Source organism: Clostridium sp. Marseille-Q2269 (assembly GCF_943736985.1).
Taxonomy (GTDB): Bacteria; Bacillota; Clostridia; order Clostridiales; family Clostridiaceae; genus Clostridium_F.
Map to the genome: position 1 here is coordinate 1 of NZ_CALSFS010000005.1, position 57,671 is coordinate 57,671.

The 57,671-nt window shown below is 27.2% G+C and carries 55 protein-coding genes (1 of these 55 running past the window's edge); 4 read left to right on the forward strand and 51 right to left on the reverse strand.

Annotation, left to right across the window (positions count from 1 at the left end; genetic code table 11):
- Positions 1 to 184 precede the first annotated feature (184 nt).
- The 27 genes from aspS to hflX all read right to left on the reverse strand — a co-directional run bounded on the left by aspS (position 185) and on the right by hflX (position 27,430).
- On the reverse strand, positions 185 to 1,966 hold the full coding sequence (gene aspS, locus NGI68_RS07565) for an aspartate--tRNA ligase (protein WP_251860876.1): 1,782 nt from the start codon (positions 1,964 to 1,966) through the stop codon (positions 185 to 187).
- 41 nt (positions 1,967 to 2,007) lie between these two features.
- Positions 2,008 to 3,255: a histidine--tRNA ligase gene (gene hisS / locus NGI68_RS07570; RefSeq protein ID WP_251860877.1), complete on the reverse strand. Its 1,248-nt coding sequence runs from the start codon at positions 3,253 to 3,255 to the stop codon at positions 2,008 to 2,010.
- Between the two features lie 18 nt (positions 3,256 to 3,273).
- The gene (locus NGI68_RS07575; RefSeq protein WP_251860878.1) at positions 3,274 to 4,704 is read right to left on the reverse strand and encodes a coproporphyrinogen III oxidase; all 1,431 of its coding nucleotides are present in this window, start codon (positions 4,702 to 4,704) and stop codon (positions 3,274 to 3,276) included.
- A 37-nt stretch (positions 4,705 to 4,741) separates the two neighbouring features.
- A complete protein-coding gene (locus tag NGI68_RS07580; protein ID WP_251860879.1) occupies positions 4,742 to 5,341 on the reverse strand; it encodes an MBL fold metallo-hydrolase in 600 nt (199 codons plus the stop codon).
- Positions 5,342 to 5,399: 58 nt separating this feature from the next.
- Positions 5,400 to 5,849 (reverse strand): D-aminoacyl-tRNA deacylase, encoded by a 450-nt coding sequence (gene dtd, locus NGI68_RS07585; RefSeq protein ID WP_251860880.1) that lies wholly within the window; start codon positions 5,847 to 5,849, stop codon positions 5,400 to 5,402.
- A 59-nt stretch (positions 5,850 to 5,908) separates the two neighbouring features.
- The gene (locus NGI68_RS07590; protein WP_251860881.1) at positions 5,909 to 8,080 is read right to left on the reverse strand and encodes a RelA/SpoT family protein; all 2,172 of its coding nucleotides are present in this window, start codon (positions 8,078 to 8,080) and stop codon (positions 5,909 to 5,911) included.
- Between the two features lie 116 nt (positions 8,081 to 8,196).
- Positions 8,197 to 8,715 carry an adenine phosphoribosyltransferase gene (locus NGI68_RS07595; protein ID WP_251860882.1) on the reverse strand — a complete coding sequence of 173 codons (519 nt, stop codon included), beginning with the start codon at positions 8,713 to 8,715 and terminating at the stop codon, positions 8,197 to 8,199.
- A 108-nt stretch (positions 8,716 to 8,823) separates the two neighbouring features.
- Complete coding sequence (locus NGI68_RS07600; RefSeq protein WP_251860883.1) at positions 8,824 to 9,702, reverse strand: DHH family phosphoesterase; 879 nt, start codon at positions 9,700 to 9,702, stop codon at positions 8,824 to 8,826.
- A gap of 219 nt (positions 9,703 to 9,921) precedes the next feature.
- Complete coding sequence (secF, locus tag NGI68_RS07605) at positions 9,922 to 10,785, reverse strand: protein translocase subunit SecF (protein ID WP_251860884.1); 864 nt, start codon at positions 10,783 to 10,785, stop codon at positions 9,922 to 9,924.
- A gap of 1 nt (position 10,786) precedes the next feature.
- Complete coding sequence (gene secD, locus NGI68_RS07610; RefSeq protein WP_251860885.1) at positions 10,787 to 12,055, reverse strand: protein translocase subunit SecD; 1,269 nt, start codon at positions 12,053 to 12,055, stop codon at positions 10,787 to 10,789.
- A 93-nt stretch (positions 12,056 to 12,148) separates the two neighbouring features.
- A complete protein-coding gene (gene scfB, locus NGI68_RS07615; RefSeq protein ID WP_251860886.1) occupies positions 12,149 to 13,516 on the reverse strand; it encodes a thioether cross-link-forming SCIFF peptide maturase in 1,368 nt (455 codons plus the stop codon).
- A gap of 156 nt (positions 13,517 to 13,672) precedes the next feature.
- On the reverse strand, positions 13,673 to 13,810 hold the full coding sequence (gene scfA / locus NGI68_RS07620; protein ID WP_003357718.1) for a six-cysteine ranthipeptide SCIFF: 138 nt from the start codon (positions 13,808 to 13,810) through the stop codon (positions 13,673 to 13,675).
- An 89-nt stretch (positions 13,811 to 13,899) separates the two neighbouring features.
- Positions 13,900 to 14,268: a TIGR04086 family membrane protein gene (locus NGI68_RS07625; RefSeq protein ID WP_353505366.1), complete on the reverse strand. Its 369-nt coding sequence runs from the start codon at positions 14,266 to 14,268 to the stop codon at positions 13,900 to 13,902.
- Positions 14,269 to 14,322: 54 nt separating this feature from the next.
- A complete protein-coding gene (gene yajC, locus NGI68_RS07630) occupies positions 14,323 to 14,643 on the reverse strand; it encodes a preprotein translocase subunit YajC (RefSeq protein ID WP_251860888.1) in 321 nt (106 codons plus the stop codon).
- A 150-nt stretch (positions 14,644 to 14,793) separates the two neighbouring features.
- Positions 14,794 to 15,924 (reverse strand): tRNA guanosine(34) transglycosylase Tgt, encoded by a 1,131-nt coding sequence (tgt, locus tag NGI68_RS07635; protein WP_251860889.1) that lies wholly within the window; start codon positions 15,922 to 15,924, stop codon positions 14,794 to 14,796.
- An 80-nt stretch (positions 15,925 to 16,004) separates the two neighbouring features.
- Positions 16,005 to 17,030: a tRNA preQ1(34) S-adenosylmethionine ribosyltransferase-isomerase QueA gene (gene queA, locus NGI68_RS07640; protein ID WP_251860890.1), complete on the reverse strand. Its 1,026-nt coding sequence runs from the start codon at positions 17,028 to 17,030 to the stop codon at positions 16,005 to 16,007.
- 38 nt (positions 17,031 to 17,068) lie between these two features.
- Positions 17,069 to 18,097, reverse strand: coding sequence for a Holliday junction branch migration DNA helicase RuvB (gene ruvB, locus NGI68_RS07645; RefSeq protein WP_251860891.1), 1,029 nt, complete (start codon positions 18,095 to 18,097; stop codon positions 17,069 to 17,071).
- 21 nt (positions 18,098 to 18,118) lie between these two features.
- Positions 18,119 to 18,712, reverse strand: a complete 594-nt coding sequence (ruvA, locus tag NGI68_RS07650) for a Holliday junction branch migration protein RuvA (protein ID WP_251860892.1) — start codon at positions 18,710 to 18,712, stop codon at positions 18,119 to 18,121.
- 178 nt (positions 18,713 to 18,890) lie between these two features.
- Positions 18,891 to 19,502, reverse strand: coding sequence for a hypothetical protein (locus tag NGI68_RS07655; RefSeq protein ID WP_251860893.1), 612 nt, complete (start codon positions 19,500 to 19,502; stop codon positions 18,891 to 18,893).
- A gap of 333 nt (positions 19,503 to 19,835) precedes the next feature.
- On the reverse strand, positions 19,836 to 20,576 hold the full coding sequence (locus NGI68_RS07660; RefSeq protein WP_251860894.1) for a YebC/PmpR family DNA-binding transcriptional regulator: 741 nt from the start codon (positions 20,574 to 20,576) through the stop codon (positions 19,836 to 19,838).
- A gap of 243 nt (positions 20,577 to 20,819) precedes the next feature.
- On the reverse strand, positions 20,820 to 21,470 hold the full coding sequence (locus tag NGI68_RS07665; RefSeq protein ID WP_251860895.1) for a YigZ family protein: 651 nt from the start codon (positions 21,468 to 21,470) through the stop codon (positions 20,820 to 20,822).
- Between the two features lie 15 nt (positions 21,471 to 21,485).
- Complete coding sequence (locus NGI68_RS07670; protein WP_251860896.1) at positions 21,486 to 22,148, reverse strand: HEAT repeat domain-containing protein; 663 nt, start codon at positions 22,146 to 22,148, stop codon at positions 21,486 to 21,488.
- Between the two features lie 67 nt (positions 22,149 to 22,215).
- Positions 22,216 to 23,634: an aminotransferase-like domain-containing protein gene (locus NGI68_RS07675; protein ID WP_251860897.1), complete on the reverse strand. Its 1,419-nt coding sequence runs from the start codon at positions 23,632 to 23,634 to the stop codon at positions 22,216 to 22,218.
- A 268-nt stretch (positions 23,635 to 23,902) separates the two neighbouring features.
- The gene (locus NGI68_RS07680) at positions 23,903 to 24,796 is read right to left on the reverse strand and encodes a nucleotidyltransferase domain-containing protein (RefSeq protein ID WP_251860898.1); all 894 of its coding nucleotides are present in this window, start codon (positions 24,794 to 24,796) and stop codon (positions 23,903 to 23,905) included.
- 147 nt (positions 24,797 to 24,943) lie between these two features.
- Positions 24,944 to 25,165, reverse strand: a complete 222-nt coding sequence (locus tag NGI68_RS07685; protein WP_251860899.1) for a hypothetical protein — start codon at positions 25,163 to 25,165, stop codon at positions 24,944 to 24,946.
- Between the two features lie 192 nt (positions 25,166 to 25,357).
- Positions 25,358 to 25,516, reverse strand: a complete 159-nt coding sequence (gene rd / locus NGI68_RS07690; RefSeq protein ID WP_251860900.1) for a rubredoxin — start codon at positions 25,514 to 25,516, stop codon at positions 25,358 to 25,360.
- Between the two features lie 129 nt (positions 25,517 to 25,645).
- The gene (gene hflX, locus NGI68_RS07695) at positions 25,646 to 27,430 is read right to left on the reverse strand and encodes a GTPase HflX (RefSeq protein ID WP_251860901.1); all 1,785 of its coding nucleotides are present in this window, start codon (positions 27,428 to 27,430) and stop codon (positions 25,646 to 25,648) included.
- 256 nt (positions 27,431 to 27,686) lie between these two features.
- On the opposite strand from hflX, the gene NGI68_RS07700 reads away from it, so the two are divergent.
- Together NGI68_RS07700 and hpt are read left to right on the forward strand one after the other, a co-directional pair.
- On the forward strand, positions 27,687 to 28,022 hold the full coding sequence (locus NGI68_RS07700; RefSeq protein ID WP_251860902.1) for a YmaF family protein: 336 nt from the start codon (positions 27,687 to 27,689) through the stop codon (positions 28,020 to 28,022).
- A 576-nt stretch (positions 28,023 to 28,598) separates the two neighbouring features.
- Positions 28,599 to 29,123 carry a hypoxanthine phosphoribosyltransferase gene (gene hpt / locus NGI68_RS07705; protein WP_251860903.1) on the forward strand — a complete coding sequence of 175 codons (525 nt, stop codon included), beginning with the start codon at positions 28,599 to 28,601 and terminating at the stop codon, positions 29,121 to 29,123.
- A gap of 30 nt (positions 29,124 to 29,153) precedes the next feature.
- Here hpt and yunB read toward each other — a convergent pair whose 3' ends face one another.
- The gene (gene yunB, locus NGI68_RS07710; RefSeq protein ID WP_286010098.1) at positions 29,154 to 29,783 is read right to left on the reverse strand and encodes a sporulation protein YunB; all 630 of its coding nucleotides are present in this window, start codon (positions 29,781 to 29,783) and stop codon (positions 29,154 to 29,156) included.
- 196 nt (positions 29,784 to 29,979) lie between these two features.
- Between yunB and NGI68_RS07715 the strand changes: the two genes are divergently transcribed.
- Complete coding sequence (locus tag NGI68_RS07715) at positions 29,980 to 32,481, forward strand: transglycosylase domain-containing protein (RefSeq protein ID WP_251860905.1); 2,502 nt, start codon at positions 29,980 to 29,982, stop codon at positions 32,479 to 32,481.
- A 28-nt stretch (positions 32,482 to 32,509) separates the two neighbouring features.
- On the opposite strand, the gene spoVAE is transcribed toward NGI68_RS07715, so the two are convergent.
- From spoVAE to NGI68_RS07750, 7 genes are all read right to left on the reverse strand, one after another.
- Positions 32,510 to 32,866 (reverse strand): stage V sporulation protein AE, encoded by a 357-nt coding sequence (gene spoVAE, locus NGI68_RS07720; RefSeq protein WP_251860906.1) that lies wholly within the window; start codon positions 32,864 to 32,866, stop codon positions 32,510 to 32,512.
- A 14-nt stretch (positions 32,867 to 32,880) separates the two neighbouring features.
- Complete coding sequence (gene spoVAD / locus NGI68_RS07725) at positions 32,881 to 33,888, reverse strand: stage V sporulation protein AD (RefSeq protein WP_251860907.1); 1,008 nt, start codon at positions 33,886 to 33,888, stop codon at positions 32,881 to 32,883.
- Positions 33,889 to 33,910: 22 nt separating this feature from the next.
- Positions 33,911 to 34,366: a stage V sporulation protein AC gene (gene spoVAC / locus NGI68_RS07730; protein ID WP_251860908.1), complete on the reverse strand. Its 456-nt coding sequence runs from the start codon at positions 34,364 to 34,366 to the stop codon at positions 33,911 to 33,913.
- Positions 34,367 to 34,467: 101 nt separating this feature from the next.
- Entirely contained in the window at positions 34,468 to 35,223 is a 756-nt protein-coding gene (sigF, locus tag NGI68_RS07735; protein WP_251860909.1) for an RNA polymerase sporulation sigma factor SigF, read from the reverse strand.
- 18 nt (positions 35,224 to 35,241) lie between these two features.
- The gene (gene spoIIAB / locus NGI68_RS07740) at positions 35,242 to 35,664 is read right to left on the reverse strand and encodes an anti-sigma F factor (protein ID WP_251860910.1); all 423 of its coding nucleotides are present in this window, start codon (positions 35,662 to 35,664) and stop codon (positions 35,242 to 35,244) included.
- Between the two features lie 16 nt (positions 35,665 to 35,680).
- Positions 35,681 to 36,016 (reverse strand): anti-sigma F factor antagonist, encoded by a 336-nt coding sequence (gene spoIIAA / locus NGI68_RS07745; protein ID WP_251860911.1) that lies wholly within the window; start codon positions 36,014 to 36,016, stop codon positions 35,681 to 35,683.
- Between the two features lie 188 nt (positions 36,017 to 36,204).
- Positions 36,205 to 37,938 carry an Eco57I restriction-modification methylase domain-containing protein gene (locus NGI68_RS07750; protein WP_251860912.1) on the reverse strand — a complete coding sequence of 578 codons (1,734 nt, stop codon included), beginning with the start codon at positions 37,936 to 37,938 and terminating at the stop codon, positions 36,205 to 36,207.
- A gap of 66 nt (positions 37,939 to 38,004) precedes the next feature.
- Here NGI68_RS07750 and pdaA point away from each other — a divergent pair, with 66 nt between their 5' ends.
- Positions 38,005 to 38,979 carry a delta-lactam-biosynthetic de-N-acetylase gene (pdaA, locus tag NGI68_RS07755; RefSeq protein ID WP_251860913.1) on the forward strand — a complete coding sequence of 325 codons (975 nt, stop codon included), beginning with the start codon at positions 38,005 to 38,007 and terminating at the stop codon, positions 38,977 to 38,979.
- A 294-nt stretch (positions 38,980 to 39,273) separates the two neighbouring features.
- Here the strand turns inward: pdaA and NGI68_RS07760 are convergent, their stop codons facing one another.
- The 16 genes from NGI68_RS07760 to NGI68_RS07835 form a co-directional block, all read right to left on the reverse strand.
- The gene (locus tag NGI68_RS07760) at positions 39,274 to 39,990 is read right to left on the reverse strand and encodes a WecB/TagA/CpsF family glycosyltransferase (RefSeq protein WP_251860914.1); all 717 of its coding nucleotides are present in this window, start codon (positions 39,988 to 39,990) and stop codon (positions 39,274 to 39,276) included.
- 16 nt (positions 39,991 to 40,006) lie between these two features.
- Positions 40,007 to 40,660, reverse strand: coding sequence for a sugar transferase (locus tag NGI68_RS07765; protein WP_251860915.1), 654 nt, complete (start codon positions 40,658 to 40,660; stop codon positions 40,007 to 40,009).
- A 19-nt stretch (positions 40,661 to 40,679) separates the two neighbouring features.
- Positions 40,680 to 42,104 (reverse strand): oligosaccharide flippase family protein, encoded by a 1,425-nt coding sequence (locus tag NGI68_RS07770; RefSeq protein WP_251860916.1) that lies wholly within the window; start codon positions 42,102 to 42,104, stop codon positions 40,680 to 40,682.
- A gap of 233 nt (positions 42,105 to 42,337) precedes the next feature.
- Entirely contained in the window at positions 42,338 to 43,894 is a 1,557-nt protein-coding gene (murJ, locus tag NGI68_RS07775) for a murein biosynthesis integral membrane protein MurJ (RefSeq protein ID WP_251860917.1), read from the reverse strand.
- 18 nt (positions 43,895 to 43,912) lie between these two features.
- Entirely contained in the window at positions 43,913 to 45,016 is a 1,104-nt protein-coding gene (locus NGI68_RS07780) for a glycosyltransferase family 4 protein (protein WP_106901173.1), read from the reverse strand.
- 64 nt (positions 45,017 to 45,080) lie between these two features.
- Positions 45,081 to 46,325, reverse strand: a complete 1,245-nt coding sequence (locus NGI68_RS07785; RefSeq protein WP_251860918.1) for an O-antigen ligase family protein — start codon at positions 46,323 to 46,325, stop codon at positions 45,081 to 45,083.
- 90 nt (positions 46,326 to 46,415) lie between these two features.
- Positions 46,416 to 47,438 carry a glycosyltransferase family 2 protein gene (locus tag NGI68_RS07790; RefSeq protein WP_251860919.1) on the reverse strand — a complete coding sequence of 341 codons (1,023 nt, stop codon included), beginning with the start codon at positions 47,436 to 47,438 and terminating at the stop codon, positions 46,416 to 46,418.
- 58 nt (positions 47,439 to 47,496) lie between these two features.
- Positions 47,497 to 48,570, reverse strand: a complete 1,074-nt coding sequence (locus tag NGI68_RS07795) for a glycosyltransferase family 4 protein (protein WP_251860920.1) — start codon at positions 48,568 to 48,570, stop codon at positions 47,497 to 47,499.
- An 18-nt stretch (positions 48,571 to 48,588) separates the two neighbouring features.
- Positions 48,589 to 49,137, reverse strand: coding sequence for an acyltransferase (locus NGI68_RS07800; protein ID WP_106901501.1), 549 nt, complete (start codon positions 49,135 to 49,137; stop codon positions 48,589 to 48,591).
- A gap of 25 nt (positions 49,138 to 49,162) precedes the next feature.
- Positions 49,163 to 50,572, reverse strand: a complete 1,410-nt coding sequence (locus NGI68_RS07805; RefSeq protein WP_251860921.1) for an O-antigen ligase family protein — start codon at positions 50,570 to 50,572, stop codon at positions 49,163 to 49,165.
- A gap of 35 nt (positions 50,573 to 50,607) precedes the next feature.
- On the reverse strand, positions 50,608 to 51,966 hold the full coding sequence (locus NGI68_RS07810; RefSeq protein ID WP_251860922.1) for an ABC transporter substrate-binding protein: 1,359 nt from the start codon (positions 51,964 to 51,966) through the stop codon (positions 50,608 to 50,610).
- A gap of 94 nt (positions 51,967 to 52,060) precedes the next feature.
- Positions 52,061 to 53,176 carry a glycosyltransferase family 4 protein gene (locus NGI68_RS07815; protein ID WP_251860923.1) on the reverse strand — a complete coding sequence of 372 codons (1,116 nt, stop codon included), beginning with the start codon at positions 53,174 to 53,176 and terminating at the stop codon, positions 52,061 to 52,063.
- A 36-nt stretch (positions 53,177 to 53,212) separates the two neighbouring features.
- Positions 53,213 to 53,959, reverse strand: a complete 747-nt coding sequence (locus NGI68_RS07820) for an acyltransferase (RefSeq protein WP_106901180.1) — start codon at positions 53,957 to 53,959, stop codon at positions 53,213 to 53,215.
- 98 nt (positions 53,960 to 54,057) lie between these two features.
- Positions 54,058 to 55,167 (reverse strand): Gfo/Idh/MocA family protein, encoded by a 1,110-nt coding sequence (locus tag NGI68_RS07825; RefSeq protein ID WP_251860924.1) that lies wholly within the window; start codon positions 55,165 to 55,167, stop codon positions 54,058 to 54,060.
- 62 nt (positions 55,168 to 55,229) lie between these two features.
- Positions 55,230 to 56,546 carry a nucleotide sugar dehydrogenase gene (locus NGI68_RS07830; RefSeq protein ID WP_251860925.1) on the reverse strand — a complete coding sequence of 439 codons (1,317 nt, stop codon included), beginning with the start codon at positions 56,544 to 56,546 and terminating at the stop codon, positions 55,230 to 55,232.
- A gap of 130 nt (positions 56,547 to 56,676) precedes the next feature.
- On the reverse strand, positions 56,677 to 57,671 hold the 3' portion of the coding sequence (locus tag NGI68_RS07835; protein ID WP_251860926.1) for a polysaccharide biosynthesis protein. The gene runs 862 nt beyond the window's last position; the window shows 995 of its 1,857 coding nt (coding positions 863-1,857); its start codon lies off the right edge, out of view; the stop codon is at positions 56,677 to 56,679.

Here is a 57,671-nt window from a genome sequence, read left to right on the forward strand (position 1 = left end):
GTTTACTTAGGCTTAGTTGCCACAGGACGTGGCATTAGGTCGTTAGCTTAAATCCCAGGATACAAATATTAGTATTCTTTATTTTTATAGCTATCTATTGACTAAAAGTATTCCTTGTTTTAATTTTAATCCTTTAAAGTCTGTTACGTCGGAATTTTATTGGGAAATAAAAATATTGTTATTTTTATTTATCTTCTTCTATTTTTCTTATACCTAATTCTTCTAATTGATTTTCATCAACTACATTTGGTGCCTCTGTTAATGGACAGAACGCATTTTGATTCTTAGGGAATGTTATTACATCTTTAATATTTTCTGTTCCTGCTAAAAACATTACCATTCTATCAAGTCCATAAGCTAATCCACCATGTGGTGGTGGTCCAAATTTAAAGGCTTCAAGTAAGAATCCAAATCTTTCCCAAGCTTTTTCCCTTGTAAATCCTAATACATTGAACATTTTCTCTTGAAGTTTACTGTCATGTATTCTTATACTTCCTCCACCCAGTTCTTCTCCATTTAATACTATGTCATAAGCCTTTGCTCTTACTTTTCCTGGGTCTTTATCTAATAAGTCTATATCTTCATCCATTATAGCTGTAAATGGATGATGCTCTGCTTGATATCGTCCCTCTTCTTCATTATAAGCTAATAGTGGGAATTCAGTTATCCATACAAATCTAAACTGATCCTTATTTATAATATCAAGTTCTTTTGCTAAATGTAATCTCAAAGCACCTAAGCTTTCAAATACTACATTATTTTTATCTGCTACTATTAATATTAAATCTCCTACTTTTGCATCCATTTTTTCTAATATAGCTTTCATTTCTTCTTCTTTTAAAAATTTAGCTATTGGAGATTTTATTTCATCTTCCTTATAAGCTATCCAAGCTAATCCTTTTGCTTTATAAGTTTTGACAAAATCTTGCAATTTATCTATTTGTTTTCTTCCCATAGTAGCACAATTTTCTGCTTTTATTGCTCTTACAGAACCGCCGGCTTCTATGGCTCCTTTAAACACTTTAAAATCTGAATTTTTAACAGAATCTGTTAAATCATTGATTTCCATTCCAAATCTTAGATCTGGCTTATCTGAACCGTATTTTTCCATGGCTGTTTTATATGGCATTCTTTCTATTGGAAGTTTAACATCTATTCCTCCAACTTCCTTAAACACTTTAGCTAATAATTTTTCGTTTAATTGTATTACATCATCTTGTTCTACAAATGATAGTTCCATATCTATTTGGGTAAATTCTGGCTGTCTATTAGCCCTTAAATCTTCATCTCTAAAACATTTTGTAATTTGAAAATATTTATCATATCCTGATACCATTAAAAGCTGCTTAAATATCTGTGGTGATTGTGGTAATGCATAGAACATACCTTTATAGTTTCTACTCGGAACTAGATAATCACGTGCTCCTTCTGGTGTACTTTTTGTAAGCATTGGTGTTTCCATTTCTAAGAATCCATTTTCATCTAAGAAATCTCTAACAGCTTTACATGTTTTATGTCTTATCATAAATATTTTTTGCATATCTGGTCTTCTTAGGTCAAGATATCTATATTTTAATCTTATATTTTCAGATGCATCTAAATCTTCCTTTATGTATATAGGAGGTGTTTCTGATTCAGATAATATTTTTATCTCTTCCCCTTTTAATTCTACAGAACCCGTTTCCATATCATTATTTACTGATTGTCTTTTAACTATTTCACCAGTTACTGCTATACAATATTCTGATTTTACGTTATCTGATTTTTCGAAGGCTTCTTTATTTATTTCCTCACCAAAAACTATTTGCATAATTCCGGTTCTATCTCTTAAATCTACAAATATTAGCCCTCCTAGATTTCTCTTTCTTTGAACCCATCCCATAACAGTGGCTTTTTCACCTACATTATTTTCTCTAGGCTCACCACACATTATTGTTCTCTTAAGTCCTTTTAATGCTTCTCCCATTTTTATTCCTCCAAATATAGATTTATTGTTTTAATTTTTATCTATTTAAATACTTTAATTAATGTATCTATATCTTTTATATCAACTTCTATTTTTTCTCCATCTTCCATTCTCTTAATAGTAGCTTTTCCAGTATTTAATTCTTCTTCTCCTAGTACCATAGAATATTTTGCACCTATTCTATTTGCATACTTCATTTGAGCTTTAACACTTTTACTCATGTGATCTATTTCACATTTTATATTTTTGTCTCTTAATTTTTTAGCTAATTTTAGAACTTCTAATTTTGCTTTATCTCCCATATTACCTAAATATAAATCTATATATGCCTGTTCAGGAATTTCTATACTTTTTTCTTGTAGAGTTAAAAGTAATCTTTCCATGCCCATACCAAATCCTACTGCCGGCATAGAAGGGCCTCCTATTTCTTCTATAAGATAATCATATCTTCCTCCAGCACATATAGTTATATCATCTGTAATAAACTCAAATACAGTTTTACTATAATAATCTAATCCTCTAACTATAAATGGATCAACTTTATACTTTATATCTAGTGCATCTAAATAACTTTTTAGTGATTGAAAATGCTCATTACATTCATCACATATATAATCCAATATAAGCGGCGCATCTTTTACTATTTCTTTACAAGTATCAACTTTACAATCTAATATCCTAAGAGGATTTTTATCAAATCTAGTTTTACAAGTTGAACATAGTTTATCATAATTTTTAGATAAGTATTTTTTTAATGCTTCATTATAATTTTTTCTACATTTTGGACAACCTATGCTGTTTATATTTAATTCTACACCTGTTACTCCTAATTCTTTATATATTCTAATAGGGATACTTATAACTTCTGCATCTATAGATGCATCTTTTGCTCCAAAAATCTCTATTCCAAACTGATGATGTTGTCTAAGTCTTCCCTTTTGGACATTTTCATATCTCATAACAGGAGTAAAATAATACATTTTTGTAGGTTGAGCTTCATTAAACAATCTTCCTTCTACAAAAGCTCTTACTGCTGGTGATGTTCCTTCTGGTTTTAAAGTTATACTTCTACCAGCTTTGTCTTCAAAAGTGTACATTTCCTTTTGAACTACATCTGTAGTTTCTCCTACCCCTCTTTGAAATAGTTCTGTATATTCAAATACTGGAGTTCTTATCTCTCTACATCCAAAATCTGCTGCTATATTTCTAAATTTATTTTCTAAATATTTCCATTTATAAGATTCTGTAGGCAATAAATCTTTTGTACCTTTTGGTGCTTGCAATGACATCTATATTCCTCCTAAACATTATAAATATAAAGTATCTAATATTTTTTTCTTTCTATCTACCATTTCTTCTACTCTTTTTGTGTATTCTATTACATCTTTAACATTAGCCGCTCTCTCTATTCTATTTTCATTCATGAATATTATTTTAGATACAGCATCTGCTCCTAAGGCTATTATAGTTTGTCTTTCCTCTATCATTTGTATGTTGTATATACCCATTTTATCTTCCTTTGAGTATCCCACATTTTCCATATTACCTAACATATTTTTTTGCCTATACATATAGTAAGGCTTCATATTTAATTCTTTGGCTAAATTTTCTGTTTCTTCATACATTTTATTTAACTCTTCTTGTTTAGGAATGTTAAATTCCATTTTATTAACTAATTTTTCATGAAGTATAGATCCTCTTTTTATTGACATACCATGAACTGTTAGGTTATCAGGCCTTAATTTTTTAATTCTCTCGCATGTATTTTTTACTTCTCTTATACCTTCACCTGGAAGGCCTACTATTAGATCCATATTTATATTTTTAAATCCTATTTTTTTCGCTAATGAATAAATCTTTTCTATATCTTCTACTGAGTGAGTTCTTCCTATATTCTTTAAAGTACTATTATTCATAGTTTGAGGATTTATACTTATTCTATCTACATTGTATTTTTTCATTGACAATAATTTTTCTTCTGTTATACTATCTGGTCTTCCGCATTCTACTGTGAATTCTTTCACTTGCTTATTATGTATAAAATTATGATATATCTTATTTAATGTTTTTTCAAACTGCTCATTACTAATAGAAGTTGGTGTTCCCCCTCCAAAATATACGCATTGTATTTTTAGTCTCTTACTTTCTATATAACTTGCAATCATATCTATTTCATAATAAAGAGCCTTTAAATAAGGCTCTACCAAATTTTTACACTTTCCTATTGGATTTGATGTGAAAGAACAGTATAAACATCTAGTTGGGCAAAATGGCATATCTATATATACACTTATAGTATTTTGATCTTTATTTACAATAGATTTCTCCATATTAGCAACATCTATACATAATTTAGTCTTATCTGTTCTAGTATTTCTATGCTTAGTAAACCAATCTATTATTTCTTCCTCTGTCATTCCTTGATTCATTAGTTCTAAGGCTATCTTGCTTGGTCTTATTCCTACTAAAGTCCCCCAAGGCATATTTTTATTAGTTATTGATTTCAGATATAAAAAAAGAAATTTCTTTACCCATTCTTTTTTAGCTAAATTATCATCTTTGTCATATTTCACTTCATTTTGTTCTTTTTTTATATACATTCCTTCATCAGTTATTTGTATCTCTATATCATAATCTTCATAATCAAAAATAATATCGTAAAAATTATAATATATATTTAGTATCTGATATACATCATATCTGTATTTCATATGGTTTAAACTTACTTTCAACTTCATATTATGCACTCCAATACTTTTAAAGAGATATATCTATCTAAAAAAATGGATTATTCTCTTTTTCATAGCCTATAGTGGATTGAGGACCATGACCTGGTAATACATATACATTTGGATCTAATACAATTAACTTATTTTGAATGCTATTTATTAGAGTGTTATGACTTCCTCCAACAAAATCACTTCTTCCAATTGAATCTCTAAACAATGTGTCTCCTGTAAATATAACATTATTCACCAAGAAACTCATTCCCCCTGGACTGTGCCCTGGAGTTTCTATGCATTTTATTTCTAAACTACCTAATTGGAATGTTTTGCCTTCAGTTAAATATCCATCTACCTTTTGGTATTTACCAAAACCCCCAAATATATAGCCTGCCTTTTTAATTAGATCTTCATCCTTTTCATTTATATAAAAAGGTATATTGTACTTATCTTTTAGCGCTTCTACAGCTCCTACATGATCTACATGACCATGAGTTAATAATATGAATTGCGGCATTAAATTATTATCTTGTATTGTTTGTATTATATCTTCTGCATCTCCACCAGGATCTATGATAGCACACTTATTTTGGTCTATTAATAAATAACAATTAGCATTATATATACCTACAGGTATTGTTTTTATATCCATTAAATACACCTCTTTAAAATTTAAAATTTTCCACTCTTTTTAGTATATAACTAAATCTTTAAAATGTCTTTTTACTATCCAAAAGTATGGTAACTGGCCCATCATTTTCTATAGAAACCTTCATATCTGCTCCAAATTCTCCAGTTGCTACATTTTTTATTTCTTTTTTTATTGATTCTACAAATCTATTATACAATGTGTACGCTTCTTCTCCCCCTAAAGCTTCCACAAAACTTGGTCTTCTTCCTTTTCTACAATCCCCATATAAAGTGAATTGAGAGACAATTATTATATCTCCACCTACATCTAACAAAGATTTATTTAATTTTTCATTTTCATCTTCAAATATTCTTAAATTTATTATTTTTTCTTTTAAATATTTTATATCTTCTTCTGTATCGTCTTTTGATATTCCTAAAAGAACATTTAAGCCTTTACCTATACTGCCTATAACTTTTTTATCTACTTCTACTTTTGAAGATATAACTCTTTGAACCACTGCTCTCAAACATATCCCACCTTTGTTTTTTATTTTTATACTTAATTTAATATTGTGTAAATGATTATTTATTTTTTTGTCCTATATACTTCTAATACGCCTTTTAATTTTCTTATGTTTTTCATTACTGTCTTTAAGTCTTCTATATTACTTATTTTTAATTTTATATTTACCACTACTGAATCATTTTTAATAGGCTTTGCATTTACAGCATAAAGATTTGTTTTACTGCCATTTATAGTCAGCATAATATCTGCTAATAATCCATCTGTATTTTCCGCTATAACTTCTAGCTCTGAAATATACTCTCCACCTTTTGGTTTTCCCCAACTAACTTCTACTATCTTGGTAGGATCTTCTTCTACTAATTGTTCCATATTTTTGCAGTCAGTTCTATGTATTGATACACCTCTACCTTTTGTTATATATCCTATTATATTGTCTCCTGGTACAGGATTGCAACATTTAGCAAATCTAACCAATAAATTATCCTCACCTTTTACTATTATTCCTGGTGAAGTACTCTTTTTCTTTTTAATTTTGTTTGTTTTATCTATTTGGTCTCTAACTTCATTCCAATTAAGCTCTGGCTTATTCTTTTTTAAATACTGCTCTCTAAATCTTAATACAACTGCTGAAGCCGATAAGCTACCTATACCAACAGCAGCAAACATATCTTCTATGTTGCTCATGTTGTATCTTTTTAGTACAGTTTCTAAAATCTCGCCCTTTGCAAGTTCTCCAAAGTTATACCCTTGTTTTTTAGTTTCTTTTTCTAATATATCTTTACCCTTATTTATATTTTCTTCTTTATCTTCCTTTTTAAACCACGCTCTTATTTTACTTTTAGCTTGATTACTCTTTACCATACTTAACCAATCTAAATTAGGTCCTTTTGGTGTGGTAGAAGTTAAAATATCTATTATTTCTCCAGTTTTAAGCTCATAATCTAAAGGAACCATTTTTCCATTAACCTTAGCACCTATACATCTATGGCCTATATCTGTATGTATCTTATAAGCAAAATCCACTGGGGTAGCTTTATTAGGTAGACTTATAACTTTACCCTTTGGAGTAAATACAAATACCTCGTCAGAAAACAAGTCTATTTTAAATCCTTGCATAAATTCTTCTGGGTCTGTAGTTTCTTTTTGCCAGTCTAACATTTCTCTAAGCCATGTTAACTTTAATTCTATATTATTGTGAGAATTTGCGCCTTCTTTATATTTCCAATGAGCTGCTATACCATATTCTGCAGTTTTATGCATTTCATAAGTTCTTATCTGAATTTCAAAAGGTCTGCCCCCTACTCCCATTACAGTAGAGTGTAATGATTGATACATATTAGGCTTAGGCATCGCTATATAATCTTTAAACCTACCTGGTATAGGCTTATATACTGTATGGGCTATGCCTAAAGCAGCATAGCAATCCTTAACTGTATCTACTAATATTCTAACTGCTGTCAAATCAAATATTTGATCTAAATTTTTGTTTTTGTTTTGCATTTTTTTATATATACTGTAAAAATGCTTTGGTCTTCCATCTATTTCTGATTTGATACCTGCCCTTTCTAAGCTTTGTTCTAATTCTGAAACTATCTCTTTTATATGCTCTTCTCTTTCAACTCTTTTTTCTGCAATTTTTCGTACTAGAAAATAATACTCATTGGGATTTAAATATCTAAAAGATAAATCTTCTAGTTCCCACTTGATTTTAGATATTCCTAGCCTATGAGCTAATGGTGCATATATATCTAAAGTTTCTTGAGATTTCTCCTTTTGCTTTTCTACAGACATAAATCTTAAGGTTCTCATATTATGTAGTCTATCCGCTAATTTAATAAGTATAACTCTTATATCCTTTGTCATTGCCAATAACATTTTTCTTACATTATCAGCTTGCTGTTCTTCTTTGGTTTTATATTCAATTTTCCCTAATTTAGTAACCCCATCCACTAGATCAGCTACTTCACTTCCAAATTCTCTAGAAACATCCTCATATGTATATTGAGTATCTTCAACAACATCATGCATAAGCCCTGCTATCATGGTGTTAACATCCATACCCATTTGAAATAATATTATAGCTACCTCTTCTGGATGGACTATATAAGGTTCACCAGATATTCTTTTTTGTTTTTTGTGGGCATTGCAAGCAAAATTATATGCTTTTTTAATAAACTCTATTTCTTTTTCACTGAAACTATCTTTTATTTTTACCACTAAATCTTCTAGCATACCCTAATTACTCCTCAAAATCAAAGGCTGGTTTACAAAACCAGCCAATATTTTTTATTTCTATTATATTATATTTTTTTTAAAGTTTCAAACTTTTAAGAAGGTAATGTGTTATATTATACATTATATTTTACTAAAGAGCTAACATCATAACCCTGTAATTTATCTTTTCCATTTAGATCAGTAAGTTCTATTACAAAGCTTACATTGACAACTTCTCCACCTAATTCTTCTATTAAATTTACTACTGATGCAATAGTTCCCCCTGTGGCAAGAAGATCATCTACTATAGCAACTTTTTCCCCTTTTTTTATGGAATCTTTATGTATTTGAAGTTCATCTTGACCATATTCCAAGTCATATTTACAGCTAATAGTTTCATAAGGTAGCTTTCCTTTTTTTCTTACTGGCACAAAACCAACGCCTAATTTATAGGCTAAAGGGGTTCCAAATAAAAATCCTCTGGCTTCTGGTCCTACTATTTTATCCACTTTTTTATCTTTTAAATGTTCTGCTAGTTTATCAACGGTGTAATTTAATACTTCTCCATCTTGAAGTATTGTAGTTACATCTTTAAAACTTATACCCTCTTTCGGGAAATCTTCTATTACCCTTATATGTTCTTTTAAATTCACTTCTCTTCCCCCTAAATTCATGCGAAAAATTTATTTTTATTTTTCAATTTTGAACACAGATTATTATATATTAAACTACACTCCCTATTAAAGTAATTATATGAGCTTTTATTCCTTATTATGTATACTAAAATGTATTTCATTTTTTAAATATTTTGCTATTTGATTAGACCTATCCTCATTAGATGTAGTAAATAACTCTACTAATATTCTTGCATTGTTAATTTTATTAGTAGGTTGTGTAATTTTAGATATTTTTTTCGTTATTTTTTTAAGGTCATATAAATTAATTTCATCTTTTGAAATTTTTTCAATATGTAAAAGAGCTTTTAATCCATAATTATTAGTATTTTTTAAAGCTTCTAGTCCTTCTTTAACTATATATAAATTTTCTCCTTTTATAGAGTTGGTATTAGATATGGTTCCAAGCATTACTAAATCTAAGTATTTATATGTAAATTTCATTTTATAATATATAGAAAGCGCCTCAACCAATTTATAGGCTATACCTGAAGCTGATAAATATTTAAACGGATATGAACATGAATTTTCATTTGGACATATCACTATTGATTTAGGTTTTTCTTTTGCACAGGAATGCCAATCCGTAATAATTATATCCATACCAAGTTTTTTACATAATTCTACTTGAGAAATAGAGTTTATACCACATCCTACTGTTATAATCAAATCTGCCCCCAAAAATTTTATATGATTTTCTATATATGTAGAATTTATATTATGTTTTTCATCTAAACAATCTGGTATAAAATATTCCACGTCCGCATTTAAAAATTTTAAAACTAACAGCAACATTGATACTGCTGCTATACCATCAAAATCGTAATATCCATATAGCACTATTTTTTCTCTATGATTAACGGCCTTTACTATTCTTTTTAAAGCCCTATCCATTTTACTTATTAAAAAGGGATTATTAATTTTGGGTTTTTTATACCACTGTACATTATCAACTATTTTCTCCATCTATATATCCTCCAATTTTATAGAAAACATATATATTATAATTTATATTATCATTTTTGACAAACATTTTAGCAGTTTATTCAATATTATTATTTAAATATGAGTATATATTAATATAATAACATTGATTTTGCTCTCATTTACAATATATCTTAAGTTTATACATTAAAAATTAAAAATCCAAGCCTATAGCTTGGATTTTTAATTCAAATATATTTATTATGCTGATTTAGATCCTAACTTTGAATGTTTAAATAAAACCCAAAGAGGACTAGATATAAATATAGAAGAATAACATCCTGTTATTATACCAACTGTTAGAGGGAACGCAAAATCTCTAATAGATGGAACGAATACATAAACTGCAACTATTGTAAATAGTGTAGTCAAAACTGTATTTATAGATCTTGACATAGTTTGAGTTATAGATATATTAGCTATTTCTCCGATATCTTTTCTTCTCATTTTCTTTTGATTCTCTCTTATTCTATCAAATATTACAATTGTATCATTTATAGAATAACCCACTATTGTAAGTACTGCTGCTATAAAACTTGAACTTACGGGTACTCCAAATATAGAATATATTGATATAGTTACTAATATATCGTGTACTAAACCCAATATAGCCGCAAGAGCAAATTTAAATTCAAATCTTATTCCAACGTATATAAGCATAGCTATATTAGCCATTACAAGTGCTAATAAGGCTTTTCTTTTCAACTCTTTTCCTACAGAAGGCCCTATTCTTTGTTGAGAAACTAAATCATTATCTTTCAAATTATATTTAGATTTCACATCACTAAATAGTTTATTAATTTCATCATCTGATAAAGAGTTACTTCTTATCTCTATTTGAGTATTATTTACTTTATTAGTTACAGAATCTGAAGTATGCTTTTTAATTATTTGATCTATATCTTCTTTATTGAAATCTTTTCCTATATTTATCTGTACAACTGTACCACCTTTAAAATCTATTCCATAATTTAATCCGTCTTTTATAAGAAAAAACATTCCTGTAAGTATAATTATTAAGGAAATGGAAAACCAAATCTTTGTTTTTTCTATTATCTTTAGCATACTATTCTTCCCCCCTTTTAACCCTAAAACAAGATAGGGTATTAAGAATACCTATATCATAACCTAGATGTAATAGAACTCTAGTGACTACTATAGCTGTGAACATACTTAGAATTATACCTATCATAAGGGTTAAAGCAAATCCTTTAACGGCTCCTGACCCTAAGTTATATAAAACTATGCCTGCTATTATTGTGGTTATATTAGAGTCTAAAATAGAAGAAAGTGCTCTATGATATCCTGAATCTAAAGCAGATTTAATTGATTTTCCAGTTTTAAGTTCTTCTCTAATTCTTTCAAATATAAGTACATTTGCATCTACCGCCATACCTATTGTTAACAAGAATCCCGCTATACCTGATAAAGTCAATGTGGCTTTTATTGTTGCGAATGTAACTAAAACTAATGATATATATAAAACCAAAGCTATATCTGCTAGTAATCCTGGCACTCTATAGTATAAAAGCATGAATAAAAATACAAATCCTACACCCACTATTCCAGCTTTTACACTTAAGTCTAATGCATTGGTTCCTAATGTAGCCCCTACTGTTCTAACCTCTACAGGTTTAACAGCTACAGGTAACGCTCCTGATTTTATTATATTAGCTTGTCTTTTAGCTTCTTCTATACTTTTACTTCCTGTTATTACAGCCTTTCCATTAGTTATATGTGCTTGAACTACTGGCTTTGTTAATTCTTCTTCATCCATATATATAGCTATAGGTTGACCTATGAATTTTTTAGTAGCATCCGCAAACTTCTTAGCTCCTGCCTCGTTTAAGTCTAATCCAACAGTAGGTGAATTATTTTCCTGATTTATATATGCAGTTGCATCTTTTACATCTTTACCTGTAAGTATAACACTCTTATCCGGTCCTACAAATTTTAACTCTCCTGTTTTACCTACACTATCTATAACTTCTTTAGCATTAAATTTGCCTGGTATTTCTATCCTTATTCTTTTTTTACCTTCTCTTGTTACTGTAGTTTCACTAACACCCATTTTATTAACTCTCATAGATATAAGTTCTATAGTTCTATCTATAGTCTTTTCATCTATTTTATCTGCCTGAATTTCTTCCAGCATTGATACTCCACCTTGAAGATCTAGCCCTTTGTTAATAGTTTCTCCAAATGATTTGAATCTGTAGTTTCCTAAGTTCAAACCATAAGCTCCTGCATACGCAAAAATAGCTATTAATATAACTAATAATGCAAATATTATTCCGCTTTTTCCTTTGTTACTTTTACGCCTATTGTAACTCATACTTATCCCCCTTTTATATGTACTTTATTATATAAACAAGAACATAATTTATTATGTGGTCCTCATAATAAATTATGAACAATACTCCTTTTATTAATCGTTCATTATATTAGATTTTAAAGCTATTGCACATTCTATTCTCTTTTTTTGCATAGTACATCCTAGGCTATATGGTACATTCATATCTTTGTTAAAGTTATAATTATTTGCTTGGCATCCTCCACTGCAGTAAAATCTTGCCCAACATTTTTTACATTCTGGTTTATTATATATATGAGCTTTCTTAAACTCTTTTGCTATATCTTCTTTTACTTCAAAGCCCTTCATTATGTTACCCATTTTAAAGTCTTCATTTCCTACAAATTGATGACAAGGGTAAATATCTCCTGATGGAGCTATAGCCACGTATTCATGTCCTGCTCCACAACCAGATATTCTTTTATAAACACACGGTCCACCTTGAAGATCTATGTTAAAGTGATAAAATTTAAATTCTTTACCTTCCTTATGCCTTTTTATCATTTCTTCTATTAATTTATCATATTGATTAAATATTATTGGTAAATCTTCTTCTCTTAATGATAAAGGATGTTGCTGTGGAAGCACTACTGGCTCTATAGATATTTCATCAAAATCATTATTAGCCATATGCATTACATCTTCAAAGAAATCTAAATTTTCTCTTGTAAATGTTCCTCTAGCATAATACTGTTTTGTTTTGTCTCTCATCTCTACCATCTTTTTTATCTTAGGCAATATAGCATCATAAGATCCACTTCCATCTACTCTAACTCTTACATTGTCATTTACTTTTTTTCTTCCATCTATACTTAACACTATATTTCCCATGTTTTTATCCAAGTACTCCATTATTTCTTTATTCAATAAAGTACCATTGGTTGTCATAGTAAATCTTATAGTTTTATTATATTTCTTTTCTTGCTTTTTAGCATATTCTACTATTTCTTTTATAGTGGAAAAAGCCATTAAAGGTTCTCCACCAAATAAATCTACCTCTATGTTTTTTCTTGGTCCAGACTTTTCTATAACAAAATCTATAGATCTTTTACCAATTTCAGGAGACATTAATTCTCTTTTACCTTTATATTCTCCCTCATCTGCAAAACAATATTTACATCTTAAATTACAATCATGGGCTATATTTAGACACAATGCCTTTATAAAATTTTCACTATTCTCATGAGCGTAAGCTATATTTTCATATTTATCTTTAGAGTATAGCATGTCCTCTTTTACAAGACTTTTAATTTCTTCATAAACTTCTTCTATTTCTTCTTTAGTATACTTATCTTTATATACATTAATAAGCTCTTCTTTACTTTTTAACCCTTCATCATCTAATAAATCATATACTATATCATCTACTATATGTACTGCTCCTGAATTTACGTCTATAATGTACTTTTGTCCACTTTGAATGAACTTATGAATATCAGCCAATTAAATTTCCTCCTTGTTAACCTATATACTTTGCTTTTTAATTTCTACAAATATTTTCAAAATATAGGACTTATTATTTATCAAAACATTTATATTATACATTTATTTTCAGTAAATATAAAGCAGTAACTTTAAAGTTACTGCTTTTAGCTTATACTAGTTTTCACAAGCTAAGTTCGCTACTGTGCAAGAAGTTTTGCATGCTGATTGGCAAGAATTTGCACATTCTTTACATCCTGGCTTTTGTAAGCTATTTTTTATATTTGCTTTGTTTATAGTTTTTATATGTTTCATTAAGTATTCCTCCAATCTACCTACTTACTTTCCGTTTGATTATATCATAATTTATGGATAAAATAAAGTTTCCATTAACCAAGTACCTTCTAAATATTGACCCCAAGCATTCCTGATAACATACCCAACATTAGTGCTAAAAATATTCTTATAAATCTGTCAGATCCAAAAGTCAGCGTATTTCCAGAAATTATAGATATAATATATATAATAGCCATATATATTATAGATATTACTAATCCTACTACCCATCCTCTTTTATTTATTTTCCTAACAGCATATATAGTTCCATACATTATACTTAAGATTGTAATTAAAAGATATATAATTGAAGTTATTTTTTCACCTACATCTTTAAATGTTAATACTACTGCAAACATTAAAAGCATAATCACAGTAATTATAACAGCTCTTAGTATTCCTTGTGCAATGAATTCAGTATTTTTTTTGTTCAATATAAAACACCCCCTCATATTTACTATTTATGTATTAAGGGAGTGTTTTATGATAATTTATTTGTCGTCTTTTTCTGTCTTTTCTTCTTTTTTATCTGCTGCATCTTCTCTTTTTTTAGTTATGTCTAATATTCCACTTTTGCCTATTTGTAGTTTAGCTCTATCTGGACCTGTTTGTATAATTATAGTATCTTCTTTTATATTAACTATTTTCCCTACTATTCCACCTCTTGTTATTATTTCGTCATTAACAGAGATAGCATTTAACATTTCACTGTACTTTTTCTTTCTCTTTTTTTCTGGAACGAATATCATTACGTAGAATAAGCCCAGCATTACTATTAAGAATATACCATTTAACCCTAAACCTTTTTGCATATATATACCTCCTAAATTTTTATAAACTATAATTTATTTTACTACTTTTATAATAAAATTTGGATGTTTTTTTAATTATTAATTGATAATTTACAATTAATAGTTATATTGTAACATTTTATACTCAAAATATGAAATTTATTTTAATTTCTATGCTTTTCCTCCCCATTCCTGAAGCTTTCTTTCTTTATACTCTTTAAAGTAATCTCCCTCAATGGCATCTCTTATTTCTTTCATTAAATTATTATAAAAATATAAGTTATGTAATACACATAATCTCATAGCTAACATTTCCTTAGCCTTAAATAAATGTCTTATATATGATCTAGTATAATGTTTACAAGCTGGACACTGGCAGCCTTCATCAATAGGTCTGTCATCTAATTCAAATTTTGCATTTAATAAGTTTATTTTACCTTCTTTTGTAAACACATGTGCATGCCTTCCGTTTCTTGCTGGAAGAACACAATCAAAGAAATCTACACCTCTATCTACTGCCTCTAATATATTACTTGGCGTTCCAACCCCCATAAGATATATAGGTTTATCCTCTGGAAGATGTGGAACTACTGCATCTATTATTCTATACATATCTTCGTGGCTTTCACCTACAGCTAATCCCCCTATAGCATAACCATCTAAGTCCATCTTGGTTATAGTTTTGGCATGTTCTATTCTTATATCTTCATAAGTTCCACCTTGATTTATACCAAATAACATTTGCTTATTATTTATAGTATTTGGAAGTGAATTTAATCTATCCATTTCATTTTTACATCTATGTAACCATCTAGTTGTTCTTTCTACTGATTTTTCTACATATTCTCTTGGAGCTGGATTTTCCACACATTCATCAAAAGCCATAGCTATAGTAGAAGCTAAGTTACTTTGTATTCCCATGCTTTCTTCTGGGCCCATAAATATTTTCCTACCATCTATGTGAGAATTAAAGAAAACTCCTTCTTCTTGTATTTTTCTTATTTTGGACAATGAAAACACTTGAAATCCACCTGAATCTGTAAGTATTGGTCTATCCCAATTCATAAATTTATGTAATCCGCCCATTTTTCTTACAACTTCATCACTAGGTCTTAAATGAAGATGATATGTATTAGATAACTCAACTTGACATCCTATTTCTTTTAAATCCATAGATGAAACTGCACCTTTTATAGCTGCAAGAGTTCCTACATTCATAAATACAGGAGTCTGTATTATGCCATGAGGAGTAGTAAATTCTCCTCTCCTTGCCTTTCCTGATTTCTTTAATAATTTGTACATATCTACACCTCTTTTTGCTCATAAATTAAACTGCCGTTAAAATTCTTAATTATTCATTTTAATCTTGAAAATATAAATAATTATTTAATAAACATAGCATCTCCAAAAGAAAAGAATCTATATTCTTTTTCTACTGCAGTATTATATGCATTCATAATATTATCTCTTCCTGCTAATGCAGATACTAACATTAACAATGTAGATTGTGGAAGATGAAAGTTAGTAATTAAAGCATCTACTACCTTATATTTATATCCTGGATAAATAAATATATCTGTCCATCCTGATTGTTCTCTTACATTTCCTTCTTTATCCCCTATAGTTTCTAGTGTTCTACAAGAAGTAGTACCCACGGCTATAACTCTTCCACCATTTTCTCTTGTATTATTTATTATTTCAGCTGTTTCTTTATCCATTTTGTAATACTCTGAATGCATAACATGTTCTTGAATATTTTCTACTTTAACAGGTCTAAAAGTTCCTAACCCTACATGTAATGTTAAAAAAGCTAACTTTACACCTTTTTCTTTTATTTTTTCTAAAAGATCCTCTGTAAAATGTAATCCTGCTGTAGGCGCTGCTGCAGATCCTTCTTCTTTCGAATAAACTGTTTGATACATTTCTTTATCATCTAGCTTTTCCTTTATATATGGCGGAAGAGGCATTTGTCCTAATTTATCTAATATTTCCTCAAAAATACCTTCATAATAAAATTTTACTATTCTGCTTCCTTCTTGTCCAATTCCTATAACTTCTGCTTTAAGTTCTCCATTACCAAATATAAATGTTGTTCCGATCTGAGCTCTCTTTCCTGGTTTAACTAAAGTTTCCCATACATCTTTTTCTTCTCTTTTTAAAAGTAAAAATTCCATTTTCCCACCGGTTCCTTCTTTTGAACCTATAAGTCTTGCTGGTAAAACCCTAGTATTGTTCAAAACTAGACAATCATTAGAACTTAAACAATCTAATATATTTTTAAATATTTTATGTTCTATTTTTCCCATTTCTTTATCCAATACAAGTAATCTAGCTTCATCTCTTTTTTCCATAGGATGTTGTGCTATTAATTCCTCTGGTAAATAAAAATCAAAATCTTTTACTTTCACGTTTTCCACCTCTTAATATAATGTAAAATTAAAATTTACTATTTTTTAAATATAGATACTTGACCTGATTTTTCATCTTTTTTTGTTACTCCAAAATGTTTATATGCTTTTTCTGATGCTACTCTTCCTCTTGGGGTTCTCATTATAAATCCTTTTTGTATGAGATAAGGTTCATAAACATCCTCTATTGTATCTAATTCTTCACCTATAAAATAAGCTAACGTTTCTAATCCTACGGGTCCTCCTTTAAAATTAAAAATTATAGCTTCTAAAATTTTATTATCTATTTTGTCTAATCCTTCTTTATCTACTTCTAATAAATCTAGTGCATTCTTTGCTCCCTGTAGGTCTATATCTCCATCGTATTTAACATCACAATAGTCTCTAACTCTTTTCAAAAGTCTATTGGCAATTCTTGGTGTACCTCTTGATCTCTTTCCTATTTCAAAAGCAGCTTCTCTACTAATACTTACATTCAATATAGCTGCTGACCTTATTACTATTTCCATAAGTTCTTCATCAGTATAAAATTCCATAGCACATAACATACCAAATCTATCTCTTAAAGGTGATGTAAGTAATCCCACTCTAGTTGTAGCTCCTATTAAAGTAAATTTTGGAAGGTCTAATCTTATGGACTTTGCTGCTGCACCTTTACCTATAACTATATCTAATGCATAATCTTCCATAGCTGGATATAGTATTTCTTCTATAGATCTATTTAACCTATGAATTTCATCTATAAATAAAACATCATGATCTGTCAAACTAGTTAGTATAGCTGCTAAATCTCCTGCCTTTTCTATGGCTGGTCCTGAAGTTACTTTTAAATTACCAACCATTTCATTAGCTATAATATTAGCAAGGGTAGTCTTACCTAATCCAGGTGGTCCGTAAAAAAGTACATGGTCTAAAGACTCTCCTCTTTTTTTTGCGGCTCTTATAAATATATCCAAATTAGCTTTTACTTTTATTTGACCTATGTATTCTTTTAATGTAGATGGCCTTAAACTATATTGCTCTTTATCCTCTTCTACATCTAAAGGAGTTACCATTCTATTCTCCACTTAAGCATCCCCCCTTCTAATTTATTTCATTAAATATTTTAAGGATTCTTTTATAATTTGTTCCAAAGAATTATTTTTATCGCATGACTCAATAACTTTATTGGCTTCCTTTTCAGAATAACCAAGTGTTACTAAAGCAGCTGTTGCTTCTAATACTTTTTTATTATCCGTAACCTTGTTTATTATTTCTTCATCTTCACTTTCTAAAACATCTATATCTATTTTATCTTTAAGCTCTAATATAATCCTTTGAGCTGTTTTCTTCCCAATACCTGGAGCTCTTACTATAGTCTTTTCATCCCCAGTTTTTATAGCATATTTCAAAGTAGAAACATTACTTATAGATAATAAAGATAAAGAGGCCTTAGCTCCTACTCCATTTATAGTTAAAAGTAATTTAAACATATTTAATTCATCTTTTGTCAAAAATCCATAAATACCTATAAAATCTTGTCTTACTATCTGCTCTGTATATAACATTATATTTTCACCTATGGAAGGTAAATTTGCCATAGTACTTCCTGATGTGTATACTCTATAACCTATATTGTTATTTTCTATAACTATATAGTCTTTGTACATATCAATATATTTCCCTTTTATATATTCGTACATAACTTAAACCTCCCAATTACATATTCATAGACATATATTACTTTATCATTTTAAGAGTTTTTATTCAACTAAAAAAATATAGCTCGCACATTGCTATAGATGCAAGCTATATTTCTAATATCAATTTTCACTTATATTAATAGTATAATAAGTTTCAGCATAATTTGTTTATATAATTTTATTCATAATCTTCAAGACGTGCCTCTGCTTCTTCTCTTGTATTGCATTGAAAATACTTATCTCCACTGGTTAACATGTGAATATCTTGTTCTTTTAATTTATTAGTTTTTATATCTGTTATATCTTTATTTTCATCCTCTATGTACATATTTCCACTTTCATCTGTTCTATATATGGCTATATTATCTCCTTTTATACCTACTACATATCTATTAGGCATATATTTGTCTTCTTCCTTAACAAGAGACAATACATGATCTTTAAATTCTTCAACCTTATATCCTTCTTTAGAATATATGTTTTCAATTTCATTTTTACCTTTTCCAACTAATTCTACATTATCTGTTGCTTTTGCTTCTCTTACCTTTATAGTATCTCCGCTCTTTTTATACTTTATTTTAAATATTATTTTAGAATTTTTATCTAAAATTTCATTTCCTGTACTACCTACAGCTAAAGAATCCGCATTCATATCTTCTTGTTTAACTTGTCTTTTACTACTATCTATTTCATTATCTCTCAATTTTATTGAAGCTACATAATAAACAGACACAAATAAAACGAACAATGAAAGTATTATAATTATTATATTTCTTCTTTTTATATCCATAATATCCCTCCTAGGAATATTATGGACAAATATATAAGCTTTTATTCATTACAAATAATAAAATTATGACTTAAAAGTATGCTTATTTACAATTTATTTTTAAATACCTTAACCCAAGAAATAATTTTGAAATAAATATATAAAAATTAAAGAATACTTTATTTGGAGCTAATATTTAAACAGAAAGATTATTAAAAACTACTACAAAATATTATATAGCAGCATTAACATAAATATTAAATCACAAAATTAGTATTCTTTATTTTTATAACTATATACTTATTAAAAATATTTATTATTTCAGCTATAATTATTAAAAAATAATGTTAATAATTATTCTTCCCATCCTTCAGGGAATTCTGCATTATGATAAATATTTTGTACATCATCATCGTCTTCTAGTACATCTAACATCTTTTGGAATTTAGTTGCTGTTTCTTCATCTATTGCTGTATATGTATCTGGTACCATTTTAACTTCTGCTTCTAAGAATTCTAACTCTTCTGATTCTAAAGTTTCTCTAACTGATCCAAAATCTTCTGGAGAAGTAGTTATAACATATACTTGGTCTTCTGATTCAAAGTCTTCTGCTCCTGCATCTAAAGCCATCATCATAAGTTCATCTTCATCTAATCCATCTTTTTTCTCTATAACAATTTGGCCCTTAGACTGGAACATAAATGATACGCAACCTGTTGATCCCATATTTCCGCCTTGTTTTGTAAATGCATATCTTACATTACCTGCACTTCTATTTTTATTATCTGTTAATACTTCTACTAAAACAGCTATACCTTCTGGACCATATCCTTCATAAGTTATAGTCTCATAATCTACTGCATTAAGTTCTCCTGATGCCTTTTTTATAGATCTTTCTATTGTGTCATTAGACATATTATTAGCCTTTGCTTTTGCAATAATGTCTCTAAGTCTTGGGTTTGTTTCTGGGCTTGGACCTCCTTGTTTAACTGCTACAACAATTTCCTTACCTATTTTAGTAAAAATCTTTCCTCTTTTAGCATCTACCTTACTCTTCTTAGCTTGTATGTTATGCCATTTTGAATGTCCTGACATATTATTTCCTCCCAACCTTATTAGTTAAAAATTTATATTAATTCTATTTATAAAACTATTTTAAATCAATATATTAAATTAACTTAACATATTAAAAATGAAATAAATATATGAAAGCGGAAGTACTTTCACATACCTATTGATATTTATTGTTTGTTTAAGTATATTGATAATTTAGAATACAACTATCAAAATACAAATTCACTAAATCATTATAGCACAGTGAAAGTTAAAAATTCAAATTTATTGATTCTCTGAATATAATCTGTTATCCATTTTAAAATATAGAACTTCATCTTCTTTTATTATTTTACAATTCCCATTAGTTATTTCTAATACCTTTTTTTCTATTGTTGATATGATATTATTCTCACAAAATATGGTTAAACTAACTTTTTCTGCATAATCTATATTTTCTATATACCAAAGATTCTGATCAAATAGATATTGTATTTTCCCTAAAGTATCATATTCTACTATAAAAGTTAATGATCTACCTTTAACCTTCTCAACTATGCCTGCATTTTTTATAGCTATAGAAGCTCCTTTAGAATAGGCCCTTACTAATCCACCTTTGCCTAAGAGTATGCCTCCAAAATATCTTGTAACCACTATAGCTATATCCGTAATTTCATTTTTTTTTATAACATCTAGTACCGGCATTCCACCTGTGCCTTGTGGTTCACCGTCATCACTATATCTTTGTATACCCATATTCTCACCAATAACATATGCATAAACATTATGTCTTGCTTCTTTTTCTTCACTTCTAATTTGATTTATAAAATCTTTGGCTTCTTCTTCTGTTTGAACCCTTTTAGCTCTTCCTATAAAGATAGACTTTTTTTCTTCAAATTCATCTTTTCCAAAATTTTTTATAGTAAAATAGGACATTTATATACCTCTTTTCTATACCAAGTCTTTTATTTCCTGCAAATATTCATCTATGGCTTTTAATATATACTGCTTATCAGTTTTATTCTTTATATACATAATTTTTTCCTTTGCTTTTGTGCTTTTTATTCTATTCAAAGCTTTTATAGCATATGTCACCACTTGAGAATTTTCATCTTCCAAAGCTCTTATTAAAATTCCCTCTCCTTTAATGCTTCCTATTTTGCCCAAGGCTGAAACTGCTAATCTTCTTATATTTACAAATTTATGTACTGAAGCTTTTAAAAGTATATCAATCCCATCTTCATTTTTTAATTCTCCTAGAATCCAAACTGCTGCTTGCTTATCTTTAGGGTACATATCACCATAATTATTCTTTATAAAATAAATCAAATCATTTTTTATTTTATCCTCTAACCCATTTATAACATCTATCTTATCTTGCTTTCCTGAATTAGATAACTGCTTGAATAATTCTTCCACATTAGAACTCTTTGCTAATATTCCATACTTTATCTTTCCATCTAGTATATGTTTTTTTATAGTGGCTTTATCTAAATTTCTAATTTTAATTAAAGCTTCTATATTTTTACCCTCTAAATATAAAAAATATGTTATTTGTTCTTGGGAGTACTTATTTATATTATTCCAATCTATGTCTACTAAATTTTTATTCATACTCCTCACCCTTCCTAACATACATTCTTTATATAGTTTTTTATTATATAAAGAACTCATAAAAAATTTATTTTAGCTTATGTTTCAATATGTCATTTATTTTATTTATACCTAGCTCTATTTCATCTATACTGTTTTCTGAAAATCCTAATCTAAAATATCTTAGACCTTCTTTAGGATTTTTATAAAAAAGCACTCCTGGTGTAATTAAAACTTTATTCTTCACACATTTATGAAAAAGCTCCATGGAATTTATATTAATATTTTCATTTATTTTTATATAAAAATGAAGTCCTCCTCCTGGATCTTGTAATTGAGCTTTATGTTGTAGTACATTTTTTATAACCTTTTTAGTAAATTCATATTTGGGTACATAAAATTCATGAACATAATCTATATATTCTTTCCACAATCCTTTTATTAAATATAAATCTAAGGCTCTTTGCATTAAACTTGATGTGGATATGTCTGTATTTATCTTACAATTTTGAATTTGCTCTCTTAAATCTTTAGGAGCTATTACATACCCTATTCTTATTCCCGGCAAAAATATTTTTGAAAAACTCTTTATATATATAACCCTATCATTTTTATCTAAACTTTTAAAGGTTGTATATTCTATATCTTTATCATATATTAGTTCAGACAAATAATCATCTTCTATTATATAAAAATCATATATAGTTGCTAAATTTAATATAGCTTTCTTTTTCTCTAAACTACAGCTTATACCTGTTGGATTTTGAAAATAACTCATAGTATAAAAACACTTAATATTATTTTTTTTAACTATTTTTTCTAATTCCTTTATATTAACTCCATCTTCTTCCATGGGTACCTCATATATGTTTGCTCTTCTCCACTTAAATACAGAAAGTGCCCCACTATATGTTGGTTTTTCTATTAAAACATTATCATTAACATTTATTATGGATTTTGATATTATATCAATTCCTTGTTGAGCTCCTGAAACTATAAGTATATGATTTTTTTCTATTTTATTATTCCAAAATACTTCTGATATATGTTCTCTAAGCCCTTCAAATCCCAGTGTTTCTTGATACACTAAAGCATCCTTTCCATCCCTATCTAGAACTTCATTTAATATAGATTTAAAAGATTGCACAGGAAATAAATCTGCACAAGCACTTTCCCCTATAAAATTTATATATGATTTTATATCATATTTCCCTATAGATTTTATTACATCAGAATATTCTTTTCTTAAATTCCTACTAACTTCTTTTTTCTTTGCATAGGTTCCGCTACCTATTTTTTGTATAGCATATCCATCATTTTCTAATTTTTTATATGCATTTACTACAGTTACCGAATTTACATTTAGTAATTTTGACATTTTTCTTATAGACGGTAATTTTTCGTTATCCTTAACTTTATTTTTATCTATCATATACTTTATATGATTATGTAATTGGACATATTTAGGTATAGAGTTGTCCTGAAAAATCAATGTGTATTTTTCCATTAAACTTCCCCCTCATATATATTAAAATAAAATGAAAACCCATTGAATTATTAATCCCCCATAAAACTTAGAGAAATTTAACTTATAACCATAGGGTTCTCCATTTAATATTGTATTAATTATCAATATACGCCAATTATAATTAACAAAATAGCTCTACATGATTACATACTAGTAAATTAAATTTTTATTAGTTAAATAAATTATAATGTTTAGTTATTTTTAAATACTAATTATTTTAAATTATATTATTTTTAAGAATTAAACATTAAATATAATAAACATTTTCTTCTAAAAATAACTCATCATTTTTATTTTTTAATTTTCTACTTTGTCTTTTTATTATATTTTTATAATATAAATATTCTAAAATATCTTCCATACTTATTGAATAAGATTTAAATAATCCATCTTTTGAAATATCTTCAGAGCTTAAGAATGTATCCCTTTCTTTCATATAATTAAGCAACAACGATGTAATATTTCTTATATTTTCATTCAAATACAAATTAATGTATTCTATTAATTTATTTATTGATTCTTCAACATTATCTTTACTAAAAAATAAATTATCCACTATAATTTTAAAATTATCATCCAAACTAGTAGCCATTTTTATGACATCCTTACTAATCATGTATCCTGAAAAGTTAACATATAATTTTGAAAAGGCCTCTATAAGTTGTACCGCATCACTATAAGCAGTATATATACCTTTGTTCTTTAGATATTTTTTGCATACTCCTATATACTTATAAATGTCACCTAAATAAACTAAATTCCATCTTTCCCTATCAACATCTGGATAGTATCTTCCTCTATCATACCAAGAACTTATAAATCTATCCTTTGAAAATACTAATCTTGAAGAAGCAAATATTCTATGAGCTTTTCCACCTCTTAAATCAAATTCATATACTTTATTTAAATTTTTTTTGTCAATTATCTTAATATGAATAGGTACATCATCTTCTTGTGTATATATTTTTTCTACCTTAATATCTTCATCTACTACTACAAATAAATCTATATCCGATTCTTCCCATAAATCCCCTGTAACCATACTACCAAATACCATTACAGCCAAAACAGATTCGTTGCTTTTTAATCTATGTATAACATTGTTAAAGGCTGCTTGATATCTAATTATATTATCATTCAAGATAATCCCCCTCCCTTTTAAAAATAACTTAATTTTTAAAATAATCCCACATTATAATTTTCTTAATTCTTTATATTATATAATACTTATTGGAGTTATTACAACCAATAAACATCATATGTAAGATTCTTTGTTAATTTATAATATTTACACTATAATTTTATGTATATATTCTCTTTTTTCATTACAGCAATTATTACAACTAAAAATATGCAGACAATAATCTTCATAGTCTTGTATGGGTAATGTTCCACTATAAGGATCCATATATTCTTGGACTCTTCCTTTATCTACTAATTTCCCTCCACATTTATCACAACAATATTTTACTGTATTTAATTTATTACACACAGGACAAACCTTCTCCATGTTTTATCTTCCTCTCCATATTTTTAATATTATTCTCATATTTTTTATTTCAAGTAAAATTTTATGTTTTTAAAATGAACTCTTTATATTTATTTGCATTGCTACTTATTTATTATTATTTCCTTTTTTAAAAAAATAAGCTATAAATCAAAAAGATTTATAGCTTATTTTTTGTATTTGTATTTTTTATGCTTACGCTTCTACAAATTCTGATTTAGGAACTCCACATAAAGGGCATACCCAATCTTCTGGAATATCTTTAAAATCTGTTCCTGGTGCTACTCCATTATCTGGATCTCCTTGTTCTGGGTCATATATATATCCACATGCCTCACATAAATATTTTTTCATAATAAACTCCTCCTTATAATCATATCTAACTAATAATTATTATCTTATAATTATTATATTCTATGCATTGTTAATAATTCCTTCTTAAACTTGTTACTTTTTTATGAACAGTTTGAAATTATATAATCATTAGTGTTTATTAATTAAAAACTGTTGACACTTATTATAAACCTCAGTATCTACTCTGGTTTCTATATAAGTTCCATTGTCTCTATATTCTTCTTCTATTATCTTACTATTTCTATGCAAAAATGCTACTATTTCTTGTTTATCATAAGGGATTATATACTTTACTTGTGATAATCTATAAGGCAATGTTTTCTCTATTAGCTTTATCAAATCATCAAAATTTATTCCTAACTTTGCAGATATTTCTATAATTTTTTCATTTTTAAATTTATTTTTAAAATAATCTAATCTTTCCACTGAAACCTTATCCATCTTATTAAGCACTAATATTATTGGCTTATTTTCCATACCTAATTCCTCTAACACATTATTAACTGCATCTATTTGTTTTTCTGCTGTTTCAGAGGAAATATCTATTACATGCAAAAGTAAATAAGAATAAATAACTTCTTCTAGTGTGGATTTAAAAGCTTCTACTAGTTCATGAGGAAGTTTTCTTACAAATCCAACTGTATCTGTTAATGTTATTACCTCATTATTAAATAATGATATTGCTCTAGTTGTTGTATCTAACGTAGCAAATAACATATCTGCTTCAAAAACTTTTTCCTTGTTTTGTGTACTAGCCATTCTAGTTTCACATAACTTATTTCTTAAAGTAGATTTTCCTGCATTAGTATATCCAACTAATGAAACATTAGGTATATCATTTCTTTTGCTTCTTTGAGTTTCTCTAACTTTCTTGATTTTATATAATTCTTTCTTCAAATCGTAAATTCTTTCTTTAATATGCCTCTTATCTGTTTCTAGCTTTTTTTCTCCAGGTCCTCTTGTGCCTATTCCTCCACCAGTTCTCGATAAAACTAATCCTAATCCTGTTAATCTTGGTAGTCTATATTTTAATTGTGCAAGTTCTACCTGTATTTTACTTTCTTTACTCTTTGCTCTTCTAGCAAATATATCTAATATTAGTGTATTTCTATCTATTACTTTAGTTCCTATAGCTTCTTCTAAATTCCTTGTTTGAGATGCAGAAAGTTCATCATCAAATATTACTACATCTGCATTTAGAGTCTGTCTTATTAAAGATATTTCTTCCACTTTACCTGTTCCTATATAATAAGCTGAATCTATTTTGCTTTTGTGTTGTAAAACCTTTTCTACCACTTTTAAATTGCATGCTTTAGCTAATTCTTCTAGCTCATCTATACTTTCTTCATCATCTATACTAACAAGTATAGCTTTTTCATCATCGTCTCCTTCTATATCTTCACTTTTAAAATTCTGTTCTATATGATTTATTTCATCTAATAAATTAAATTCTAATAAAGTATTTATGTTTTTAAAATATTTTTCTTCTATATTTAACTTACTATCATTCATATTACAAAAGGCCACACCAAATCCTGTTACTTTTTCATCCTGCACTCCTATAGCAACCATACAATCTAGTCTTAATTTTAATAATGCTGATAAATCTACAGAAGATAACCCAGGATTTCCATTAGGATGGGTATGCACAATTCTTATACCGGAAAGTTTATTACTCTTAACTTCAACCTCTGGCATTTCTACAGTGGTACTATCTCCTACTGAAACTGCTATTATAGATCCTTTTCTAGATATTCCAACGCTTATTTCTCTATTTAACTGCTCTGTTAATTTACACATCACATCCATCAATTCTTCATTAAGAATATCGTTTTTTTCTATTTTCATTTCATATATTTTTTCTAATTCTTTTAAAACGGTTTTTTTTATTCCATCAATATTACCATATATCATTTATTTATCTACCTTTCTACATAAATTATAATAAAGATACCTATTACGCTTTATCTATACTTTAACAACTTTCATATAATTCTATACTATAAAAACAATGTTGTAAATAGTATGGAAAATCAGATAAAACATTCCTTAATATTTAAAAAACTTACACTTTCTATAATATTACTGTTACTTTTATAGCCCAGTAATTTGTATCACTCGTTTATACTGCGGCATATTATATACTACCAGAGAATAAGGAGGTGAGTATATGTCTTACTGCAAAGAAAAACAAACTCACGTTCACGAATTCTTAGGTAGTACTCGATTAGCTGAAATTGATGATCCCGAAGATGTTCATAATCATCGTTTTACCGGCGTTAGTGGCGAAGCTATAAGGAGAGGTAATAGTCATGTGCATAAGATAAATACAAATACAGATTTTTTTAATCACTTTCACATGATAAAAGTTACTACTGGTCCTGCAATACCTGTAGGTAATGGTAGACATGTCCATTTTGTATATGGCGTTACTACTTGTAATGATGGTCATATGCATAAATTTATTTTTGCAACACTAATTGACTCTCCTATATTAAAAAGATAATTTTGTATAGTCATGGCAGTTTCGTATTATATTAATATGGAACTGCCTTTAAAATATATATTTAAATACATACTTTAAATAAACAGCATATATAATAGCCATAATCATCAATATATAATATAAATCACTGTCTTTACAATATATTTCAAAATTAAAATAAAATTTTCCTATTTTGTACTGTATATTAAATGAATTGAAAAAATATAAAAATGTTGTTAATATTAATAATAGAATTTTCAACTTTAAAATAATGTCTATAAACATATGTATAAATGCTTTGTTTAAAAGGAAGGGGTATGATATAAATATACATATTGGTATAAAATGAACCAGTAACATATAGAAAATACTTTAAATGTAATATGACAGTGCTTTGTTATAGTGTATACTAAAATATTACTACTTATGATTGTGTTAATTATTGCATTATTAAAAGCCAGTGATTTAATTTAGAATATTTTCTAGCTCTATTTTAATATTGTCAATTGAGCTCTTGTAAAACAACTAATTTTAACGTATATTTACTATATAAATTTTTATTTTAAATATACACAATCTATGTATTGGAGGATTATAATGGAAGAAAAGAAAAGAAAAATATTAATAAGCAAAGAAGAAATAGAAGAAAAAATTATAGAAGTAGGTAAAAGAATTTCTAAAGATTATGAAGACAAAAACTTATACATATTATCTCTCTTAAGAGGGAGCTTTATATTCGCTGCAGATATTGTAAGAAAAATAGATGTACCTACAAAAATAGGGTTTATGACAACTTCTAGCTATGGTCATTCAGAACAATCTTCTGGAAAAGTTAAAATAGTAAATGATATTCCTGATGATATTAAAGGATATGATGTTATTGTAGTAGATGATATAGTTGATACAGGAATAACTATGGACTTCGTAATAAATCATATAAAATCTCTTGGAGCTAATTCTGTAAAATCATGTGTTCTTCTTGATAAACCAGAAAGAAGAAAAGTAGATTTAGCCCCTAACTATTCATGCTTCACTATACCAGATGTTTTTGTAGTGGGTTATGGATTAAACTATGGTGATTATTATAGAAATGTGCCTTATGTTTTTAACTGGGAAAAATAAAATGTAAAGCCCTACGGCTTTACATTTTATTTAATTTCCACTATTTAATTTAAAACCTGCATCCTCTAGTTTCATATCTATAGCTGTATTCGGTGTATTTCCTACTATTATAGTTTCACAAATTGGAACTTGATTTTGAACTTCTATTTCTTTAGTTTTCATAGGCATAATAATTTTAACTTTACTCTTAACTTGTACAGAAACACTATGCCTTGTTTGATTTATTCCTGCACTAGTAAAGTTTGATAAATACTTAGTTTCTATATATCCTATAGGTTCTATCTTTACTACCATATTAGGCCCATAATAAGCTAATAAATTATTTTTCAGTAAGTATCCAAGGGGAAATGTTATACCCATACTTTGTAATTCCTTAAGTTCTCTTTGTGCACCTAAAGATACATCACAGGCAATCTTGTTCATCTTTAAAGTATCTGCTATTAATAGAGTTATATCTCCATTAACATCCTTTTGTATATTTATTATGTCATCATAATGAAAATTTTTAGAGTATTCTTTTATTATAGTCTTATTTATTATTTCCGTTATTTTTATCCTAATTTGTCCTTCTGCCATATCTATCATACTAGGCGTAACCATTCTGTCTAAAACATATAAAGAAACATTCAAAAATAATATACACAGTATCAATATTATTATAATACTAATCTTTTTATTTTTTATAATCTTATCCTCCCTATCCCTTATATATTATATTTTTACTTTCCATAATAATAATTTATTCATTCTTAAATAATAATTAGGATTTTTTGTGTTTATTCATAAGTAATTGAATATGTGTTATAATATTAAAAATAATGTTTTATTTTACCCTATCTAAGGAGGATAAATATATATGGGAAAAAAGAAGAAAAAGCGCAAATCTAGTGTATTTAAAAAGGTACTTACTGTTTTATTAAGTATTTTTTTAGTAGCTGGAGTAGCTTTTGGTGGAATTGCCTTTGCTATGATAAAGACAGCACCCCCACTAAATGTAAAACAAGTTCTCACTTTTGATGAACCATCTGTGCTTTATGATGATAAAGGTCAATATATGGATAAAGTTATAACCAATGATGAAAGAATTGTAGTTGATTACAAAAAAATGCCTGAAAATTTAAAAAATGCCTTTGTAAGTATAGAGGATGAAAGATTTTATAAGCACAATGGTATAGATATAAAGAGAATTACTGGTACAATATTTATTAATATAGTTAATAAAATAAAAAGAAACCACAAACTTCAAGGAGCATCAACCTTAACTCAACAATTGATAAAAAATACGGTTCTATCTTCTGAAGTTTCTATTAAAAGAAAAGTTCAAGAAATGTATTTAGCTATAAAATTAGAAAATGAATTGCCAAAAGATCAAATATTAGGTGCCTATATGAACAGTATATTTTTAGGTGGAAATGCTCTTGGTGTAGAAGCTGCAGCAAAACAATATTTCAATAAAAGCATAAAGGACTTATCTTTACTAGAATCTGCTTTTATTGCTGGAGTACCTCAAAGTCCATCAGTTTACTATCCATTTTCACCTACAGCTAGGAAAAATCCTTCTGTTTATTTAAATAGAACAAAAAATGTTTTATATAAAATGTTAGAAAATGGATATATTACTGAAACTGATTATAATAAAGCTTTAAAAGATATAGATAATAAAAAGCTAACTTTTGTAAAACCATCTGCCCCTAATAATAGATTGGCCTACGAATGGTTTTCACTGCCAGCTATTGAACAAGTAAAAAAAGATTTAAAAACTAAGTACAAATACGATGATAAACAAATTCATAACCTATTAATAAATGGTGGTCTAAAGATATATACTACTATGAATAAAAATTTACAAGATAAGACTCAGAATATGATAAACAATGCATCTTATTTAAATTCTTACACTAATAATGGATTAACTTATCCTCAGGCTTCCGCAGTAATAATGGATTATCATACTGGTCAAGTAAAAACTATAATTGGTGGTAGAGGTAATCAACCTGCTCGATCATATAACAGAGCAGCTTCTTCTAATTACCTAAGACCTGCAGGTTCTAGTATTAAACCTCTTACAGTATATAGTTCCGCTATAGACAGTAAGAAGGCCACTGCTGCAACTGGCTTTGAAGATTCTCCAATTCCAGAGAACATAGGACGTAAATACAATTCTGGAGCACCTTATAATCCTAAGAATAGTCCTGACTTTTATTCTGGATATGTAAATGTTCGTGATGCATTAATGCATTCTATAAATACAGTAGCTATAAAGATTGTAGATAGAATAGGTCTAAATACTAGCATACAATATGCTGAAAAGTTTGGAATTCCTATAGATCAGCACGATAAAACTAGTATAGCTTCTATGGCTTTAGGTGAGTTACATAGAGGTACTAATCCTTTAATAATGGCTCAAGCATTTGGTGTGTTTGGTAACAAGGGAAATTATACAGATGCCAATTTATATACAAAGGTATTAGATAGAACCGGTAAAGTTATTTTAGAGTCCAAAACTAGTTCAAGAAAAGTTCTTTCACCAGAATCGGCTTTTATAACTTATGATATGCTTCAAGGTCCTGTAAGTGAAAATGGAACTGGACCTCAAGCTAATTTTGGTAACATGGAAGTTAGAGGTAAGACAGGTACATCTAGTGATGGTAAAAATCTATGGTTCTGTGGGCTGACACCTTACTATTCTGCAGCAGTTTGGATAGGTAATGATAATTCTACTCCAGTAGATGGTATATATAGTAGTACTGCCGCTAGACTCTGGGGAGATATAATGAAAGAATTTCATACTAATCTTCCATATAAGCAAGTTCAAAAACCAGCTACCGTAATAACAGCTAATGTGGATAGAATATCTGGTAAAATTCCAACTGAACTTTCTTATAGAGATCCTAGAGGAAGTACAGTATATAATGAATTTTTTATAAATGGAACAGTTCCAACAGATTATGATGATATACATGTTGAAGCTAAAATAAATAAATTCACTGGTAAATTAGCAAGTAAATTTACGCCTTCATTCTTAGTGGAATCTAAAGTATTTTTGAAAAGAGATTATAGTCCTAGCGTAGAACTTTCTGATCAAAAATGGGTTCTTCCTTATTCTATAGATGAAGGAGGTAGTGAACCACCTGCTGAAGAAAAAAATAATAATAACAATAAAGAAAATAATACAAACAAAAGCAACACTAATACAAATAAACCTGTAAAAGATAACCCTAATATAGATAATAATAAAAATAATAACACTAATAGTAATACAAATAACAGTAATGGTACTAATAAGGATAACAATAAACCACCTGAAAGTAATCCAAGTGAAAAGCATGAAGAAAAAAACACACAAAATAAACAATAAAAGAATAAAAACTCCTTAATTGGAGTTTTTATTCTTTTGTTTTAGGATTAAATAGCAAAGACATCATATATCCAAATACAATAGCTGCTGCTATTCCTCCTGCTCCACCTTTTGTACCTCCAGTAAAAGCACCAATAAGTCCTTTAGCTTGAACTTCTTTTATTGTAGCCTTAGCTAATGTATAACCAAATCCAGGAAGTGGTATTGTTGCTCCTGCTCCTCCTATATCTATAACATACCCATATATACCCAAAGCTCCTAATATAACACCTAATGTTACGAAACTAACTAAAATTCTTGCTGGTGTTAATTGTGTAGTATCCATTAATATTTGGGCTATAACACATATTGCTCCACCTACTATAAAAGCACTCAAATAATCCATAAAAATTCCTCCCTTTATCTTTCTATAGCAACTGCGTGGGCAATGCCTGGTATACTTTCTCCCTGCTGTGATGATGTAGTACTCATTAATGCACCTGTGGATATCAATAAAGCTCTTTTAAACTTACCACTCAATAAATTTTTATATATGTATCCACATCCAACTACTGCTGAGCATCCACATCCGCTTCCACCAGCTTCAGTATTTTGTTTTTCATTATCAAATATTATTTCTCCACAATCTACATATACGTCTTTCATGTTATACCCATGCTTTAGTAGAAGCTTTTCTGCTAGTTCTCTACCAACTTTACCTAAATCACCTGTTGCAATAATATCATAATCTTTAGGAGTCCTTCCAGTATCTTTAAAATGTTGATATATAGTAGATACCGCAGCTGGAACCATAGATGCTCCCATATTATCTGCGTTGGTGACACCATAATCCTTTACTTTTCCTATAGTAACATAGGTTATATGAGGATAATTTCCTTCTTTTCCTAAAACTATAGCACCTGATCCAGTAACTGTCCACTGGGAAGTTGGAGCTCTTTGTGCTCCATATTCTAGCGGAAATCTAAACTGTCTTTCTGCAGCAGAAAAATGTGAAGAAGTAGCTGCAATAGCATACTTTGCAAATCCTCCATCCATTAACATGGATGCCACACTTAATGATTCAGTCATAGTAGAACAAGCTCCATATAATCCTATAAAAGGTATATCTAAATCTCTTGCTGCAAAGCTTGAAGATATAGTCTGATTTAACAAATCTCCAGCACATAATATATCTATATCTTTATCTTCTAAATTACATTTTTTTATAACATCTGAAATAGCAGTAGATAATATAGCGCTTTCTGCCTTTTCAAAACTTTCTTGATTAAATAAATCATCTTTTAATATTATGTCAAAATAATCTTTTAGCGGCCCTTCGCCTTCTTTAGGTCCAACTATGCTAGTAGTACCTATTATTTTAGGTTTGCTATCTAATTTTAAGGTCTGCTTACCAATTCTTTTATTCAATGTAAACTCCTCCAATTCTAAATTAAAGTTTACTCATTATAAAGTATATTATTCCTACTATAACTGAAGAGCTTATACCATAAACTAAAACTGGACCAGCTATAACAAACATTTTAGCTCCTACACCAAAAATATATCCCTCTTTTTTAAATTCCATAGCTGGAGATACAATAGAGTTTGAGAATCCAGTTATAGGTACTACAGTTCCTGCTCCTGCAAACTTAGCTATTTTATCATATACTCCTATTCCAGTTAAAAATGCTCCTATAAATACCATTACTATAGATACATAAGTACCTACTTCATCCTTAGGAACTCCCATACTTAAAAAGAAATTATTAAAAAACTGTCCTACATCACAAATAAGACCTCCTACTATAAAAGCACTAACACAATGTTTAAAAATTTGTGGTTTTGGCTCTACTTTAGGAGATAAATTATCAAAATCTTTTCTTAGTTTCTTTTCATTTAACGCCATAGTTCCACTCTCCTACACAATATTTTATTAATTATAGTGTTTACAATATATAAATTTTTACTCAAAAAAATAAAAACCATATGAAAATATACATATGGTTTCTATACGGTAAGTTTTTCCTTCATTAATTTTAGTACCTTTTTCTCTATCCTAGATACTTGCACTTGACTTATTCCTAATTGCTTAGCCACTTCTATTTGAGTTTTATCTTTAAAGTATCTTAATACTATTATTTGCCTTGATTTAACATCTAAATTTTTCAGTGCCTCTTTTAGCGCTATATTATCTATAATTTTATTATCTTCATCTGTAGTTTGACTTATTTTATCAATAAGTAAAACTGGCGCTCCATCGTCTTGATGTATAACATCATATAAATATTGAGGAGAACTTGATGATTCTGTAGCCATTAATATTTCATCTACAGTGTATCCTGAAAACTGTGACAATTCTTCTATAGTAGGTTCTCTATTCAATTCCTTGGAAAGCTTTTCTTTATCGTAATGCAACTTCTTTGCTGCGGTTTTTATGCTCCTACTTACTTTTATTATGCCATCGTCCCTTAAGAATCTTTTTATTTCTCCCATTATCATAGGAACTGCATAGGTAGAAAACTTCACATTATACTTTGTTTCAAAATTATTTATAGCTTTTACTAACCCAATACATCCTATTTGGAATATGTCATCATACTCATATCCTCTGTTTAAAAATTTTTTACTTATGGCTGAAACTAATGGTAAGTTTACTTCTACTAATTTGTCTAAAGCTTGTTTATTTCCATCTCTGGCTTCTCTCATAAGTTCCATGTTGTCTTCAAAACTTTTAGTTTCCATGATTACTTTTCCACTATTCATATTCTTCACCTAACTTAATTATTTAAAAACCTTTTTCATAATTATTTTGGTTCCCTTTCCCTTTTCTGAATTAACTTGAAGACTATCCATGAATGTTTCCATTACTGTAAATCCCATACCAGATCTCTCTAAATCAGGTCTTGATGTATACAATGGTTGTCTAGCTAGTTCTATATTATCTATACCATCGCCATTATCTGAAACTATTACTGTAACTTCTCTTCCTCTTATTTCACTTTCAATACATACTAATCCTTTTTTACTATTTTCATATCCATGTATTATTGAATTAGTAACTGCTTCTGATACAGCTGTTTTAACATCTGTTATTTCATCTATTGTAGGATCTAATTGTGATATAAAAGCCGCTACTGATACTCTAGCAAAACTTTCATTTTCTGACTTACTTAAAAATTCTATTTTCATTTTGTTTTCATACATCTCATAAATCCCCCCATTATAAGTTCTTTACGGCTTCATCCACACTGTCATAAAGATCTACTATTTTAAACATACCAGAAAGCTCAAATACTCTTCTTACTGCTTCTTGTACATTAGTTAGACATACCTTTCCATCCCTTAATGATAACTTTTTATATCTTCCTATAACTACTCCTATACCTGAACTATCCATAAAATTAACTTTACTGAAATCTAATATTAATTTATTTAAATTTTCTCTATCTAATCTATCATCAATAATATTTCTAACTTCTTCAGCACTATGATGATCTAGTTCTCCTGTCATAGTTACTATAAGTTTGTCTTCTTTTTTATCAAATTTTAAGTACATACTATTCCCCCCAATTTCGTATTTTTATAGAGCATCAATGTTACTATTCTACACATGGAATAATTTTCCTTCTTTTATACCTCTTTTTATTATTGTCCACATTGAATTAATCTATTCATTTCTTATGTAAATTTGTATGCACTTTAGTGAGGAATATCTGCTTTAAATATATTTTAAGTTTATATTTTTTATTCAATTAACAATTTATTTTGTATAAATCTAATTTCTTTATCACTTAAATTAAAATATTTATATAAATCTTCTTCTTTATCTATATTAATTATTGGTATCTTTAATTTCATTAACGTATTGGGATAGTATTCATATAAATTTGCCCCTAATTTCTTAGCAAAGGTCTTAAAATAAAATTCGTATATACGACTGTTTAAAATAAAAAGTAAACTTCTATAATCTATTATTTCCTCTTTATTGATAGTTAAAGCATATATATCTGCACTAAAATATATACCTTCCTTGTCTAAGTAAAATTTATTCTTACTAGATTTATATGGGAATATAACTTTTTGTTCTTCAAATATATTAGATTTTCTTCCCCATTGTAGTTCATACCACTTTCTAACATTTTTTTTGCATTCCCTTCTGTTTTCTAATTTTTCTTTATATTTTTCAATATGATTTATTATATTAGGATATTTTTTAATATCATCTATTAAGTTAGAATATATTATGAAATTATCTCTAAAATTAATTCTTTCTCTATTTATATGGCTACTTTTTATCCAAGGTTTTATAATATCCTTCTCCAAACATTCTTTTTCTATAGTTTCTTTATCGACTATGAAAGCTTTATCACATCCTGTAATAATACCTTGATAACTTGTGCATACTTCCCCTAAAGTTTTATATACCTTGATTTGTATTTTATTTATTATATTCTTACTTTTTTCATCTATTAGAATCCATCCATCTTCATTTAGTGAAGAACTATTGACATAAAAATTATCATATTCATCTTGATTTTCAAAAAACAAATCTATTTTTTCTTTTTTATATGTATTAGGTTTTATGATTTCTACTTTATCTTTAATATTTTTATCTATAAATATTATAGCTGGATCTATACCTGCACCGTTAAAAGGTCTTATGCCATAAAAATCTAATATTTTATATACATTACATTCATCTTTTAAGTATTTTCTTAAATCATATCCACTCTTAGACTCCATAAAATATCTTGATGTTATAAAAGTAATTTTACTATTTTTGTTAGAATAATTTAATGCATTAATAAAGAAACAATAAGATACATCTCCCTTATCTTTATATATGTGTTCATATTTTCTCTTTAATAATATTGAGTATTCCTTATTTACAGCTTTATGTCCAACATAAGGTGGATTTCCTATATATATATCAAAATTGTCATTTATATTTTCTATTAAAAAATCCTTTTCTTTAAAATTGTTTATATTATAATAGCCTGTCAAATAAAATAAATCTATTATTAATATTTTTATAGCTATTGGATCAATATCAAATCCGTATAAATTATTATCTAATATATGCTTATCTATATATTGTTTTTTTAAATTCATATTATTTTTTTTATTTATCTGTTCTAAATTTTCTTCAAATATATTCTTTAAATAAAAAAAGCATGGAATCAAAATATTTCCACATCCACAAGCAGGATCCAATATTTTAATGAATGGATTATTTAATACTTCTATGTTATTTATAGTGTTTTCTATCATATAGTCACAAATTCCTTTTGGTGTATATATAACTCCTGTTTCTTTTTTACCCTTTATTAACTCATAATATTTTAAGGATATATTCTCATCTTTACCAATAGATAACTTATTTTTAAACTTATTAATAACTTCATATTTGTAAATACTATTTATATGAGATATTACTATATTAAATATTTTTTCTATATTATCTTTAAATTCATCCATATTACTCACCACAATCTTTATTATTCTATAAAAAGTATAACATAGAAAGGGATAGGTGATTTACTTATGAACAAAAAAGTTATTTCTTGCATTTTGGCTTCTTGTTTCTTATTATGTTCTTGTAATTTAAGAGCATCTAATCAAAATCCTAATTCAACTTTAGATGAAAATAATATAAAAACAGAAGAAAATGATATAAAAAACAAATCTGATAATACCAAAGAAAGTTCTAAAAATCATATTGATAATAAAAATAATGGGGAGAATAATAAAGATGAAGACAAAGATACAATTACTAGTAGTAATATAAATAAATTTAAGGATGAATCTAATATATCTCCTAAGGAAAAAGATTGGTTTTTTAAACCTAGTAAAAATAATGAACCCGCTACTATACCAGATGATATGGAAAATAACCTTAATAAATATTCTGGATATTTCATTGGAGACACTTCTAAGAAACATTTATATCTTACATTTGACGAAGGTTATGAAAACGGGTATACAGGCAAAATATTAGATGTATTAAAAGAAAATAATGTTAAGGCAGCTTTTTTTGTAACAGCTCCTTACATAAAGCAAAACAAAGATTTAATCAAAAGAATGGCTGATGAAGGTCATTTAGTTTGTAATCATTCTGACACCCATCCTTCAATGGCTTCTGCAGCCTTAAAAGGGAAAGAAAATTTCCAAAAGGAATTTACTGTTGTAGAAGATTTGTATAAAGACATCACAAAAAAAGATATGCCAAAATTCTTTAGACCACCTATGGGAAAATACAGTGAGTTGTCTTTAAAATATACACAAGATATAAATTATAAGAGTATATTTTGGAGCTTTGCATATTATGATTGGGATAGAAATAAACAGCCTTCTCCTGAGAAAGGTAAAGAAAAAATATTAAATGGAGTCCATAATGGAAGTATTATTCTTTTACATGCAGTTTCTAAAACAAATACTGAAATATTAGATTCTGTATTAAAAGAATTGAAAAATAGTGGATATGAGTTTAAAACATTAGAAGATTTGCCTAAAAAATAAAATCTACTAAAACATATTAATTAAATAGTCATGCTATGATGATATATCTAAAATCATATTGAAATTATGATTTAAATTAGTAGTTATCAATTAAATATTGAACTTCTAATAAGAATTCTACTATAAAAGGGCTGTGTAACTAAGAATACATTCTACAATATATTGTATTAACTTTAAACTGTAAAACAATATATTGTGCTTAAATTCTTTAATGCGACAGCCCCTTTTAATCACAATAACATTTTTAGAATTTAAAAATTATGTATTAACATGAACTTTTCTTAATAGTTTATTCTATTTTTTTCTTTTGTTTAATACTACTTTCACCAAGAACTTAGGTATAGAAGCTAATCGTGTTATTCTATAAGGCTCTTTTGCAACCCTATATAACCACTCTAAGCTGCAATTTATCATCCATTTTGGCGCTCTCTTCACTTTTCCAGCAAATACATCAAAACTTCCTCCAACCCCCATATATACTTTACAAGGAAGTTGATCCATATACTTAGTTATGAATTTTTCTTGTCTTGGACATCCCATAGCTACAAATAAAGCATATGGTTTTACAATCTTTATCTGCTCTAATATATCATCACAACAATCTAAATCAAAAAATCCATTATGTTTACCTACAATATTTAAATCCTTATATTTTGTTAGTATATTTTTTTCACATTTATTTAATACATCTTCAGTACTACCCAGTAAATATACACCTTTTCCGTTCTCATTGCACTTCTCCAATATAGAATCCATCAACTCTATTCCCGCAATTTTCTCTTTTACAGGATTTTTTATAATTCTTGAAGCTACTACCACCCCTACACCATCTGGTATAATTATAGAATGCTCATCTGTAAAATTTTGAAACAATTGCTTATTATTTAATCCATTATATAATACCTCTGGATTTCCGGAAATTATATTTATTTTTTCATATTTATCTATTACATTTAGTAGTTCCTCTTTACTACCATTAAATATGCTATATCCTAATATCTCTGTTTTCATTTATTCACCTCTAAAATTAAAAAGCTCCTTCGTTCTTAAAAACTTTAAATACTGTTTGGAACAATATTTTTATATCATACCACACTGAAAAATTTTTTATATAAGTAATATCATAATAAACAGTTTTCCCAAGTTCTATTTCTCCACGTCCACTAACTTGTGCTAATCCTGTTATTCCTGGAGTTACTAATAACCTTTGAGCATACTCTTTGGGATAATGTTTAACTACATCTGGAATTTCCGGTCTTGGGCCTACTAAAGTCATATTTCCTTTCAAAACATTAAATAATTGAGGTATTTCATCTAAACTCGTTTTTCTTAAAAATTTTCCTGCCTTTGTAATTCTATTATCACTCCTGCTTTGGAAAACAAAATTAGATATATCTTCTATTTCTAAGTCTATCTTTTTCTTTTTTTCTGCATCCACTACCATTGTTCTAAACTTATATATTATAAAATCTTTGTTATCTTTTCCTACCCTAACTTGTTTAAATAGGGCTGGTCCCCTTGAATCTAATCTTATCCATAAAAATAAAAGAAAATATATTGGAGCTAATACGATTATTCCTACTAAAGATAATATTATGTCTAAAAATCTTTTTATAGCAAATTGTATTTTTTTACTTTTTATATCTTTTTCTACATCTATAATTGGCATTTCAAACTCCATTTTTAACCTCCTAATGACATTAAGCAACAGCTTTATTTTTTCTATCTTTTAAAAATGTATTAATATAAGATAGAATAGATTTAACTTCTTTTCTATTTATATATACAATAAATAAAGATATAGCAATATCCATATAAACATTATTATACAATACATCTAATGATGCCAACAATAGCATAGCTCCTGTATTTAATATATAAAAGTCTAATTCGAATCTAAACCATAATTTTCTTGATATAAGTGTTCTTGACCAAAAGAATACTGTGTAAGATATTCCTGTAGCTATAGAAGCTCCTAAAGCTCCATATTTTGGAACTAACAAATAATTTAAAACATAATTAACCACCGCTGCTATTAATGATACTATTATATTATAAGATGTCTTTCTTGAAAAGGATATTCCTAAGCAAGTAGATTCCGATACAGTATACATTATAGGTAATAACAACAAAAATGGTACTATAATAGCTGAACTAGCATAGCTTGTAGCTAATAGTTTTATTATTAAGTCTTTAAATAAAACTATGCCTACAAACATAAAATTCATAAAACACATTAGCATATTGCTTACTTTTATAAATTTTTCCCCTTCTACTTTTTCTTCATACCATCTAAAGGCAGTGGGTGTCCAAAATGTATAAAATGCACTTTGAATTATACTAACTACAGTAACTATTTTAAATGCAGCAGAATACAATCCTATTTCTTCAAAAGATGACCATTGCCTCATAGCTATCTTATCCATAGAATTTAAAAACCAAACAATTACAGATGCCGGTATTAAAGGCAGACCAAATTTAAACATTTTATTTATTAAAGCTTTATTTATCTTAAATTTAGTAAACCAATAATCTCTTGTAAAAAAACATTCTACTATACACATAAAAGCTAATGACGCGAAACCTGCATTTATTATTCCTTTAAAACTTTTATCTATATATAAAAGGTAAGGTACTAAAATTACTATATTTATAACTTTACTAATTACATTAAAAAGAGAATACAATCTAGCCTTCTCTTGCATTCTTATCAATAGTAAATTAAACCTATCTATAACTGCAAAAGGTAATGATAATGCCAAAACAACTACTATATACCTATCCACAGTATCAATCATTAGTATAGATAATGGTTTATAAAAAATTATATAAAAAACCCCTAGTACTAATGAAAATATTAAAGGTACAATTAAGGAGTTCCAAAATAATGATTTTTTATCCTCCTCTGCATTAAACTCTCTGGCAAAAGATTGATCCATACCTAAAAATATAAACATTGAACTAATACTCAAGGCCATGGTATACATAGAAGCTTTTCCAAATTCTGTTGGGACTACAAAATATGTAGTTATAGGAACAATAAAAAAGCTAATAATAGCTGATAATATTGGGCCCACAGAAAAACCAATAAATCTTTTTATAAACTGCTTGGGACTATCACTCATATCCATTTCCTCCTAATAATTTACAACAATATATTTATTATAAATGAATTGTTCAAATATCATTTATATCATTACTAACACTCTTAATATTTCCATTTCTAAAATAGTAAATAAAGATAACTATGATCTTTAATAGCTAATTTTTAACATTTAACTAGATAAGTCCTCCTAAAACTAAGAATGCTGTTTATACTATATCAAAATTAATTTTTATTTACAATATAATTAACTATTTATTTTTTAAGTTTTAATATTTTTAATAAAGGTTCTACTATATCCTGTATTTCTTTAATCTTTAATAAATATATAGCTAAAGTATAACAAATTGCACCAATAAACATACAAATTAAAATTGATATACTACTTCCTCTAGCTCCATTTCCTAAACTTAATAAAGTAAATTTATTTACAATAGTAACTATTACCCCCATAAACAAAGCAGATAAAATTATTTTTATAAATGATATAATTATATTTTTAATATCTATACCCTTTATTTTTTTGTTTAAATCTAATAACATGATTACAGTTATAATAATTGCGGATATAGTAGTTGCTAATGTAAGCCCACTAACTCCTAAATATTTTATTAATATAATATTTATAACTATATTTATTATTATACCTACAAAACTGTTAATCATAGGGGTTTTAGTATCCTTTATAGCATAAAAAGCTTTGTTTAGTATATCCCTTACTCCATAAGCTATCATGGCTGGAGTATATAAAAGCAATGCTTGTGATGTTAAAGAGGCTGCATTTTCACTAAAGGCTCCCCTTTTAAAAATTACATTTATAAGTGGTTCTCTAAGTACTGCAATTCCAACTGCTGCTGGTACCATTATTATAAGTATTATATTTATAGCTCTTCCTAATGCTACTTTATATTGTTTTTTATCATCTTTAGTTGCTAATTGGGATAGTGTTGGATAAACTATCATAGCTATACCTATAGCAAATACTTCATAAGCCAATGTATTTATCTTATTTGCATTGTCCAATATAGTAGCTGCTCCACCAAAAATAGTAGTAGCAAAAGCCCTATTTATAACAGAACTTAACTGAATAACAGAAGTACTTATTATAACTGGAACTGTAAGTTTAAACATTTGTCTAGTTTTACTATCTTCAAAATTAATATATGTACTATATTTATAACCTAATTTTTTATACTTAGGTACATTTATTATAAACTGCGTAAAAAAACCTAACACTATGGCTACTGCAAAACCTACCATTCCGTATTTATTAGTTAAAAAAACTAAATATATTACATAAACTATATTTGATACCATTGCCATAGCTGCAGGTTGAAAAAATTGTTTATGTGATTGAAGCACTCCTGTAATAACACTTTGTAAACTTATAAAAATCAAAGATAATAACATTATTCTAACTATCTTTAATGATGTATTAAAAATAATTATGTTCTTTTGAAAACCAGGACCAAAAATATAGATTATATATTTTGCAAATATTATCATTAATATGGTTAGAATAATAGTTCCAATAGAGAAAATATTAAGCACATTATTTACAAATTTATTACTTTCTTTTTTATTTCCATTCTCTAAATTTTCCGTATGTATTGGTATAAAAGTAGTAGTTACACCATAACTTATTGTGGTTAAAAGATAAACTATACCCAATGAAAAATTATATATATCTGTTATATCCGTAGCCCCAAACTTTGCTGCTATTAAAGAATCTCTAATTAAAGCAAAAACTTTCCCTAATATTATTAATAACATAACAAAAACAGAACTCTTTAAAGTTTTGTTCTCCTTCATTTAATCAACTCCAAAGTATTAAATTAGATTTTTATAACATTTATAATAGGATTTACAAAAACTCTCCATAGAATATTTATTAATTACAGTATTATATAGATTTTCACCTAAAATATGTAATTCATTTTTATTATTATAAGCTTCCTTCATTTTATCATATATATCATGAACAGAAGTAGGATCTATTAAAAAACCATTATATTTATTTATAGTATAAGGTATATCTCCTACATTGGATGCTATTACTGGTACCTTTTTTATACCACTTTCTAATATAACTAAAGGTGGTGCTCCTCCTTCATTTAAAGATGTTAATATACTTATATCTGCTACTTCTATATAATCCTCTATATTTTCTTTAAACCCTAAAAATATAATATTATAATTTAAGTTTAGTTTGTCTACCTTTTCTTTTAAATACCTCTCCTCTACTCCATCTCCAAGTAAAAGTAATTTTATATTTTTATATTCCTGTTTTAATTTATAAAAAGCTTCAATTAATAAATTATGATTTTTAATAGGATGCATTCTAGCTATCATTATATACACAAAATCTTCTTTTTTAATGTTTAATTTCTCTCTTATATTACTATTGACTCTTTTCTCTTTATAATAATTTAAATCTATTCCATTATTAACCACAAACTTTTTACTTTCTATATTATCTTTACTTAAAATATCCTTTATATAGCTTGATACACATATATGGTTATTAAAACTCTTTATTCCCTTAACGCTCAAAGGAGTAAATAAATAATATTTTAATTTATTATTTAAAAAATCTTCTTTATAATTGCTATGCACAGTAGCTACTGTAGGTATATTTAGCTTTTTCTTAACAAAATAATAAGTAAAAAAAGCCTTGGCTCCATGAAAATTAGTTATGTCTATATTATTATTTTTTATATATTCTTCTATTTCTCTATTCATAAAACATCTATTACTAAATAATGTTGTTTTTATTCCTAATTCTCTCGCTTTATCATATAAAGGACCTTTCCCTATACATCCTAATACAGTGTCAAACATATCTTTAGAATAATAACATAAATTTAAAACATGCTTTCCTCCCCCCCCTATATCATTACCCGTTATAATTTGAAGTACTTTTATTTCAATCATCTCCTAAAATTTCATATTTTACAAATTTAATGATATTTAAAAAAGGAGTTTTAAACAACTCCTTTTACAAACTTTTATTTTGAATATTGTATGAATAAGAATCACTTATAGCTAAGAATATAAAAAAGAAAGCTACTACTTTAGGTGCTGAGAAAAAATTATCTATGAAATTCATAAACACAAAGGCCACTATAGAAGCTGTAAATCCTTTATAAAAATATTTATAAAAATCATTATCTACACTATTAGAAAATTTATTAGTTTTTATAAGGGATGATACTAAAAATCCTATTAATGATATAGAACCTACTATCCCTAATTCACATTGAGCTTTTAGATAAGCATTATGTGGATGAAAGTTTTCATGAGCTTTATAATCTCCTAAATGTTTTACTTTATTATAATACTTGTTATATAAGGTTCTATAATTGCCATTCCCAACACCTAATATAGGATGTTCCTTTATCATTTTTACAGCAATTGTCCATAAGCTTACTCTTGATAAGTTTTGAGAAATATCTCCTATCTCTCTTAATCTGTTAGATATTTTAGGTATACAAAACGCTATTCCTGAACCTAATATACCTCCATATACTAATCTAAGATTATATACAAAAATTAAAGCTATATACCCTATTATAAGTCCTAGCCAAGCATTTCTTGAAAAAGATACTATTATGTTAAATAATGCTAATAAAGAACAGGATAAAAGTAAAACTTTTCTTTTCCTATTACTTTCCTTTAAAGTTAAAACTATAAAAGGAAATATAATTAAAAGAAAAAAAGCACCTAGATTATTTGAATTTTCAATTGTAGAACTTACTCTAATAATAGATCCAAATTCTCCACTTTGTTGTAGTCCTAAGCCATTAAAATATTCATAGATTCCTATTATTCCTATGATTAATGATACGGATATACTAGAATAAATTATTTTGTCTATCATTTCTTTTTTATACATATCATATTTAATTATAAAAAACAAAATTACATATGTACTAATTCTTATTCCTTCCTGTAAGGCTAATTTTTTATCAGTAGCATAAATTATTGATATAAACATCATGACTACCCATAAAAACATAAATATTGAATTGCACCTTGAAAAAAAATCTTTTATACCTCTTATAAATCTTTTTCTACTTTCCTTAATTATAATTATATTTATTAAATATAAAATAATTATAATTCCTAAAATAATATCTCCATTTATAGGTATATTATTATATTTAAACTTGCTCGGTAAAATAGGAAGTAAAAAAACATATAGAGATATAAAGTAAGCCATAAAATTAGTTAATTTATTCATATCACTATCTCCCTAAATAGAAAATTTATAAAATTAATATTTACCATCTGAGTTCTATTTAAGTTAATTTTATATATTGTCTACAAGAATTTATCTTGTTATTTCAGAATTTTTCTTCACATTATTTTTAGATTTAAATATACAAAACGAAAATATTCCTTCTATAAAACCTATACCATAAGCTATATGTAGTATAGGAAATATTAATAAAATATATTTAAATAATGACCATTTTCTACTACTTAACTTAAATGATAATATAAGGTCTAAAATAAAATACAATCCGATCTCTAAAATCCATAAATATAGTATTGGCTTTATAAATATACCTAATATAGGACCTAATGTATTAGCTAATACAAATAACATTGGAACAAGATGTCTTATAGATGGTGTCTTACCTAACTTTTGTATCACCCTTACTTTCCAAAAACCATATTGAAAATATTGTCTCCATAATTTTTTTAAAGATGATCTACTATAATACCAAGACCTTATCTTGGGAGATAATAATATTTTAAATCCATTTTGAGTCAATCTATAGTTCAGTTCATCATCTTGATTTCTTGTCATTTCTTCATCAAAATAACCTATTTTATCTAAAATTCTTTTTTCATAAGCTCCAAAAGCTACAGTATCTACATACATTTCTTCTTTAGCATATCTGAATAGCGCATTTCCAACCCCAAACGGTGAACTCATAGCTAAAGATATAGCTTTTCCTTTATCGCTATCATTTATTGTTTCTATAGGGCCTCCTGTACAAGAAGCTTTCGTATTATTTAAAAGTTTAACATTTTCTTCTATAAAATTTTCTTTAGCATAAGCATGAGCACCAAAAATTATAATTATATCTGAATTACTATTTCTTATACCTAAGTTCATTCCTTTAGGGGCTGAAATTCCTAAATTGTCTAGTAATTTTATATTATCATATTTTTCATTATATTTTTTTATTATCTCTCTAGTTCCATCATCTGACATACCATCACACACTAAGACTTCATATAAATTCTTTGGATATGTTTGATTTATAAATGAATCTAAACATCTTTTTATATATTTTTCTTCATTTTTGCATGGAATAACTATCGATACTTTTTTATTACACAAAACTAACACCTCAAAATTATTCAATTAAATTTTACAATTAATCATCTAACAAGCAAAATCAAATTCCAATAAATTTTTTATTATTTAATTTAATTATTTCGTTATATAAATTTTCTACAATTTTAGAATTATCCTTCCAAAGAGCATGTTTTTTTATTATGTCTCTATTCATAGATAAGGCATTATTTACAACTTCTAAATTATTTACACACCAAAGTATAGAGTTACATACTTCTTCACTATTTATATTTTTTACAATTATACCATTCTCCTCATTTTTGATCCACTCTTTATTTGCAGGTAAATCTGAAACTATCGGAAATAAACCACAATACATAGCTTCAAGTAAACTTACAGATGTTGAATCTGAGCTTGGTATGGATATAAATATATCATTTTTTTCTAACAATTTCCCTACTTCATCCCCTTTATATCTACCTATAAACTTAACATTATTATCTATGTTTAAATTTCTGACCATATCTTTCAAATTATTAAATTCACTACCATCAGCAGCTATAATAAGTTGTAAATTCCAATTTTTCATTAAGGCTTTGTAAAAACCTTTTATTAAAACATCTATATTATAAATACTTTCTAACCTTCTTGTACTAATTATTTTTATATATTCATTATGTTTAATCTTTCGTTTATATGGAAGAATACTATCCTCTAGTCCCATAGGGAATGTGTATATTCTATCCTTATTTCCTCCAAGTTCTATTATTTTACTTGACATAAATTTTGAATCAGATGTAATAAAATATGCATTTTTAATTATATATTTTACCATTTTCTTTAAAACAACTGATTTATTAGGATTAACTAGTATATCTGATCCCCAAGCTGACAGTATTACTTTATATTTCTTTTGAGTAGTGGCATAAAACCCACACGTATTAGCTTGATGAGCATGAACTACATCTGGATCAATTATATTTATTAAATTATGAACTTTTCTTTTCATAAATATAAAGTTTCTTAAATTATAATTTATATAATGAACTTTAACTCCAGAAATTTTATTAGGACAGTGAGATATTATATGTACATCATGACCTAAATCTGAAAAATATTTAGCCCATTTTTCAGTATGTACGCTAGCTGAGTTAGCAACATAACATATTCTCATTAAATCAATCACCTCCAATTAATTTTTATTATTAATTGTTTTTATTATTTTAGCAGGTACCCCCCCTACTATTGTGTAATCTGGAACATCTTTAGTAACAACCGCTCCTGCAGCAACAATGGAACATTTTCCAATAGTCACTCCACATAATATAGTAGAATTTTCTCCAAGCCAACATCCCTCTTGTAAAATTACAGGTTCTTGCTTTCTTTTATAGTAACTAGAAAGCATTCTTTCTCCTACATCTTGATGCGTTAATATAGTAACTCCTCCAGATATAACACAGTCATTATTTATATATATTTTATCCGCTAAGTCAAGAAAAACTTTTCTACCAATATAGCATCTGTTGCCAATATTTAAATTTTGATAATTAAAATATGTATTTTCTAATATTAGTCCTGGTCTAATATTAGCATTATCAGAAACTTTTACTCCTATCTTTTTTAATCCATTCCTTAATGCTCTTTCACTACATCTTTCTATATATTGATTAATTACATACTCACCAATAACTCTACTTTTTATTTTTATATAATATATTTTTATATTTATAAAAAAATACATTATATTTCTAAATATATTTTTAATTTTAGACACCTTCCCTTGAATTTATCTCAATTATAGAAAATATAATCCATATTATCAATGTAGCAGTTATTATTCCCTTATGATTATACTCAACACCTGTTAGCACAGAAAAAATTAAGTAACTAATAATAGTAGCAAAAGTTCCTCTATTATCATTATAGTTTACAAATAATTTTATAATTCTATTAATAATTATAGCAAAGAATACAATCATACATACTATGCCAAATTCAACTCCAATATATAGCCATAAATTATGTGCACTTTCAAGAGAGTAATTTGCTGTAACTATACTATATCTAAATGGTTCTGGCATAGATAAATATCCTTTAGTAGCATATATTTTGTACATTTTAGCAAAATTTCCTCCACCAACTCCCAATGGAAAGCAAGAAAGTATTTGTTTTGATGTAAAAAATGATTGAATTCTTGCTATAGATGATTCATTTTTTAAAAAAGAAATATTTGTTCCTCTAGACATTATAAAAGGAATTAATTTAGTTGAAAATGCTGCAAATACTAATATAGTACCATATAGAATCTTTTTATATTTTTTACTTGTGACTAATATAATCCATACTATTATAAATGATATCCACGCGCCTCTAGTAAATGTAATTAATAATGCTATTATATTTATAGTTATTGAGAAATATAAAAATATTTTTTCTTTTTTAGAATTATTGCCATAAAGTATTAATTGAATTACAAAAGGTACAACAAGCATTAATATGCCTGCAAAAATATTAATATTATGATATCCAAAAGTTATAATCCCCCTGTTAGAACTTATACTTTTTAGAGGTATCCTAGTAAATATTATTTGAGAAAATCCATATAAACAACTAAAATCAATAGCTAATATATTACAATAATATATATTTTTTATATCTTTTTTTTCAAAGGTAATAATAATAAAAAACATAAGTACTATTGGCATTAAAATAGATAAATATACTTCTGATAAACTATATGATATATCAGTTGAAAAAACACTGCTATTAATAGAAAAAATAATAAACAAAATCGTTAAAATAATAAAATGTTTAGAAATTCCTTTAGTTTTTATTGAATAATTTATAATCTTTGAAAAAAACTCTTTTATATTTAACAACAATAAAGTAGATATATATATAGATTCATATGTAATTTTTATACATGAAAAGTTAAAATAACATATTTTCCTACCAAACACTAAAATAGGTAATGATATCATAAATAGTAATATTGATTTTTTTCTATTTATTTTTATGAGATACATTTCCGAGCATAAAAGAAATGTTGCTATAGCAATCATTATTGTATCTTTAATTCCAAGCTTTCTAAAAAACATACATCCAATAAATAATGAAATTAAAGTAAACAATATAATAATTTTATAATTTTTTTTAATAAATTCTTTGTAATTCATACAAATTCTCCTACTATATAATATTGATATTTAGTTTATTTTTCTATAAAATTATTTAAATCTAATATATTTTTTTCAGTAATAACTTTACAATTCAAATCATAAATTTTATTTAACTCTTTAATTCCGCTTTCAATACTCCTAGTGCCTTTTATAACATCACTAAGTATTTTATAATCACTTCCAAAACTATGATTTATAAACTCTGTTGGATCATATTGTTGATTTTTAAAATTAGCATTATTATTATATTCTTTATATATATCTTTTTCTAAATTTTTATTTTCTAAAATTATTGGTAATGCTTTTCTAGTTTTTAATATTTCTTTATTTATATCTTCTGATATAATCCATTGATAAAATTGTTTTACTGCATAAGATTTATTTTTATTTTTTAATACATCGTTATTCACAAAAAAACATTCTGAGTTATTTACATAATAATAATTTTCTTTATCATGTAAATTCACCTTTGGCAAATTTGATATTCCTATTTCAAAATTTAAGGGAATTATATTTGAAAAATAATTTTTATCATCAAAAGTACTTAACATCATTCCCACTTTATTAGAATAAAAATCTAATCTAATACTATTTCTAGTTGTACTTTCAAAATCATAATTTATAAGTTTATTTTTATACATATAATTATATATTTTTAAAATTTCTTTAGCATCTTGAAAGTTATATTTTCCTTCTTTGGGATTCCAAAACGTGGTATATATATCTTTTCCTGATACACTTGGAGATCCTATGTACACTCTTAAATCTTCATAAGCAGAACGATTTAACGAAATCTTTAATGGAGTAATATCTTTATCTTTTTCTTTAATTTTTTCACTAAATTCAATAAGTTCTTTCCATGTTTTAGGTGGCCTATCTGGATCTAAACCTGCCTTTTTAAAAAGTTCTTTATTCCATATTAATTTAACATTATTCCCCATTATATTTACACCATATGGAATTCCTTCATATTTAAATAAATAATTTTGATTTATTTTATTAGTATCTATATTTAAATCTTGTAAATTTGCAAGATTATTATTTTCAAATAATTCTCTATCACCTGAATACTCAAATATGTCTGGACCATTATTATTTACTAAAGAGGTTCTTATCATATTATAATAATCCTTATCATAAGAACTTATAACCACTCTTATGTTATCTTTGTTCTCAGAATTAAACCTATTAACTTGATATTTTCTTGTTTCTAGCAACTCATTTTGTTTAACCCACATCTTTATTATAGTTTTATCTTTTTCATTATTATTTTTTAAATGTTGAGCCATATAAATTTGATTATTAAGTTTTTTCCCATAAATAACAGAACCACTAATTAATAAAACTATAAAAAAAACATATATGCAAATTTTAATTGGTTTGTTTTTCATATGTATGCTCCCTTCATATTCATTACAAAAATTATAATAACAATTTAAAAGTACTTTTCCATAAATATTTTCCCAAAGCTATCTTTTAAATTTATTATAGTTGTTTAATTAATTTTATATATATATTTAATAATCTCTTTTGACATACCAACCAATTATACTGTTCTTTTACCTTTAGATATCCTTTTTCCCCCATAATTTTTGTATTCTCTAAATTATTTGATATTCTTTCTATAGCCTTGGCAATATCTTTAGGTGATGTAGGTTCTACTAAAAGTCCACTTTCTGACTCTTCTACTATATTTCTTACCATAGGGAAATCGCTTCCTATAATAGCTGTTTTGCTACTCATATATTCAAATAGTTTTATAGGTTCTGCATTTACATATCTCCAATTATCTGGTTGCAATATAACAAAACCTGCATTAGCTTTTTTTAAATAGTCAAAAACTTCCACATGAGATATTTTGCCTGTAAAAACTATATCTTCACTTTTTAAATATTTTTCTTTAAATTTACAGCATCTTGATTCAAATTCTTTAGTTTCAAAAGGACCCACAAAGATATATTTACACTTTTGCTTTTCAACTAACTGGATAGCTTCTAATATTTTTAATATACCCCTATCTTGCCTTAATCCACCTACATATATAAATGTTGGCTTATCTACTTTTTCTTTCATGAATTCTTTATCTTTTAAAACAGGATAGTTAGGAATTAATTCTACATTTAAATTGTATTTTTTAAATTTATTTACTAATAATTTATTAACTGTAATAATGTAATCCGCTTTTTTTCCTAGACTCTTCTCATATAAATATATTAATTTCTTCATAGGTGATTTTATGAATCCAAAATGTTCTGCAAACGCTTCTGGGTGATATTCATGAGAATCATATATTATTTTACAATTTAAATTTTTTTTAAGCTTTGTAGCAACCTGAAAAGAATCTGGTTCATGAGCATGATATACATCTGCTTGTAAACTTTTTGCTATATTAAACATGTCTTTCATAGGTCTTATTCTATCTCTCCAATTTTTCCTAGGAGGAAAACATTTCACAACGATTCCATCATTCGTAATAAAATCCTTGTATCCTGGAGCTATTAAATATATATCTTTATATAATTTTTTCAAAGATAATATTTCTTTATAATAAATTCTGTTATCAAATACATCATGTCCTGATGTAAGCATACATATTTTCACCTATTTCCCTCCTGAAAATAATTATTTAATGAATTGTTATTGATTTTCTAACAACTGTTTTTCTGGAACATCTTTAAAGATCTTAGCCGGAGCCCCTGCAACTATTTTTGCTTTTTCTACATCTCTAGTTACTAAGCTTCCTGCTGCCGCAAAACCATCTTCATATATTGTTTTTCCTGGCAATATAACTGCACCTGCCCCTATTCTTCCACCTTTTTTAACTGTAACACCTTTAAACTTTCCGAATCTTTCCTTGGAACGGGCGGCATAGTTATCGTTAGATGTTATTACACAAGGAGCTATGAAAACATAATCTTCTACCTCTGAGTATGCTGTTAAATATACATTAGTTTGAATTTTGCAATTTGAACCTACTTTACAAAAGTTTTCTATAGTTGCACCTTTCCCTATTATTGTTCTTTCTCCTATGGTTACATCCTCTCTTATAACAGCTAAATCAGCTACTAAAGTTTTATTATCTATTTTAGAACCTATATATACTATCACTCCTGCGCCTATTAAACATTCATCATTAATTTTACATGGTTGAAATTTTTTATCATCTTTAAATATACTATTTACTGATCTCATAGGTTCTTTCCCTATTACAGAATTATCATCTATTCTTACGTTATTACCTATAACTGTTCCTTTATGTATAACTACATTATGTCCTATAATACAATTTTCTCCTATAAATACATCATCTTCTACAACAGCAAATCTTCCTACTTGAACGTTATTACCTAATTTAGCTTTAGGTGATATGTAATTCATTTCCATATTTTCACTCCTATATAAAATAAAACTTTAAAATTACCACCATAATATAATATCATACTTTGATGGTAATTTTTAAAAATTAATTTTTAATTAATAAATTATTTATTTATCTTTTCTACATTTACCATATCCATTGTTGAAAAATTATTAAATGGAAATTTAACTGGCATACCTGTAAGTCTTGATTTATAAGCGGCCAATATTATTGCCATACCTTTTTTACCTTCTTCCCCACTTACTAGAGGTGTTCTATCTTCTTTTATAGAATCTATTGTATCTTTAAACAATGGAGTGTGTCCAAAACCATATACTGAATCTGGATCTCCTTCTTGAGCTTTTAATATATCTTCTTCTTCATTTTCAGTTCCATCTTCAAATTTCCAAGTTTCTATTTTATTAACAGCAAGTCCACCTATGCAAGCTGTACCTTTTTCTCCAAATATACTTAATGTTTCTTCTAAGTTCTTAGGATATACACAAGCACTTCCTTCAACTATTCCTATAGCTCCATTTTTAAATCTTATTACTATAGCTCCAAAGTCCTCTGCGTCTATATCTCTTAAGAAAGTATCACATTGCGCATAAACTGTATCAATTTCTCCACCCATCATCCATTGAAGCAAATCTATATTGTGTATACACTGGTTCATTAAAGTACCACCATCAAGTTCCCAAGTTCCTCTCCATGGTGCCTGCTTATAGTATCCCATATTTCTATTCCATAATATTCTTGCAGTACCATTTACTAATCTTCCAAATCTATTTGATTCTACTGCTTTTCTTAATTGTTGTATTGGCTTATTAAATCTATTTTGATGACTTACACAAAGTTTAACATTATTTTTCTTTGCTGACTGTATCATCTTATCTGCATCATCTACAGATAAAGCCATAGGTTTTTCGCATATTATATGCTTCTTATTATCCATACAATTTATAGCTATTTCAGGATGATATCCACTTTCTGTAGCTATAGTAACTACGTCTACATCTTCTTTCTTCAACATTTCTTTGTAATCTGTATATACTTTTACATTAGCTTCTTCATTTAATTTTGATATATAATCATTTTTCTTTTCTATGGCTTTCTCTTCAATAATATCACAAACTGCTACTAGTTCTGCTTCTTCCTTATTATTTATTATAGCTTCCACATGTTTATAAGAAATTCTTCCACAACCAACAATAGCAAATTTTAATTTTTTCATGACCATACCTCCAAATTTTAATAATTAGGATAAGTCCAAAAGAACTTATCCTATTATTTATATTATAGTTTGTGTATTTTTTCTCTATTATTCTTTACATACTTTGTAGCATTTCTTGTGTCATATAAGATTTTAGCTTTTTCTACTATGTGCTCATAATCATAACAACTATGATTTGTAGTTATAATTACTATATCAGCTTCTTCTAACCCTTTTTCTAGATCTACTGATTTATATAATTTACCTTTATGTTTAAACTCAGGTATATATGGATCATTAACTTGAACATTAGCTCCATTTTTCTCTAGATGTTCTATTACTTTTAATGTTGGAGATTCTCTCATATCATCTATATCATTTTTATAAGCAGCTCCAAGTAATAAAACTTTTGATCCATTCATAGGTTTTTTATCTTCATTTAATAATTTCATAGCATTTTCAACTACAAATTCAGGCATACGGTCGTTTATTTCTCCTGATACTTCTATTAATTTAGTATGGAAATCATATTCTTTAGCTTTCCATTCTAAATAGAAAGGATCTAATGGTATGCAATGACCACCAAGTCCCGGACCTGGATAAAATGCCATAAATCCATATGGTTTTGTTTTTGCTGCATCTATAACCTCAAATACATCTATATTCATCTTTTTACATAATATAGCCATTTCATTAGCTAAACCTATGTTTATATTTCTAAAAGTATTTTCTAATATTTTTTCCATTTCTGCAACTGCTGGTGAAGATACTACATATACTTCTCCTTCTAATACACTTCTATAAAGCATAGCAGCTACTTCTGTACATTCTTCTGTACAGCCCCCTACAACTTTAGGTGTATTTTTAGTTTTGAATTGTTTATTGCCTGGATCAACTCTTTCAGGTGAAAATCCTAAGAAGAAATCTTCTCCACATTTTAATCCTGTTTCTTCAAGTATTGGTTTTAAAACTTCTTCTGTTGTTCCTGGATATGTAGTACTTTCAAGAACTACTAATATACCCCTATGAAGATATTTTGCAATACTTTTAGTTGAATTAACAACATAAGATATATCTGGTTGTTTATACAAATCTAATGGTGTTGGCACACAGATAGCTACTGCATCAACTTCACTAACAAAAGAAAAATCTGTAGTTGCTTTTAATTTCCCTTCTTTAACCAAGTCTGATAATTCATTATCAACTATATCTCCTATATAGTTTTTACCTTCATTAACTAATTGCACTTTTTCATCTTGAACATCAAAGCCTATAACTTCAAATCCAGCTTTAGCTTTTTCTACAGCTAATGGAAGACCCACATAACCTAATCCTACTACTCCTAGTTTAGCTGTTTTATTTTCTAATTTAGTCATTAAATCCTTTTTTAATTGTGACATTTTTATACCTCCTAGTACAACGCACAAATGCTTAATTTATATATTTTTATTTTTTGTTGATATATTTATAATTTATAGTATCCACACGTTTTTGATTGTATAGCTAAAGTTGCTTGTTATTTTTTTAACATTATTTTCTCCTTATATATGTCGGTACTTTCTTTTCCATCAACGTAAATATTTCTTCTTTATTATTATAAACAACTTTCTTAAATTCTTCTATGGATTTTTCTACGAAATCTATATTATTTTCCATAGGCTTTTCTACAAATATCTTATTGTGTCCTGTAGATGTCAACGCTATTTCATCCATTAATAGTTCTTCATATAATTTTTCCCCAGGTCTTAATCCTGTATACTCAATTTTAATATCTTCTTCTGGCTTGTAACCAGATAAAGTTATTAAATCTTTAGCTAAATCTACAATTTTAACTGGCTTTCCCATATCCAAAACAAATATTTCTCCGCCTTTTGCCATAGCTCCTGCTTGTATAACTAATTGAGCTGCTTCAGGTATAGTCATAAAATACCTGTTTATCTCTGGATGAGTTACAGTAACAGGTCCTCCATGGGATATTTGTTTTTTAAATAATGGAATAACAGATCCATTACTCCCTAAAACATTTCCAAATCTAACTGCTACAAACTCTGTTTTACTTATTTCATTAAAGGCTTGAATCATTATTTCACAAAATCTTTTTGTAGCTCCCATTATATTAGTTGGATTAACAGCTTTATCTGTACTTATTTGTACGAAACGCTCAACTCCAAATTCATGAGCACATTTTATTAAGTTGTAAGTACCTACTACATTATTTTTAATTGCTTCTGCTGGGTTTTCTTCCATTAATGGAACATGTTTGTGAGCTGCTGCATGAAATACTACATTAGGCTTATATAATGAAAATACATCCTTCAATCTCTCTTTATCCCTTATAGAAGCTATTATAACAGTTTTATCTAGCTCTGGGTACTCGTAATTTAATTCCATTTGAACATCATAAGCATTATTTTCATATATGTCTAATATCAATAGTTTTTTAGGTGAAAATTTAACTACCTGCCTACAAATTTCTGATCCAATAGATCCCCCTCCACCTGTAACTAAAACTACTTTATCCTTTA

What these genes read in the sequence shown, in the direction of transcription:
- aspS (WP_251860876.1), bottom strand. Translation starts at nt 1,966, where the DNA reads ATGGGAGAAGCATTAAAAGGACTTAAGAGAACAATAATGTGTGGTGAG.
- hisS (WP_251860877.1), bottom strand. Translation starts at nt 3,255, where the DNA reads ATGTCATTGCAAGCACCAAAAGGTACAAAAGATTTATTGCCTACAGAA.
- NGI68_RS07575 (WP_251860878.1), bottom strand. Translation starts at nt 4,704, where the DNA reads ATGAAGTTGAAAGTAAGTTTAAACCATATGAAATACAGATATGATGTA.
- NGI68_RS07580 (WP_251860879.1), bottom strand. Translation starts at nt 5,341, where the DNA reads ATGGATATAAAAACAATACCTGTAGGTATATATAATGCTAATTGTTAT.
- NGI68_RS07590 (WP_251860881.1), bottom strand. Translation starts at nt 8,080, where the DNA reads ATGCTAGAAGATTTAGTGGTAAAAATAAAAGATAGTTTCAGTGAAAAA.
- NGI68_RS07600 (WP_251860883.1), bottom strand. Translation starts at nt 9,702, where the DNA reads ATGGAGAAAATAGTTGATAATGTACAGTGGTATAAAAAACCCAAAATT.
- secF (WP_251860884.1), bottom strand. Translation starts at nt 10,785, where the DNA reads ATGCTAAAGATAATAGAAAAAACAAAGATTTGGTTTTCCATTTCCTTA.
- secD (WP_251860885.1), bottom strand. Translation starts at nt 12,055, where the DNA reads ATGAGTTACAATAGGCGTAAAAGTAACAAAGGAAAAAGCGGAATAATA.
- scfA (WP_003357718.1), bottom strand. Translation starts at nt 13,810, where the DNA reads ATGAAACATATAAAAACTATAAACAAAGCAAATATAAAAAATAGCTTA.
- yajC (WP_251860888.1), bottom strand. Translation starts at nt 14,643, where the DNA reads ATGCAAAAAGGTTTAGGGTTAAATGGTATATTCTTAATAGTAATGCTG.
- tgt (WP_251860889.1), bottom strand. Translation starts at nt 15,924, where the DNA reads ATGTACAAATTATTAAAGAAATCAGGAAAGGCAAGGAGAGGAGAATTT.
- ruvA (WP_251860892.1), bottom strand. Translation starts at nt 18,712, where the DNA reads ATGTACGAATATATAAAAGGGAAATATATTGATATGTACAAAGACTAT.
- NGI68_RS07655 (WP_251860893.1), bottom strand. Translation starts at nt 19,502, where the DNA reads ATGGATATAAAAAGAAGAAATATAATAATTATAATACTTTCATTGTTC.
- NGI68_RS07660 (WP_251860894.1), bottom strand. Translation starts at nt 20,576, where the DNA reads ATGTCAGGACATTCAAAATGGCATAACATACAAGCTAAGAAGAGTAAG.
- NGI68_RS07665 (WP_251860895.1), bottom strand. Translation starts at nt 21,470, where the DNA reads ATGTCCTATTTTACTATAAAAAATTTTGGAAAAGATGAATTTGAAGAA.
- NGI68_RS07670 (WP_251860896.1), bottom strand. Translation starts at nt 22,148, where the DNA reads ATGAATAAAAATTTAGTAGACATAGATTGGAATAATATAAATAAGTAC.
- NGI68_RS07675 (WP_251860897.1), bottom strand. Translation starts at nt 23,634, where the DNA reads ATGGAAAAATACACATTGATTTTTCAGGACAACTCTATACCTAAATAT.
- NGI68_RS07685 (WP_251860899.1), bottom strand. Translation starts at nt 25,165, where the DNA reads ATGGAGAAGGTTTGTCCTGTGTGTAATAAATTAAATACAGTAAAATAT.
- rd (WP_251860900.1), bottom strand. Translation starts at nt 25,516, where the DNA reads ATGAAAAAATATTTATGTGAGGCATGTGGATATATATATGACCCAGAA.
- hflX (WP_251860901.1), bottom strand. Translation starts at nt 27,430, where the DNA reads ATGATATATGGTAATATTGATGGAATAAAAAAAACCGTTTTAAAAGAA.
- NGI68_RS07700 (WP_251860902.1), top strand. Translation starts at nt 27,687, where the DNA reads ATGTCTTACTGCAAAGAAAAACAAACTCACGTTCACGAATTCTTAGGT.
- hpt (WP_251860903.1), top strand. Translation starts at nt 28,599, where the DNA reads ATGGAAGAAAAGAAAAGAAAAATATTAATAAGCAAAGAAGAAATAGAA.
- NGI68_RS07715 (WP_251860905.1), top strand. Translation starts at nt 29,980, where the DNA reads ATGGGAAAAAAGAAGAAAAAGCGCAAATCTAGTGTATTTAAAAAGGTA.
- spoVAE (WP_251860906.1), bottom strand. Translation starts at nt 32,866, where the DNA reads ATGGATTATTTGAGTGCTTTTATAGTAGGTGGAGCAATATGTGTTATA.
- spoVAC (WP_251860908.1), bottom strand. Translation starts at nt 34,366, where the DNA reads ATGGCGTTAAATGAAAAGAAACTAAGAAAAGATTTTGATAATTTATCT.
- sigF (WP_251860909.1), bottom strand. Translation starts at nt 35,223, where the DNA reads ATGAATAGTGGAAAAGTAATCATGGAAACTAAAAGTTTTGAAGACAAC.
- spoIIAB (WP_251860910.1), bottom strand. Translation starts at nt 35,664, where the DNA reads ATGTATGAAAACAAAATGAAAATAGAATTTTTAAGTAAGTCAGAAAAT.
- spoIIAA (WP_251860911.1), bottom strand. Translation starts at nt 36,016, where the DNA reads ATGTACTTAAAATTTGATAAAAAAGAAGACAAACTTATAGTAACTATG.
- NGI68_RS07750 (WP_251860912.1), bottom strand. Translation starts at nt 37,938, where the DNA reads ATGGATGAATTTAAAGATAATATAGAAAAAATATTTAATATAGTAATA.
- pdaA (WP_251860913.1), top strand. Translation starts at nt 38,005, where the DNA reads ATGAACAAAAAAGTTATTTCTTGCATTTTGGCTTCTTGTTTCTTATTA.
- NGI68_RS07760 (WP_251860914.1), bottom strand. Translation starts at nt 39,990, where the DNA reads ATGAAAACAGAGATATTAGGATATAGCATATTTAATGGTAGTAAAGAG.
- NGI68_RS07765 (WP_251860915.1), bottom strand. Translation starts at nt 40,660, where the DNA reads ATGGAGTTTGAAATGCCAATTATAGATGTAGAAAAAGATATAAAAAGT.
- NGI68_RS07770 (WP_251860916.1), bottom strand. Translation starts at nt 42,104, where the DNA reads ATGAGTGATAGTCCCAAGCAGTTTATAAAAAGATTTATTGGTTTTTCT.
- murJ (WP_251860917.1), bottom strand. Translation starts at nt 43,894, where the DNA reads ATGAAGGAGAACAAAACTTTAAAGAGTTCTGTTTTTGTTATGTTATTA.
- NGI68_RS07780 (WP_106901173.1), bottom strand. Translation starts at nt 45,016, where the DNA reads ATGATTGAAATAAAAGTACTTCAAATTATAACGGGTAATGATATAGGG.
- NGI68_RS07785 (WP_251860918.1), bottom strand. Translation starts at nt 46,325, where the DNA reads ATGAATAAATTAACTAATTTTATGGCTTACTTTATATCTCTATATGTT.
- NGI68_RS07795 (WP_251860920.1), bottom strand. Translation starts at nt 48,570, where the DNA reads ATGAGAATATGTTATGTTGCTAACTCAGCTAGCGTACATACTGAAAAA.
- NGI68_RS07800 (WP_106901501.1), bottom strand. Translation starts at nt 49,137, where the DNA reads ATGTATTTTTTTATAAATATAAAAATATATTATATAAAAATAAAAAGT.
- NGI68_RS07805 (WP_251860921.1), bottom strand. Translation starts at nt 50,572, where the DNA reads ATGAATTACAAAGAATTTATTAAAAAAAATTATAAAATTATTATATTG.
- NGI68_RS07810 (WP_251860922.1), bottom strand. Translation starts at nt 51,966, where the DNA reads ATGAAAAACAAACCAATTAAAATTTGCATATATGTTTTTTTTATAGTT.
- NGI68_RS07820 (WP_106901180.1), bottom strand. Translation starts at nt 53,959, where the DNA reads ATGGAAATGAATTACATATCACCTAAAGCTAAATTAGGTAATAACGTT.
- NGI68_RS07825 (WP_251860924.1), bottom strand. Translation starts at nt 55,167, where the DNA reads ATGAAAAAATTAAAATTTGCTATTGTTGGTTGTGGAAGAATTTCTTAT.
- NGI68_RS07830 (WP_251860925.1), bottom strand. Translation starts at nt 56,546, where the DNA reads ATGTCACAATTAAAAAAGGATTTAATGACTAAATTAGAAAATAAAACA.